44 protein-coding genes and 1 pseudogene (1 of these 45 only partly in view) are annotated in these 44,180 nt (G+C 57.6%); 23 read left to right on the top strand and 22 right to left on the bottom strand.

Going from position 1 to position 44,180, the window contains the following annotated elements; genetic code table 11:
- Window positions 1-104: 104 nt before the first annotated feature.
- From ABFT80_RS08175 to ABFT80_RS08165, 3 genes are all read right to left on the bottom strand, one after another.
- The gene (locus tag ABFT80_RS08175) at window positions 105-767 is read right to left on the bottom strand and encodes a hypothetical protein (protein ID WP_347971376.1); all 663 of its coding nucleotides are present in this window, start codon (window positions 765-767) and stop codon (window positions 105-107) included.
- A gap of 49 nt (window positions 768-816) precedes the next feature.
- Entirely contained in the window at window positions 817-2,307 is a 1,491-nt protein-coding gene (locus ABFT80_RS08170) for a VPA1262 family N-terminal domain-containing protein (protein ID WP_347971375.1), read from the bottom strand.
- Between the two features lie 415 nt (window positions 2,308-2,722).
- On the bottom strand, window positions 2,723-4,261 hold the full coding sequence (locus ABFT80_RS08165) for a hypothetical protein (RefSeq protein WP_347971374.1): 1,539 nt from the start codon (window positions 4,259-4,261) through the stop codon (window positions 2,723-2,725).
- Between the two features lie 669 nt (window positions 4,262-4,930).
- Between ABFT80_RS08165 and ABFT80_RS08160 the strand changes: the two genes are divergently transcribed.
- Window positions 4,931-5,668 (top strand): hypothetical protein, encoded by a 738-nt coding sequence (locus ABFT80_RS08160; RefSeq protein ID WP_347971373.1) that lies wholly within the window; start codon window positions 4,931-4,933, stop codon window positions 5,666-5,668.
- 332 nt (window positions 5,669-6,000) lie between these two features.
- Here ABFT80_RS08160 and ABFT80_RS08155 read toward each other — a convergent pair whose 3' ends face one another.
- Both ABFT80_RS08155 and ABFT80_RS08150 read right to left on the bottom strand, forming a co-directional pair.
- Window positions 6,001-6,660 (bottom strand): hypothetical protein, encoded by a 660-nt coding sequence (locus tag ABFT80_RS08155; protein WP_347971372.1) that lies wholly within the window; start codon window positions 6,658-6,660, stop codon window positions 6,001-6,003.
- A gap of 64 nt (window positions 6,661-6,724) precedes the next feature.
- Window positions 6,725-6,988 carry a hypothetical protein gene (locus ABFT80_RS08150; protein ID WP_347971371.1) on the bottom strand — a complete coding sequence of 88 codons (264 nt, stop codon included), beginning with the start codon at window positions 6,986-6,988 and terminating at the stop codon, window positions 6,725-6,727.
- Between the two features lie 139 nt (window positions 6,989-7,127).
- Between ABFT80_RS08150 and ABFT80_RS08145 the strand changes: the two genes are divergently transcribed.
- Window positions 7,128-7,601 (top strand): GNAT family N-acetyltransferase, encoded by a 474-nt coding sequence (locus ABFT80_RS08145; RefSeq protein WP_347971370.1) that lies wholly within the window; start codon window positions 7,128-7,130, stop codon window positions 7,599-7,601.
- A gap of 669 nt (window positions 7,602-8,270) precedes the next feature.
- Window positions 8,271-8,702, top strand: a complete 432-nt coding sequence (locus ABFT80_RS08140) for a hypothetical protein (RefSeq protein ID WP_347971369.1) — start codon at window positions 8,271-8,273, stop codon at window positions 8,700-8,702.
- A 63-nt stretch (window positions 8,703-8,765) separates the two neighbouring features.
- Here the strand turns inward: ABFT80_RS08140 and ABFT80_RS08135 are convergent, their stop codons facing one another.
- The 4 genes from ABFT80_RS08135 to ABFT80_RS08120 form a co-directional block, all read right to left on the bottom strand.
- Window positions 8,766-9,065 carry a hypothetical protein gene (locus tag ABFT80_RS08135; RefSeq protein WP_347971368.1) on the bottom strand — a complete coding sequence of 100 codons (300 nt, stop codon included), beginning with the start codon at window positions 9,063-9,065 and terminating at the stop codon, window positions 8,766-8,768.
- An 89-nt stretch (window positions 9,066-9,154) separates the two neighbouring features.
- On the bottom strand, window positions 9,155-9,997 hold the full coding sequence (locus ABFT80_RS08130) for a glycosyltransferase family 2 protein (RefSeq protein ID WP_347971367.1): 843 nt from the start codon (window positions 9,995-9,997) through the stop codon (window positions 9,155-9,157).
- A gap of 211 nt (window positions 9,998-10,208) precedes the next feature.
- On the bottom strand, window positions 10,209-10,595 hold the full coding sequence (locus tag ABFT80_RS08125) for an RDD family protein (RefSeq protein WP_347971366.1): 387 nt from the start codon (window positions 10,593-10,595) through the stop codon (window positions 10,209-10,211).
- A gap of 115 nt (window positions 10,596-10,710) precedes the next feature.
- Window positions 10,711-11,067, bottom strand: coding sequence for a putative signal transducing protein (locus tag ABFT80_RS08120; protein ID WP_347971365.1), 357 nt, complete (start codon window positions 11,065-11,067; stop codon window positions 10,711-10,713).
- A gap of 264 nt (window positions 11,068-11,331) precedes the next feature.
- Between ABFT80_RS08120 and ABFT80_RS08115 the strand changes: the two genes are divergently transcribed.
- Window positions 11,332-11,598, top strand: coding sequence for a hypothetical protein (locus ABFT80_RS08115; protein WP_347971364.1), 267 nt, complete (start codon window positions 11,332-11,334; stop codon window positions 11,596-11,598).
- Here the strand turns inward: ABFT80_RS08115 and ABFT80_RS08110 are convergent, their stop codons facing one another.
- Window positions 11,599-12,777 carry a cystathionine beta-lyase gene (locus ABFT80_RS08110; protein ID WP_347971363.1) on the bottom strand — a complete coding sequence of 393 codons (1,179 nt, stop codon included), beginning with the start codon at window positions 12,775-12,777 and terminating at the stop codon, window positions 11,599-11,601.
- Between the two features lie 349 nt (window positions 12,778-13,126).
- Here ABFT80_RS08110 and ABFT80_RS08105 point away from each other — a divergent pair, with 349 nt between their 5' ends.
- From ABFT80_RS08105 to ABFT80_RS08085, 5 genes are all read left to right on the top strand, one after another.
- Complete coding sequence (locus tag ABFT80_RS08105) at window positions 13,127-14,155, top strand: amino acid ABC transporter substrate-binding protein (RefSeq protein WP_347971399.1); 1,029 nt, start codon at window positions 13,127-13,129, stop codon at window positions 14,153-14,155.
- A gap of 65 nt (window positions 14,156-14,220) precedes the next feature.
- Entirely contained in the window at window positions 14,221-15,411 is a 1,191-nt protein-coding gene (locus tag ABFT80_RS08100) for an amino acid ABC transporter permease (protein ID WP_347971362.1), read from the top strand.
- Between the two features lie 4 nt (window positions 15,412-15,415).
- Window positions 15,416-16,573: an amino acid ABC transporter permease gene (locus ABFT80_RS08095; RefSeq protein ID WP_347971361.1), complete on the top strand. Its 1,158-nt coding sequence runs from the start codon at window positions 15,416-15,418 to the stop codon at window positions 16,571-16,573.
- A gap of 117 nt (window positions 16,574-16,690) precedes the next feature.
- Window positions 16,691-17,494, top strand: a complete 804-nt coding sequence (locus ABFT80_RS08090) for an amino acid ABC transporter ATP-binding protein (RefSeq protein WP_347971360.1) — start codon at window positions 16,691-16,693, stop codon at window positions 17,492-17,494.
- 126 nt (window positions 17,495-17,620) lie between these two features.
- Window positions 17,621-18,307: a TIGR02117 family protein gene (locus ABFT80_RS08085; RefSeq protein WP_347971359.1), complete on the top strand. Its 687-nt coding sequence runs from the start codon at window positions 17,621-17,623 to the stop codon at window positions 18,305-18,307.
- Here the strand turns inward: ABFT80_RS08085 and ABFT80_RS08080 are convergent.
- Both ABFT80_RS08080 and ABFT80_RS08075 read right to left on the bottom strand, forming a co-directional pair.
- Entirely contained in the window at window positions 18,289-19,488 is a 1,200-nt protein-coding gene (locus tag ABFT80_RS08080; protein WP_347971358.1) for an FAD-dependent monooxygenase, read from the bottom strand. The two genes, ABFT80_RS08085 and ABFT80_RS08080, sit on opposite strands and share 19 nt — an antisense overlap.
- Window positions 19,489-19,501: 13 nt before the next feature.
- Window positions 19,502-19,747 (bottom strand): zinc-finger domain-containing protein, encoded by a 246-nt coding sequence (locus tag ABFT80_RS08075; RefSeq protein WP_347971357.1) that lies wholly within the window; start codon window positions 19,745-19,747, stop codon window positions 19,502-19,504.
- Window positions 19,748-19,967: 220 nt separating this feature from the next.
- On the opposite strand from ABFT80_RS08075, the gene ABFT80_RS08070 reads away from it, so the two are divergent.
- From ABFT80_RS08070 to ABFT80_RS08055, 4 genes and pseudogenes are all read left to right on the top strand, one after another.
- Window positions 19,968-22,172, top strand: coding sequence for an RNA degradosome polyphosphate kinase (locus tag ABFT80_RS08070; RefSeq protein WP_347971356.1), 2,205 nt, complete (start codon window positions 19,968-19,970; stop codon window positions 22,170-22,172).
- Complete coding sequence (ppx, locus tag ABFT80_RS08065; RefSeq protein WP_347971355.1) at window positions 22,172-23,686, top strand: exopolyphosphatase; 1,515 nt, start codon at window positions 22,172-22,174, stop codon at window positions 23,684-23,686. Before ABFT80_RS08070 ends, ppx begins: the two co-directional genes overlap by 1 nt.
- A 73-nt stretch (window positions 23,687-23,759) precedes the next feature.
- Window positions 23,760-24,392, top strand: a complete 633-nt coding sequence (locus tag ABFT80_RS08060; RefSeq protein ID WP_347971354.1) for a LysE family translocator — start codon at window positions 23,760-23,762, stop codon at window positions 24,390-24,392.
- Window positions 24,393-24,400: 8 nt separating this feature from the next.
- Window positions 24,401-25,129: pseudogene (locus tag ABFT80_RS08055) on the top strand (class I SAM-dependent methyltransferase).
- Window positions 25,130-25,432: 303 nt separating this feature from the next.
- Here the strand turns inward: ABFT80_RS08055 and ABFT80_RS08050 are convergent.
- Window positions 25,433-25,831 (bottom strand): RidA family protein, encoded by a 399-nt coding sequence (locus ABFT80_RS08050; RefSeq protein ID WP_347971353.1) that lies wholly within the window; start codon window positions 25,829-25,831, stop codon window positions 25,433-25,435.
- 158 nt (window positions 25,832-25,989) lie between these two features.
- Here ABFT80_RS08050 and ABFT80_RS08045 point away from each other — a divergent pair, with 158 nt between their 5' ends.
- Window positions 25,990-26,583, top strand: a complete 594-nt coding sequence (locus tag ABFT80_RS08045) for a TetR/AcrR family transcriptional regulator (protein ID WP_347971352.1) — start codon at window positions 25,990-25,992, stop codon at window positions 26,581-26,583.
- 89 nt (window positions 26,584-26,672) lie between these two features.
- On the opposite strand, the gene ABFT80_RS08040 is transcribed toward ABFT80_RS08045, so the two are convergent.
- The 3 genes from ABFT80_RS08040 to ABFT80_RS08030 form a co-directional block, all read right to left on the bottom strand.
- The gene (locus ABFT80_RS08040) at window positions 26,673-27,092 is read right to left on the bottom strand and encodes a DoxX family protein (protein ID WP_347971351.1); all 420 of its coding nucleotides are present in this window, start codon (window positions 27,090-27,092) and stop codon (window positions 26,673-26,675) included.
- Between the two features lie 103 nt (window positions 27,093-27,195).
- Window positions 27,196-28,593, bottom strand: coding sequence for a class II fumarate hydratase (gene fumC, locus ABFT80_RS08035; RefSeq protein WP_347971350.1), 1,398 nt, complete (start codon window positions 28,591-28,593; stop codon window positions 27,196-27,198).
- Between the two features lie 96 nt (window positions 28,594-28,689).
- Window positions 28,690-29,403 carry an NIPSNAP family protein gene (locus ABFT80_RS08030; RefSeq protein WP_455189902.1) on the bottom strand — a complete coding sequence of 238 codons (714 nt, stop codon included), beginning with the start codon at window positions 29,401-29,403 and terminating at the stop codon, window positions 28,690-28,692.
- Window positions 29,404-29,513: 110 nt separating this feature from the next.
- On the opposite strand from ABFT80_RS08030, the gene ABFT80_RS08025 reads away from it, so the two are divergent.
- A complete protein-coding gene (locus ABFT80_RS08025) occupies window positions 29,514-30,161 on the top strand; it encodes a TetR/AcrR family transcriptional regulator (RefSeq protein WP_347971348.1) in 648 nt (215 codons plus the stop codon).
- A 131-nt stretch (window positions 30,162-30,292) separates the two neighbouring features.
- Here ABFT80_RS08025 and ABFT80_RS08020 read toward each other — a convergent pair whose 3' ends face one another.
- Window positions 30,293-30,466, bottom strand: coding sequence for a CsbD family protein (locus ABFT80_RS08020; RefSeq protein ID WP_347971347.1), 174 nt, complete (start codon window positions 30,464-30,466; stop codon window positions 30,293-30,295).
- 79 nt (window positions 30,467-30,545) lie between these two features.
- Window positions 30,546-31,178: a LysE family translocator gene (locus ABFT80_RS08015; RefSeq protein ID WP_347971346.1), complete on the bottom strand. Its 633-nt coding sequence runs from the start codon at window positions 31,176-31,178 to the stop codon at window positions 30,546-30,548.
- 125 nt (window positions 31,179-31,303) lie between these two features.
- On the opposite strand from ABFT80_RS08015, the gene ABFT80_RS08010 reads away from it, so the two are divergent.
- Window positions 31,304-31,672, top strand: coding sequence for a VOC family protein (locus tag ABFT80_RS08010; RefSeq protein ID WP_347971345.1), 369 nt, complete (start codon window positions 31,304-31,306; stop codon window positions 31,670-31,672).
- A 205-nt stretch (window positions 31,673-31,877) separates the two neighbouring features.
- On the opposite strand, the gene groL is transcribed toward ABFT80_RS08010, so the two are convergent.
- Window positions 31,878-33,527, bottom strand: a complete 1,650-nt coding sequence (gene groL, locus ABFT80_RS08005) for a chaperonin GroEL (protein ID WP_347971344.1) — start codon at window positions 33,525-33,527, stop codon at window positions 31,878-31,880.
- A 57-nt stretch (window positions 33,528-33,584) separates the two neighbouring features.
- Window positions 33,585-33,881: a co-chaperone GroES gene (groES, locus tag ABFT80_RS08000; protein ID WP_347971343.1), complete on the bottom strand. Its 297-nt coding sequence runs from the start codon at window positions 33,879-33,881 to the stop codon at window positions 33,585-33,587.
- A 358-nt stretch (window positions 33,882-34,239) separates the two neighbouring features.
- On the opposite strand from groES, the gene ABFT80_RS07995 reads away from it, so the two are divergent.
- The 3 genes from ABFT80_RS07995 to ABFT80_RS07985 all read left to right on the top strand — a co-directional run bounded on the left by ABFT80_RS07995 (window position 34,240) and on the right by ABFT80_RS07985 (window position 37,561).
- Complete coding sequence (locus ABFT80_RS07995) at window positions 34,240-34,722, top strand: MarR family winged helix-turn-helix transcriptional regulator (RefSeq protein WP_347971342.1); 483 nt, start codon at window positions 34,240-34,242, stop codon at window positions 34,720-34,722.
- The gene (locus ABFT80_RS07990) at window positions 34,719-35,885 is read left to right on the top strand and encodes an HlyD family secretion protein (RefSeq protein WP_347971341.1); all 1,167 of its coding nucleotides are present in this window, start codon (window positions 34,719-34,721) and stop codon (window positions 35,883-35,885) included. The genes ABFT80_RS07995 and ABFT80_RS07990 overlap by 4 nt, the downstream gene beginning before the upstream one ends.
- Before the next feature lie 140 nt (window positions 35,886-36,025).
- Window positions 36,026-37,561, top strand: coding sequence for a DHA2 family efflux MFS transporter permease subunit (locus ABFT80_RS07985; protein ID WP_347971340.1), 1,536 nt, complete (start codon window positions 36,026-36,028; stop codon window positions 37,559-37,561).
- 17 nt (window positions 37,562-37,578) lie between these two features.
- Here the strand turns inward: ABFT80_RS07985 and ABFT80_RS07980 are convergent, their stop codons facing one another.
- Window positions 37,579-39,468, bottom strand: coding sequence for a TadE/TadG family type IV pilus assembly protein (locus tag ABFT80_RS07980; protein WP_347971339.1), 1,890 nt, complete (start codon window positions 39,466-39,468; stop codon window positions 37,579-37,581).
- Between the two features lie 207 nt (window positions 39,469-39,675).
- Here ABFT80_RS07980 and ABFT80_RS07975 point away from each other — a divergent pair, with 207 nt between their 5' ends.
- The gene (locus tag ABFT80_RS07975) at window positions 39,676-40,536 is read left to right on the top strand and encodes a TIGR01459 family HAD-type hydrolase (RefSeq protein ID WP_347971338.1); all 861 of its coding nucleotides are present in this window, start codon (window positions 39,676-39,678) and stop codon (window positions 40,534-40,536) included.
- Between the two features lie 10 nt (window positions 40,537-40,546).
- Window positions 40,547-41,527: a bifunctional riboflavin kinase/FAD synthetase gene (locus ABFT80_RS07970; RefSeq protein ID WP_347971337.1), complete on the top strand. Its 981-nt coding sequence runs from the start codon at window positions 40,547-40,549 to the stop codon at window positions 41,525-41,527.
- On the opposite strand, the gene ABFT80_RS07965 is transcribed toward ABFT80_RS07970, so the two are convergent.
- Window positions 41,524-42,087 (bottom strand): HdeD family acid-resistance protein, encoded by a 564-nt coding sequence (locus tag ABFT80_RS07965; RefSeq protein WP_455189901.1) that lies wholly within the window; start codon window positions 42,085-42,087, stop codon window positions 41,524-41,526. The two genes, ABFT80_RS07970 and ABFT80_RS07965, sit on opposite strands and share 4 nt — an antisense overlap.
- A 231-nt stretch (window positions 42,088-42,318) precedes the next feature.
- Between ABFT80_RS07965 and ABFT80_RS07960 the strand changes: the two genes are divergently transcribed.
- Both ABFT80_RS07960 and ileS read left to right on the top strand, forming a co-directional pair.
- A complete protein-coding gene (locus tag ABFT80_RS07960) occupies window positions 42,319-43,128 on the top strand; it encodes a MipA/OmpV family protein (protein ID WP_347971335.1) in 810 nt (269 codons plus the stop codon).
- 235 nt (window positions 43,129-43,363) lie between these two features.
- Window positions 43,364-44,180, top strand: the start of a protein-coding gene (ileS, locus tag ABFT80_RS07955) for an isoleucine--tRNA ligase (RefSeq protein WP_347971334.1). Its footprint extends 2,255 nt past the window's final position; the window shows 817 of its 3,072 coding nt (coding positions 1-817); its start codon is at window positions 43,364-43,366; its stop codon lies off the right edge, out of view.

The raw sequence follows: 44,180 nt of genomic DNA, 5'->3' as shown, positions 1-44,180 counted from the left end.
TACCTATCACCCGCACTTGGCCTACCCTCTGCAACCCCGGCCAGCGCCGGGCAGGCCAAGCGCTGATCGTCTACAGGGGGTGAATATTGGACGCCGATATGGGGTCAGAATTCCGCGCCGGTTGACACCACCCCGAAGCCGACGAAGAGCGGCACACCACTTTTGAATGCCTGCTTAGCTGTCTTTTCGTTCCAGTAGCAGGCCTCCCCCACGGCGGAGATAGTTGCAGTTAGAAGACCGCGTTTGTCCGCTTCGCTTACAAACCATCGTAACCGTGCCGGATCGTTGCGAAGTAGCACACGCACGATAAGACGCAGTCCATAGCCGAAGACTGAGCTGAGTGGCTCTGGATGCCGCATCCATCGATCTGCGAAGGTGATCTGCTTCCAATCCATGATTGAAAGCTCATCCTTCTCGTAGAGAGTTGACGACGATGATCGCGGTACAATTTTCTTCGGCCTGACGACATCGAGCGCTTGCCGGAGGAAACGCAGTCGGGTCGTTTCCGGATAAGAGCGCCGAAACAGCCGACCCAAGATGCTCTCGATCTCATCTTCATCCGCATGGCTAAGCGCAATCATCTCGCCGATACCGATTAGAACAGCGCCACACTTCGGCAATTTGCCCGAACGCACACGATGCCTGACAAGGCGCTTCAGAAGCGAGCCATCGCACTTCCAGAGACCTCCGGCTCCGCTTTTTCGCAGCAGTCCTGTGACATAAGCTCGCTGTAGAAGGTTGGCGTCTCCCTCGCCCTCGCGCCCCATCAGCCAAGCGGCGGCTCCGAGCACACCAGGCGCCAGCTTTGGGTCGGCTCTATCGTCCGTCATTGGGGGACCATTGGAAAGTCGTCGTAAGATGGGTTGAGCCGGAAATGTCCCGCCCATAGGTAAGCCCATCGATGTAAAGCGCTGCGTCGCGCGCCGCAGCTCCTTCCAGCCTCGACATGCAGAACGGCCATTTGCCCGCCATACGGTTCAAGCTGTTGGAAAGTAGATAGACCTCACGTTCGCCCTCGTGAGGCGTGAGCAGAAGATAGCGGTCATGGAATGCCTGTCGCGGTCCATCGACAAGGTTGAGGACCGTTAGCCGACGGGCGGCATTGGGGATGCCGTCGCTTCGAAGGTCACGCAGCACCGTTTGCAGTTCATTGAGCAGGTCCGGATTTGGTTCGTTTGTTTCTGGGTCAGATGTGAGCAGACTTGTGACGACGGTCAGATCGATGTCCAGGCTCTCGAGCCGTAAAATGACCCGCTTCAGCGTATCGATCCCGAAGTAAGGATCGACGATCGTGCCGGCGCTAACGCGCGCGCCATCCAGCAAACTGTTGAAGTGAGCGATGACGCCGACTTCCTCTGCGATGCCTCGTTGAAACCAGCGGTCGCTGCCTGATGGGGGCACCAGCCGATGCGTAAGCGCCCGCATGGTGGTTCGGTGGATCTCGAAGGCCGTATCGTTTTCCGCGCCGATGATCGATCGGCTCGTGGATCGAGTCCGAACTTTCGATGCGCGGTCATGCAGTTTCGATCCACGTCCCTGCGTCGAGCGAGCCAATGGGTCGTTGATAGCGAGCGTTGGTCCCATCGCAGACATGTTGAGACCGATACGGAGAAGAAGCGAATGCTCATCGAACTGGACCAGCATGCCTGACGGATCAAAGACAGATATCTTGTAATGATCGAACGGGACCGCCGTCACTGTCGCCGACACCGCAGGCCGTAAGGCAATCAACTTGGAGAAAACCAGCTCCGCTCCGAGTTCCAGTTCGACATGGACCGAGCAGCCTTCTGCTATTGCGCCATCAGCAGAAAGACTGAATTCCTCCGGGTAGGATAAATCTTTGGTCGAATCGTTCCGTTCGACGCTAAACTCGACCCGCGGATTGTCATCATTGGTGTCTGATACGTCATAAAGATCAAAAGCGCCGAGACGATCGGAAGTTCGGCGGAAATCGACGCCAATTGCATCCTTCAGGAAATCTAAAACCTGATGCCATCCATGGTCTGAAAGCTTGGCCTGCTCTGCGCCAACATAGGTTTCCATTGGACGGGCGCGGCGTCCGAATCCGTCAACAAGTCTGTGACGGGAACCGCTCAACGCGATGTTCGTGCCGCTCTGCTGGGAAAGGTCTAAAATCGATTGGGTACGAACTTTATCTGCAAACAATTTGGCTTCCTGATCGTCGAGGAGCGCCTGTATTATTTCGATTTCGGTCCCGTCGAAGTTTGCAGTTTTACGCTTCTCATTTTCAGGAATATTTGTTTCGGGCTCGGCGCTGTGAACGAGACACCCGTAGAGAAGCTTCATCTCTTTGCTGAACGCCACCCAAAGCCAATGGCGCCTTCGAGTTTTTGTCATTTTACACCTACGGCAACCTCTAACCTATAGACGTAGGTGTCGTACCATATCCACTGTCTTTTAACATGAAACGGTGGCTAGCACACTCGAGGCGGTGGATGTCAGCTTTTGGGACAGCTCGATCTGGGCAGTAAGTACTGAAACGGGTTGGAACCCGAAGGGCAGCTTTCCGACGACCATTGCCTGGAAGCTGACAGGCCCCTTTCGGCCCCAAAGGCGTCGGCAGGCAATTATTTCCCAAGCTGTAAACACGGCTTCAAGCCAACGTCCGCACCGGGGTGGGAGAACGAACCCGCTTGCGCGGGCGCGATGGGAGCGAGGTTTTGCTCAATGCCGATGCGATAGTCGTTCATGAGTTGGACCCTTACGGCCAGATGGCTTGGGCAATCGCTGCCGATTTTGCATTATACTTCATGAAGTGCTTCCGGAACGCGTTGATTAGGCCGTTATCCTTCGTCCCCTTGCAAATTGTCAGAACCTCCGGTCCGAGACGCCACCCAATGGTGTAGCGCGTCGGCTTGATCGATGCCTTGGCCTTTTCAAGGAACTGAATCGACTCCTCGGTCAGGGGCGCGGTCGTCCAGAATTCAAAGTGAACCGGTAGGTTTTTCCAGTCGTCATGCTCCCTCGCGGATTTGAAGAAAATCGGCACGTTGTGCTGCAGCCATTTCTCGACTTCGTCATGCGGCGTTTCGCCGTACGGGGAGTGGCCCTTGCACTCGATGAAGGTCAGCGACAGGTTATCGCGCACGGCAATCACGTCTGCCTCGGCTTCTTTGGCGTCCTGCTTAAATATCCGGTTCATGCGCACCTGATGCGCTCCGCCTTTGCGGAAGATGTCTGCGGCCAGGTATTCGAACAGGGTGCCTCTGAGCTGGTTGGCGGCGCCCTCGATCTTGCCGAACTTGCTGAACAGCTCATCGAACGCCGTCGGGTCAATCGTCGAGAGCGCGGCCGCTTTCGTCAGGACAGTTGAAAGCTGCTTCAAACCGGCCGCGATTTCCTCGCCGAAGAGATTGGCGGGTGTTGCCGGCACGATGCCGTTTTCTTTGAGCAGCTTGAAAGCTTCGCTGCTATAGCCTCCGGTCACAAATATCTGCAGGCACGGTCCGATATTGCGAAGTCCTCGCAAGGTCTTGCACTTTGTGACGAACGGCCGAACGCCCTCGACTGTGGCATATTCCCCCAAATGCACGTCGCACACGACGAACCCTGGCTTGTCCTTGCCCTCCTTGCCGGACTTCACCATCGGGCCGAGATAGGACGGCGCGGTTAAGTCCCACGCGAACGTGCCCACGCGAGGCAGAGCGTCTCCGTCGCGGGTCGCCACCTTTCCGTAGCTCACTATCCCGAGCTTCTTCAGCCAATCGCTTACAGCCGTGAGCAGGAAACCTTCGGTGATGAGACGGGTGCGAACCATTTCGGCGAGGCCGTTGTAGTAGCCCTCCGCCTGCACGATCACGATGCAGTCTCCGAGTCCTGGCAGTGCGACACGCTGCAATAGGCCAGCCTCAATGAGGTGCTTCAACACGCTCTCGGCGGACAGATGTTTGAGCTGCTTCACCGGCGAGCCGCACACGATCGGAAACAGCCGCTCGGGCACCGTGCCGCCGCGCTGCCTCAAAGCCGCAATGGCATGGCCATAGGCGGACTTGGTCAGCATGAGAGCTTCGACCAGGTTCTCCCAATACTGGGGCGAGCCGAACTGCTGTTCGAGATACATGTACCGGGCTTTGCGGGGAAAGGTGATGTAGCCGAGGCGCCGCACATTGCCAGCGAGCCTTGACACCCGTTTTCGCGCCGCTACCGGTGAAATCCCGAGTGTGACAACCAAATACTCCGCGACCTCGCTCGATAGGCGAGGGCCGTGCGTTTCTAGGAAGCGTTCAACCAGGTCGCTCATGATATTTCGCCCATGTCACACAGCGCTATTAATATTATAAATACATCGTCGGGTCTCCGGTTTTGCGTTGTCCACCTTATGCTTTGAATTCGTTCGATAATTTCGCCTCCAAAGAGCGGAGAAAAATCAACGATGTCACAGTGGCCATGTCCGATAGGCCCGCATCGCTCAAAACTGTGCCAATTTGTGCGTCTCGTGTGGGCGCCAACGGCACGGTCTGGTTGACAGCAGGCATCACGCTTCCACTAACCCAGGCGCAGGACCAACACCACCCGACGCGGTTGTACGCTTGGTGATCTGATAGTGTCCGCTTTTCGAACAGCGCCAAGCCTAGTCGAACGACCGGAATGGGGGTGCGAGGCTGATGTCCGGGGTTCAGGTCAGAACGGCTGCTTTTGGGCTCTCCAAAAATAACTCCCACTGGCTGCAATGGAGTTGGTAGCGGCGATGCGGCGCTGGAGCTGCAATTTCGAATGGGTTGCGCGGCGAATTCTTCGGCTTCTCATCTGGACCTATGCTCACAGTGTAGCCATCACCTTTGGACCGAGCCGCCTTCAATGTGGTAGAAGTCCGATACCGACAAAGTGGTTCGTTCCTCCATCTCCAGCGTGAGAGAACTGGGAGAGGTCCCTTGAGGTAGGCGGACCAGTTCGCACATGGGAAGGTGGGATGAGTTTTTTCTACAAGAGTTTGATCAGACGCTGCTTTGTCATTATTGCTGCCCTTGCATGCCACGGTTCAGTGGGCTTTGCTCAGATATCAGATCAAGACCTGCAGGCAGGGTGCGTGCAACAGGTCCCCGCCTATGTCGAGAACATGTGCGCGAGACGTAGCGTTTCGGCGGACAAGTGGGCACTTGCGCTGCCTGAACGCTGTCTGTCACTTGGTCTCGGTGAAGGTGTGGCGCAGAAGCTTCGGCAGTGTGAAGCGGGCAATGTCTATTCAGATGTATGGAAGTTTCGATACGCCCTTGGCGAAGACATCCGGCAATCCTTCGTCGAATATGTCGATGCAGCGCGTTCTGTATGGGATGCCGGGCTGGAGGATGCGCCCATACCCTCCATCAACGTCTTCGAGATCTACAATATCACCTTTCTTGCCTGTGGCGACGACGCGAAATGTCATGCCGAATTTTTCAATCTGATCCCGAAGGACGTTCGGGACTATATGGTGCTAACGCCTCTTTATTGCGATTATGGTGATGCAGGGAACTTCGCGTTCGACGCCATGTTTACCGACTACCTGATCGACGAGACATCCACCTCCGGCTTCAGGCATCCAGTGTGTCAGGCGTTTTACTGCACCGTCAACGGTTGCGGCGTGGAGGAAAAGACCGCGCCTGCCGGACATCCCTTCATTCTGGATGAGATGTGGCGTGACTATTACGCGCGCACATATGGAGGGTGACTGGCATCAACATCTTGCAAACCATCAAGACAGCGGCCCTACTTCAGCAGTCTTGTAGCCACTAACGGAACGATGCAGAATGACCGCTTTCGGTGCGGCCGAGTTCTGCGGCGAGCGACTGAGTTGAGGTCGGCTACTGCCATTCGCCGATCGTAGCGTACGCAGGACCCGGATCGGCTCGATCGGAGTGGAAAGGAGCCAGTCATCTTATAACCGCTATGGCGCGAAAGTGCCTCACCATTTAAACCAACGGCCAACCTGTCCTCGCAAATTTCCGCGTCGTGGCGTGAACAACGAATTTCAAAGACCACGCAAGTGTGACGCAGCATTCCCTACGTCGCTGATTCTCCGTCCCGTGCATTCTGATATTTCCGTACCCAGAGCCAAAAAGCATCGTCGGAGGTATCCGCCATCGCGTCGGGTATCTTGCCCAAGACCTGCGAGGCGGTTTTTGGGATGTCGGCGTCAAATTGATCGGTCAGCCAAGCTCGGTAGGACTGGTTTAAGCCAACTTTGCGCGGCGGTGCGTCTGGACCGTATAGACCGTCGCCGCTGATTTCCTCGTATCCGATGGCGAGAAGGCGCAGGAAATCAAGCGGCGTCTCACCAAGAAGGCACACGAGTCCTTCCGAGCCCTGATGCACGATCCGCTGGCAGCCCGCGTCATCGAGCCAGAAGGCTGCGTAGGAACCGTCGCCTCCGGTGCGTGCGAAAGGAACAAGCGTGTTTTGGATATCCGGAACAGTTTCCCCAAACCACGCCTCGCCGTGTTCTTTCGCCTGTTCGCTCGTCGCGACCCGGAAGAGGATCGACGTAAGGCGCTCATTCTCAAGGTCGTCTCGCGGTCCCAGCAGACCCAACCTGTCACCGGGATAGGCGTTGCTCGGCATCAGAAAGTTGTTAGCCTCCATCCATTCGAACAGTGCATGAAACTCCTGCGGCAGCGCCATGGTTGGCGGCATACGATCCGCCATCTCCTGCGCATATCCCATGCGATCTCCTTCCCGAGCGATATCCAATTTTAGGTTGCTGCGAGCGGAGAGCGCAGCAACACCATCAGATTAAATCATCGGCGAAGTACGTCTCCAACGCCAGATAGGAACAATTCAATTTCAATGCGTGGTGAGGATTGGCTCGGACAAGCATCCAGGCTCCTTCGAAACAGAGCAACCATTCCCCTGCATCGAAGAAGCGTTGCATTTGGGTAGTCGTCATTCCCAGTTCTTGCATGCGTTGCATGACTGCCTGAAGCTCCGCAATCACTTGGCGGTCGGTTCGGATCATGGCTGTACCCCAACGGCTGATTTCGATCGCAGACATTCTACGCAACCGCCCGCTTTTGAATGCCGCCTTTTTTAGAAACCGACGTCGTTAGCAGCGTCGGTTCCGGAATGACCGGCACGGTGTAGGAAATCTTAACTGTGGCCTTTGAACAGCCTTCTCGGATATCAATTTTCCAATGCAAAAGATCAAACTAAGACCTGCTACGTCCAACGATATAGGCGCGCTGACAACAATTTTCTTGCGGTTTCGGCAAGTGGCAATGCCTTATCTGCCATCGCTCTATCAGGAATCGGAGATGTCGTACTGGCTGGAAAACATCGTGCTCCCACGTAGCCGACTGATCGTTGCTCTCACAGCGCAAGCTGGTCCAGTGGCATTTTCTGCTGTCCGATGTGGCCAACTCGAACACCTCTACGTCGCGCCCGGTTCACAGGGCTACGGGGTAGGCTCACTTCTGCTTACGAACGCGATAGAGAGCAATCCGGTAGGATTGCGGTTGTATGTGTTCCAGCGAAACATCAAAGCGCGGAGATTTTATGAGCGGTACGGCTTTCGTCTGGTGGAGCTTCGCAATGGCTCGCAGAACGAGGAGAATGAGCCCGATGCTGTCTACGAATGGCGTCCAGATCATCACGTCGAACTCAAATGATGACCGGTTTCAGATAGGAGTCTCACATTTATGGACGTCAGCAATGGGGTCGTTAGCCGAACGTCGGCTTCTTGGTTTCCCGACCAGAACCGGACAGTCAGCAGACGGCCCCAATCCTGCTGCCGCTCGCACACAGAGGCAGCGGCGTGCCTGCGCCCGCCGCTTCTTCCGCTAGGGATCAGGGTTCAGATGGCTCGCGGCGTCCGCCAATTTATCGTAGAACCACGTGGTTCATTGCCGCAATCGATCAGCCCGTTCCCGCTCCCGAAAACGAGTGTGTGCCAATTCTGGAGCCGGGCGCTTACCTTGGCGGCACGAGTCCTGATCGCTGGGTGGGACAGGAATGCAGCGCGCAAGAACTCCAGGTGGGACAAACGCGAAATCTACGGATTTGATTTCATTGAGGAATCTCGGTGCCCCACTTTATCTTAACTATCTGATTTTCTTGATATATAGTCGTCCTGTCGGGATCGCCAAGTTTCCAAAACTGCTCGAATTTGCGTATGCCCGCTTCACCGATGACGTGAAACGGGCGTTTTTGTTTGCCCGTACTGCCTAAATCCATCAAATTGTACTCTGCTACTCCATTCGCGCAAAAGACGAATGAGGAAGAGTGATGAACCAGATGGCAGGTCTGATGTTTGCGGCACCGGAAACATTGAATAGCCCATGACCGACGCATTGCAGATGCAGGCAGACATTGCGCGCGCGGTCGCGCAATGTGTCTCGAACGTCAATGACGGTGAATGGGGCGACCGCGAGTGGCTGCGCCTCGTCGTCAATTTCGAAGGCCTATGGTCTTCGAAAGAGCCCGTGACCAGCAGTATTTCGTTCGCGATTGCTCGAAATACAGACGGTTCGTTGGAAAAAGTGTCGTTCCGCTTGTCGCCGGACACAAAAGCGAAATTTGCCAGCCTTGCCGAAACGATGAAAGGGACGGGCGGGTCGGCCTGGACCGTTAGCGATCTGGTGATCGAAAACGACGGTCGCTACAATTTTCAGTTTTCCTACGATCCGCCCTACCGCCTGGGCGGCAATCTCCATGACAAACGCTTTCTCGATTATCTGGATCGCCACCGCGCTGAGTTCGTGCCGGATTAGCCGAACGTGCCCGAAACGCGCGGCCGCATGCTTTGGGAAGATATTAGGCGAGCGGGATGCAGATCACCGCCCCAGTCTTTCGCGAGCTTCTGGTATGGTCTCCCCGAAGAATTCAAGCATCAATAACTCGTCCGAGAGTTCGGCGTGGACAGCACAATCGATGAACTCGTCGCGCTTTAGGCGCCTGGAAATAGCCGATACCAAATCGGGAGGTGCATTTGCTGCCGTGAGCTCCGACGGGTCTATCTCATGGCCCAGATCAAGAAGCCTTGCGGCGAGGGCGTTGCAGGCGGGCAATTCCTCCTCGGCATTCGTCGGGGCGACAAACAGTATTAGGGCGAACGCGATCGACAGGCGGGTCATCGCTCCGTTGTCCCACGTAGGGTAAACGACTTCAAGATTGCGTCACGTATTGCCGCCAAGCGTGCGTCAGATAACGGCGGCAACGTTTCTCATGAAGACACAACCTCGGCGGCCTGTTGTCTCCAGACTCCCAAATTGTCTTGCATGTATTGGACGCATCGTGTGTTCGCTTCGCTCCGGCCAGCGCCGTCGATCGTCGCGTCGAGCAGGGCGTCCAATTCGTTCGCGTCGGTCCAGCCTGGCCTTTCCAGGCCAGCCGGTAGCCAGATGCCGATGCCTTTGGCTGCCAGAAGGCCGGATAGCCAGTAATCGTCTACGGTCCAGAGAATATCGGGAATGTTGAAGGCCGAATCGTCGAAGAAGTGCGGCCGAACCACAGCACCGCCAAAACCCATCAGCACGTCCGCATATCCCGCACTGGAGACAACGATACGTCCGGGGGCCGGGATTGCCTTGGTCGTCAGAATCGACGCCAGGCCATGTTTGAAGCGCTTCAGCCGGTAGTCAAGTTTGCTCTTGTCCCTGATCGCCCTTGGCTGGCGAGGACGTTCAAAATCCACGCGTAAATCCTTGCCGAAAAGCGCCACGCATTCATTTGGCCGCTCACTTTGAGCGTCAAAGAGTGTTGCGGCCCAATCATGACGGTAGAGGCGGTCATCGTCGCAGAAGAGTATCTGCGCATCGCGGCCGCGCAGGGAGCGTGCCGCAAAGAGAACTTTGGAAGCGGGGCCGAGATCGTCTTCGGGCCTTACGATGGTCACACCAGCCGGAACACTAGGCAGTTCGCCTCCATAGTCAGGGAAACGACGGTAACGTTTCGGCACATAAAGATGGATCTCGTCAATCTGTCCGACTTGATCGACCAGACTTTTCAGGGTCGATCCGACCGCTTCGAAACGTGGCGGGATTGTCGTAAGCGAAATGACACGCACTGCTTGCACAGACTTTGATTGATTAAGGGAAGCCGGATTAAGGAGGGAGGCAGACAGAATTCAAGTGCTGACGCTTATCTTGTTATCTGTGTACTGAAAAGTGATTGCCACAAGGAATTTCTCACGCAACGCGTCAATGCGATTTTGTTGCAGCTTTTTAAACGAGGCTTATGCGGAAGCGCACGAAGCGGCGTGAGGCAAGCGTTTCGCTTTAGTCGCCCCGTTCGATCACCTTGGCCCCACCGGAGAACTGGCTGCGTAGGGCTGGCAGCATGAACACAAAGAGCGGTCCGAACAGCGCGCGATATATCGCTTGCATGCGTGTCAGGCGCTGACCGTTCGCCTGTACGACTTTAAGCGACATGATCAGTTTTCCAGGAGTGGCCTGCAATGAGCTGCTCTCGAAGATCGGGAAATAGAACAATAGAACCGCAGCCGCCCAAATGAAGGTGATCAGCATCAATAGCGACGGCGGCTCACCTACGGGCGATGCCATCAAATCACGTAAATTGACGAGAGAGTACCAAATGGGCGCAATGGCTATTGCAACGAGCAGGACGATATCGATCATCCCAGCGAAGAACCGTCTGATCCTCATAGTGTCTCGTCCCATTTCTGCTTCTAACCATTGACGGAAGTAACCACGCTGCCGATAAACCCGGCGAATAGGAATGTCATGATTGTAAGCACGGACATTTCTCCTGTCGCGGCGATCAAGTCTCCTTGCGTGAAACTGCAGGTGCGCTGACGGCGAAATAACCGGATGGCGGCGGCGGGACGCCGAAAAACAGGTAGATGATGACGGCCAAAAGCAAGCGCCAGACACCAGGGCGCGGGCGCATTGGCTTGAAATCGGAAAGAAGCGCCAGCGCAGCCTCGCTGTCGGATCTGGGCACGAGAATCGCGATGCCGCCCAGCCCGAACATGTAGTTCCAAGCCACCGATGCAGTCTGCCGCGTCTGCGCTACAACGGGAATGGCGGCGGAATCCAGAAGCGAGAAGGCTAGACCGGCTTCCATTTGGCCATAAGCGCGGCCAACTGTAACGAGGTCGGATCGATCGGGAGCCATGTGCCTCCTGCATCAGAAATGAGACGAAGCAAAACGACATCTCTCGTTGAAACAATTAAGGCTACTCAATCCTGGCGGGTGGTGGCAAGCCAAAAGCCCTTAACGCATTCCGGGTCGTCAGCTTGCCGAGGTCGCGCTGGCCCAATCGAACGAAGCCCGAAGCGCATGATTTCAAGTCGAGACGCTTTGAAAATATGCCATTATTACTCCAGATTCGAAGCTCAGTCTGCGCGTGATTGCGCGCGGCATTCGAGGAGGCATGATATGAGAGCTGTTTCTTTGACGATTCTGGGCCTGGCGTTGGCCATTACTGCCTGCACCACGATGACGCCGGAAGAACGCCGCGCCGCCGACGAAGCGGAATGCCGATCCTACGGCTTCAACAAGCGCAACGATGCCTTCGCCGAATGCCTGCAGCGGCTCGATCTGGACCGCCGCGCAGCGCGGCGCGACCAGCGCGCATCCTTCGACACATGGAACCGGCCCTTGGTCGTCTATCAGCCGGTCCCCGTTCGCGTCAGGGCGAAGTAATCAGCCGTCCACCTTGCGTGCCGCATCGAGCGCGGTGGAGATGTCGGCCTTGAGGTCTGCGACGTCTTCAAGTCCGATCTGAAGACGTACAAGCGGGCCTTCATAGGATTTTCCGGTAATTTCACGGTCGCCGAGAAACACAGGAACGGCAAGGCTTTCATAGCCGCCCCAGGAATATCCCAGGCCGAAGATCGACAGCGCATCCAGAAACGCATGCGCCTTTTTCGTGCCGCCGCCTTCGAGCACGATGGAGAATATGCCGCTCGAACCTGAGAAGTCGCGCTTCCAGATTGCGTGGCCCGGATGGCTTTCAAGCGCAGGGTGCAGAACGCGCGCAACGCCGGGCTGGCCTTCCAGCCAGCGCGCGATTTCAAGCGTGCTGCGCTGGTGGTGGTCGAGCCGGACACCCATCGTGCGCAATCCGCGCAGAACCTGATAGACGTCATCGGGACCCGCACAGCAGCCCAGCGCGTCAAACCCTTCCAGAAGCTTTGGCCAGGTTTGCGCATTTGCCGACACCGTGCCCAAAAGCACGTCGGAATGGCCCGCCGGATATTTTGTCGAAGCGTGTATGGAAATATCGACGCCGTGGTCGAGCGGCCGGAAAAAGAGCGGCGTCGCCCATGTATTGTCCATCATGACGACTGCGCCGCCGGCGCGTGCCACTTTCGCTATCGCCGGAATGTCCTGCATTTCGAATGTATTCGAGCCCGGCGATTCGGTGAAGACGACCTTCGTGTTGGGACGCATGAGCGATGCGATCTCCGCGCCGATGGTCGGATCGTAATATTCGACCTTGACGCCCAGCCGCTTCAGCATCGTGTTGGCGAAGCGGCGGGTCGGCCCATAAACGGAATCGACGATCAGCGCATGGTCGCCGGATGACAGGAAGGCGAGAAGCGGCACGGTGACTGCGGCGAGGCCGGATGGAACGGCGATCGTCCCGGCCGAGCCTTCCAGCTCGTCGACAGCACTCGTCAAAGCATCGGTGGTAGGCGTCCCGTGTGTTCCGTAAGTGTATTTCTGATTGCGATTGGCCATCGTCGCGGCATCGGGAAACAGCACCGTGGAGGCGTGTACGACAGGCGGATTGACGAAGCCAAAATAGTCTTGCGGGTCGTTGCCCGAATGCGCGAGCCTCGTATTGACGCCCATTTTGCTGAAGTCGCGTTTCGCCATGTCGTTTTTCCTGTTTGGTCCGAGCCCGACCGAAAGGCATAAAGCGGCGATCTCCGCTTGCCAACCGGCGAAGCGCAGGGACGTTCATCCAGCATGGTCAGTTTTGCATGCCAGCCTCATCCGAAAGCCGTATCGGAGCTGACGCTGCGGCACTGCTACGATGGTCTGAAACAGGTGTTCTTTGGATCATTAGACTTGACCTCACTGGAATAATCGCCTTCGATGCATTTCGTGAAGAGAGCCGCGCGTCCCTTACCCGGATGCCCTGTTTTGGAAGTGGGCCGAAACGGAATGCCTCTCGCACGAAAAAAACAGGATTCGTCCTGAACAACAGAAAAGGTCAATGGGTATGAAAAATTCAGTAAAAGTGCTTTTGGGGGCTGCCGTGATGGGCTTCACGGCATCCGCTGCGTCGGCTGCTACGCTCGACGATGTGAAAGCCAAGGGCTTCGTTCAATGCGGCGTCAACACCGGTCTGGCCGGCTTTTCCGCGCCTGACGACAAGGGTGAGTGGACCGGTCTGGACGTCGATCTTTGCCGCGCCGTCGCTTCGGCGATCTTCGGCGATGCAACCAAGGTGAAGTACACGCCGACCAACGCCAAGGAGCGCTTTACGGCCCTGCAGTCCGGTGAAATCGACCTTCTGTCGCGCAACACCACCTGGACGCTCAGCCGCGATACGTCGCTCGGCTTCAATTTTGCCGGCGTCAACTACTATGACGGCCAGGGCTTCATGATCAACGCGAAGAAGCTGCCGGGCGTGAACTCCGCACTTCAGCTTTCGGGCGCTTCGGTCTGCGTGCAGGCAGGCACCACCACCGAGCTCAACCTTGCCGATTACTTCAAAGGCAACAACCTCGAATACAATCCGGTCGTTTTCGAAAAGCTCGAAGAGGTCAACGCGGCTTATGACGCAGGCCGTTGCGATGCCTACACGACCGATCAGTCCGGCCTGTATTCGATTCGCCTGACGCTCGCGGCGCCGGACGATCATATCGTTCTGCCGGAAATCATTTCCAAGGAACCGCTCGGACCTGCCGTTCGTCAGGGTGACGACCAGTGGCTCGACGTCGTGAAATGGTCTTTCTACGCGATGGTTCTGGCCGAAGAACTCGGCATCACGCAGGCCAATGTCGAGGAAATGAAGAACTCGACCAATCCGGACATCAAGCGCGTTCTGGGAACGGAAGCTGATTCCAAGCTCGGTGCCGATCTCGGCCTCGACAATGATTGGGTCGTCAATATCGTCAAGAATGTCGGCAATTACGGCGAGAGCTTCGAGCGCAATGTCGGCGCTGGCAGCCCGCTGAAAATCGCTCGCGGCCTGAATGCCCTCTGGACCAAGGGTGGTCTCCAGTACGCCATGCCGATCCGCTGATCTGATCTGACAGCGCCGGTCCGGGAGGCGTCCGCGCCTCCCGGTCTCCGTCAACAGGAGATTTCATGGCTTCGCAAGAAATTGCTCCTCGTACCGATAGCCCGCGCGCGTCGTTTATGAACGACCCCAAAATTCGCGGCCTCGTCTATCAGGTTCTACTTTTCGCCGTCATTATTGGTTGTGTGTACTGGATCGTCGGCAACACCGTCGAAAATCTCAGACGCGCCAATATTTCATCCGGCTTCGGCTTTCTCAACGGTCGCAGCGGCTTCGATATCAGCCAGAGCATGGTCGATTATACGTCGGATGCGCGCTATTCGCGTGCGCTGCTCGTCGGATTGCTCAACACGCTTCTGGTTGCCGCCGTCGGCATCGTGACTGCATCGATCATCGGCTTTCTGGTCGGTATCGGACGGCTTGCCAAAAATTGGCTCATCCGCAAAATCTGCATGGTCTATGTGGAGGTTTTCCGGAACATCCCGCCGCTGCTCGTCATCTTTTTCTGGTATTTCGGCGTCATCTCGGTTCTGCCGATACCGCGTGAAAGCTACGAACTGCCCTTCAATGCCTATCTGAACAATCGCGGCTTCTTCTTCCCCAAAGCTATCTGGGGTGAGGGGGCGTGGCTGATCGGCGCGGCATTGGTGCTGGCCATCGCACTGGTATGGTTCGTCATTCGCCGGGCGCGCAAGCGCCAGCAGGCGACGGGTGAGCAGTTCCCGGTTCTGTGGACGTCGCTGGGGCTTATCGTCGGCCTGCCTTTGCTGGCCTATGCGTTGGCGGGCTTCCCACTAACCTTCGATTTGCCGAAACAGTCCACCTTCAATCTGACCGGCGGCTTTCAGGTAAAACCGGAGTTTCTGGCTCTTTATCTGGCGCTTTCGTTCTACACGGCGGCATTTATCGCCGAGATCGTGCGTGCGGGCATTCTGGGCGTCAGCAAGGGCCAATCCGAAGCGTCGTTCGCGCTTGGGCTTCGTCCGGGGCAGGTGCTGCGTCTGGTGGTCATTCCCCAGGCGATGCGCATCGTCATTCCACCGCTGACCAGCCAGTATCTGAACCTGACCAAGAACTCGTCTCTGGCAATCGCCATCGGCTATCCTGATCTGGTGGCTGTCGGCGGGACGATCCTGAACCAGACCGGGCAGGCGGTCGAAGTCGTCGCCATCTGGATGGTCGTCTATCTCGGCATCAGCTTGCTGACGTCTCTCTTCATGAACTGGTTCAATTCCAGAATGGCTTTGGTGGAGAGGTAGGATCATGCAGGAACACGACCTCTCTTACGTACGCGCCGAAATGGTCAACGCTCAGACCGCACCTGCGGGCGAGCGCGGCTTCATCAAATGGGCGCGCACCAATCTTCTGGCAACGCCAGCAGACATCGTCATGACGATTGCCGGTCTGGCAATCGTGATCTTTACGATTCCGCCGCTCCTCAACTGGCTCTTCATCAATGCCCAGTGGACCGGAACGGACCGCACATTCTGCGCAACCGTTGCGCAGGGCGGAAACCAACCGGATGGCTGGACCGGTGCGTGCTGGGCGTTCGTCGGCGCGAAATACGAGCAGTTCCTGTTCGGCCGCTATTACGTCTCGGAGCGCTGGCGGGTCATTCTCGTCGGTGTCATGTGCTTTGCTCTGCTCATCCCGCTCATGATCCCCAGGGCACCGTTCAAGGTGGCGAACGCGATCCTGCTGTTCCTCGTCCTGCCAATCGTCTCGTTCTTCCTGCTTTACGGCGGGTATTTCGGGCTGGCTCGTGTCGAGACGCAGCTCTGGGGCGGGCTGATGGTTACGCTCATCCTGTCCTTTGTGGGCATTGCCGTGTCGCTGCCTCTGGGCATCGTCCTGGCACTCGGACGGCGTTCCAACCTGCCGATCGTCAAGATGGTTTGCGTCATCTTCATCGAAACCGTTCGTGGCGTTCCGCTGGTTACAGTCCTGTTCATGGCAAGCGTCATGTTCCCGCTGTTCCTGCCGGCCGGCATGACCTTCGACAAGTTCCTTCGCGCGCTCGTCGGCGTGTCGCTCTTTGCTTCGGCCTATATGGCTGAAGTTGTCCGCGGCGGCCTGCAGGCGATCCCGAAGGGGCAATATGAAGGTGCGGATTCGCTGGGGCTGAGCTACTGGCAAAAGACAGGGCTGATCGTTCTGCCGCAGGCGTTGAAGCTGGTCATTCCCGGCATCGTCAACACCTTCATCGGCCTCTTCAAGGATACCAGCCTCGTCTACATCATCGGCATGTTCGACCTGCTCGGCATCATCCGCCAGAATTTTGCGGATGCAAACTGGGCAACAGCACAGACCCCGATGACCGGGCTTGTCTTCGCAGGCTTCATCTTCTGGATCTTCTGCTTCGGCATGTCCCGCTATTCGATCTATATGGAACGAAGGCTGGACACCGGGCACAAGCGTTAAAGGCGTTGCCGGGAGCGTAGGGGCGCTCCCGGAAAAAGACGTGAAATCAAGTAATTGGAGCCGGTTCTCGATTCAGTGCAATCAGACCGGCACCAGGTCACGAAAGGGAACCGGGCCATGGCTATAGAAAATGCAGTCAGCGCGGAAGAAATCGATGTAGATCGCGCCAAGATGCAGATTTCCGATACGGATGTCGCCATCGAAATCATCGGCATGCACAAATGGTATGGTGATTTCCATGTGCTGCGCGACATCAATCTGAAGGTCATGCGCGGCGAGCGCATCGTCGTCTGCGGGCCTTCGGGCTCCGGCAAATCGACGGCGATCCGCTGCATCAACCGTCTGGAAGAACACCAGAAGGGCCAGATCATAGTGGATGGCAAGGAACTCACCAACGATCTGAAAAAGATCGACGAGGTCCGCCGCGAAGTCGGCATGGTGTTCCAGCACTTCAATCTGTTTCCGCATCTGACGATTCTGGAAAACTGCACGCTGGCACCCATCTGGGTGCGCAAGACGCCGAAGAAGCAGGCCGAGGAAATGGCCATGCACTTCCTTGAGCGCGTCAAAATTCCTGAGCAGGCCAACAAATATCCAGGCCAGCTTTCGGGCGGTCAGCAGCAGCGCGTGGCGATTGCCCGCTCGCTCTGCATGAACCCGCGCATCATGCTGTTCGACGAGCCGACCTCTGCACTCGATCCCGAAATGATCAAGGAAGTGCTGGAAACGATGGTCGGCCTTGCCGAAGAAGGCATGACGATGATCTGTGTGACCCACGAAATGGGCTTCGCCCGCAAGGTTGCCAACCGCGTGATCTTCATGGATCAGGGCCAGATCGTCGAGCAGAACACGCCAGCCGAGTTCTTCGACAACCCGCAACACGAACGTACCAAGCTGTTCCTCAGCCAGATCCTGCATTGATCATGGATGCCGGAAGATGTCCGGCGCGAGTTACGAGAAGCCCGGTCAGTTTCTGGCCGGGTTTTTTGTTGTTTGATGGCTGGATATGGTGAGCCTCGAAGGACGCACCTGATCGGAACGGCTTGAATGAAACGTTTCCTCCGCCTCATAGGCGCACTCTTTCTGGCGATAATCCTCGCCATCACCCTCGGAACATTCCTCCCACGCCCATTTTTCGAAGCCGAAAAAAGCGTCACCTCCCGTCGCATCCTAATCCTAACCAACCCGATCCACACCGACATCGCCATCCCCATCGACACCGAACTGCTGACCCGCTTCGACTTTCTGCACAAAGCCGGAATGCCCGTCGATCTCCCGCAGGCGCGCTATCTGATTTTTGGGTGGGGAAGCCGCGCGTTTTACATCGGCACGCCGACATGGTCCGATCTCACCGCTGCAAACGCCTTCAAGGCGCTGACCGTCGACAGTTCGGCCATGCATGTCGAACTCGCGGGCGACATTCCCGAACCGAACCCCGTCGTCTCCGGCTACGATCTCGATGAAGCTGGCTATCAGCGACTTCTCGCCTTCATCGAGCAAACTTTTCAGCAGGGAGCCGACGGGCCTGAACTGATCGAAGGTGCCGCCTATGGCGAATACGATGCGTTTTTCGAGGCCAAGGGCTATTTCAACGCGATCGTCGGGTGCAACACGTGGACTGCAGGAGCATTGCGTGCGGCTGGCTTGCAAACCGGCTGGTGGAACCCGCTGCCGATCACGCTCAATTACTCGCTAAGCCTGCACAATTTTGCGGTTCAGTCGCCCCGGCCATAAAGCCAGTCCATATCGGCAGCGAGTTTTTCAGGCGAGCGCGTCTTCAAGACGAGATTACGGGCCATCGCAATCGGCCCTTTTGCCTGCCATGCGAAATGGTTGAAAGCACCCCGCCGCGCAACGCGCTCTATGCGTGGCCTTCGCGATGCCTCCCAACCGGCAAGGGCCGTGGGCAGATCGCCCGTCAAACCAGCAACCGCATCCGCCAGCGTCTCCGCGTCTTCGATTGCCATCGCAGCACCCTGCGCCGCAAAAGGCGTCATCGCGTGCGCCGCATCGCCGATCAGCGCCAGTCCCGGCACGGTCCAGTGCGTTTTCGGATCGACCGTATGGATCGGCCATGCAACCCAAGGCCCGGCGTTTTCCGCCAGACGGGAAAGGGCCGGTGCGGTGTTGCGCATTGCCTGTTTCAGGACAGAAACATCGGCTGCACCCGACCAGTCTTCTGCAATGCGCTGACCGGGGGTGAAGGCAACGAGGTTGAACGCAGCACCGCCGCGCACCGGATAGGCGATCAGGTGGAAGCCTGAATGCAGGAATGCGGTCACAGAATCAGCCGCCCCCATATCCCGCAGCGCTTGCGCCTCGGCACTTTTACCGTCCAGAACGGTGCGCCACGCAAGCTCGCCGGAAAACCGGCTCTTTTCATAAGGCCCGGTCAGGCCACGCAGCCGCGACCACACTCCATCGGCGGCAATGAGCAACTGCCCATTTTCCCGCTCGCTTTCTCCAGCGCGAAGCACATCAACACTTACACCATCCAAAAGGCGCATGCCGGTGATAGTTGCATCTGTAACTATCTCGATCGAGGCCTGGCGCGATGCAACTTCAAGCAAAGCCGCCTGCAAATCCGCACGGTGGGCGACGATGTAGGGAGCACCCCAGCGCTTTTCCTGCGCAGGGCCAAGCGCCACCCGCGCCAGTTCTTTAAGCGTTTTCGCGTCGCGCAAAATGATTGAATGCGGCTTTACCGCCTTGGGCAGCAGCCCATCGAGAACGCCGAGCTTTCTCAGGATTCGTGTCGCATTGGGTGAGATTTGAATGCCCGCGCCGACCTCTTCAAAGCGCGCGGACCGCTCGAACACCCGAACGTGAAAGCCGCGCATCGCAAAGGCGAGCGCGGCGGTCAAGCCGGCAATTCCGGCGCCTGCTATGAGGATTGGTTTGGCGGAAACGCCCATTAGGTCCGGTGGCTTACGCCGCGCGAACCACGTAGAGGCAATCTTCCGGGCGCGTTTCGCTGGCTTTCAGCGCGCCGTTGAAACGATAGAGCGTCGAGCAATAGGGGCAGACTTTTTCGCTGTCGCCGCCCATGTCGAGAAACACATGCGGATGATCGAAGGGCGGATTTGCGCCCACGCACATGAATTCCTTCACGCCGATTTCGATGAGGCTGTGGCCTGCATCATTCTGGAAATGGGGAATGGAACCGCCAGCCATCCTGTTCTCCTTCGACTGTTGAAGCGGCCTAAGCCGCCTGTAAGATGCGTTTGGATCATAAAAGTCTTCTTTGCAAGCCATGTGAAATGAAACTGTCGCAAAAGCCTGTCACCAGATAAATTGAGCCGGGTAATCGGCGCGAAGCTTAATGCTGAAAAGCCGCAGGCTTTTTGGGCTATGTTCATGCGATAAAGCAAAGAAGAATGAGAGGCGAAGCGAGATGACGGAACTGAAGCCGGTGCAAACGGAGTTCGTGGCGGCAGGCGTGGCTGAGGGAGACGCGCTCGGCAACCCCGATCGTTTCGTCAATCGCGAGTTTTCGTGGCTCCAGTTCAACCGAAGAGTGCTGGAACAGGCGCTGAACGAAAAGCATCCGCTTCTGGAGCGGGTGCGTTTCCTTTCGATCTCGGCGGGCAATCTCGATGAGTTCTTCATGGTCCGCGTCGCCGGTCTTGCCGGTCAGGTCCGCGAGGGTATTTCGATCAAGAGCCCGGATGGCCGCACGCCCGAACAGCAGCTCGACCAGTTGCTTCTGGAAGTCGAGCGCCTGCAGGAAGACCAGCAGAAATGCTTTTCAGACCTCGTCGCGCTCATGAAAAAAGAGCGTATCGAAAGCATCACCGCAGATGCGCTGACCAAGGAGGAGCGCGCCTGGCTGGAAGAGCATTTTCTGGAGCAGGTTTTTCCGGTGCTGACGCCGCTTTCCATCGATCCGGCGCATCCGTTTCCGTTCATCCCCAATCTCGGCTTTTCCATTGCTCTGCAGCTTGGCCATCGCCGCACCGGCGAGCAGATGACAGCGCTGCTGCGCCTGCCTGTTGCGCTGCGCCGCTACATTCGCCTGCCCGACCGCAAGACCTGCGTTCGCTTCATTCCCATCGAGGAAACGGTGAACCTCTTCATCGGCAAATTGTTTCCCGGCTATGAGGTGAAGGGTTCCGGCACCTTCCGCATCATTCGAGACAGCGATATCGAGGTCGAGGAAGAATCCGAAGATCTCGTCCAACTGTTCGAAACCGCACTGAAACGCCGCCGTCGCGGCTCGGTCATCCGCATCGAGTTCGACGGCCAGATACCGGAAAATCTGAGGGATTTTGTCGCCAGCGAGCTCGGCGTTCAGTCGAACCGTGTCAGCGTGTTGAGCGGCCCTCTGGCGCTAAACCAGATTTCGGAAATCGTCGCCGTCGCGCGCGACGATTTGAAATTCGAGCCCTACAACCCGCGCTTTCCAGAGCGCATCCGCGATCATCGCGGCGATTGTTTTGCGGCGATCCGCGAGAAGGACATCGTCGTCCACCATCCTTACGAATCCTTCGACGTCGTGGTCCAGTTCCTGCGCCAGGCAGCGGCAGACCCGGAAGTGGTGGCGATCAAGCAGACGCTTTACCGCACATCGAATGACAGCCCCATCGTGCGCGCGCTGGTCGATGCGGCGGAGGCTGGAAAGTCAGTCACCGCACTCGTCGAGCTGAAGGCGCGCTTCGATGAAGAAGCAAACATCCGTTGGTCGCGCGATCTGGAGCGCGCCGGCGTTCAAGTCGTCTTCGGCTTCCTCGAATTGAAGACCCACGCGAAAATGTCGCTCGTGGTGCGCCGGGAAGAGGGGCGTCTGCGCAATTACGTCCACCTCGGCACCGGCAATTACCACCCGATCACGGCGCGCATCTACACCGATCTGTCCTTCTTTACGACCGATCCGAAGGTCGCGCGCGACGTCGCTCAAATCTTCAATTTCATCACCGGCTATGCCGAACCAGCCGAGCAGATGAGCGTAGCACTTTCGCCCTACACGCTGCGCAGCCGAATTCTGACGCATATCGAGGAAGAAATCGCCCATGCCCGCGAAGGGCACCCGGCGCGCATCTGGATGAAGATGAATTCGCTGGTCGATCCCACCATCATCGATGCGCTTTACGATGCCAGTCGCGCCGGTGTGGAAATCGATCTCGTCGTGCGCGGCATTTGCTGCCTCAGGCCGCAGGTGCCGGGTCTTTCGGAAAACATCCGCGTGAAATCTATCGTCGGGCGCTTCCTTGAACACAGCCGGATTTACTGCTTCGGCAATGGCCACGGCCTGCCTTCAGACGAGGCGATCATCTATATAAGTTCGGCGGATTTGATGCCGCGAAACCTTGATCGGCGCGTCGAATGCATGGTCCCGATCACCAATCCGACTGTGCATGAACAGATTTTGGGGCAGATCATGCTCGGAAACATCATGGACAACCAGCAAAGTTTCGAAGTATTGCCAGACGGTACGTCCAGATGGATAACTTTGGACGAGGGCGAAGAACCGTTCAACGCGCAGGAATATTTCATGACAAATCCAAGCTTGTCGGGACGCGGTGATGCATTGAAATCGCACGCACCCAAGCGGATTGCGCAATTCAAACGTCGCAAGAAATCCGGGCCAACGCCTAGCTGATGATTGGGATGTCTCAGGGCCGGTTACAGGACCGGCAGCCGATTTCGATTATCGACATCGGATCAAACTCTATTCGCCTTGTCGTCTATGAGGGGATCGCGCGATCCCCGACGGTGCTTTTCAACGAAAAGATGCTGGCTGGTCTGGGGCGTGGAATCGTCTCAACCGGCAAGCTCGACCCGGAAGCGGTAACGCGGGCGGTGGAAGAGTTCCGCCGCTTTCGCGCGTTGTCCGATCAAGCTGGCTCGGAAGTGCTGCACGTCATCGCGACCGCTGCTGCCCGCGAGGCCGAAAACGGGCCGGACTTCATCAAGCGCGCGCAGGATATTCTCAAAACCCCGATCCGGGTTCTGAGCGGGCGCGAGGAAGCCTATTACTCCGCACTCGGCGTTATTTCGGCGTTCCATTCGGCGGATGGCATCGCGGGCGATCTCGGTGGCGGCAGCCTGGAACTTGTCGATGTTCGCGGCGAGGTCATTGGCGAGGGCATCACGCTGCCGCTCGGCGGGCTGCGCCTGCAGGATATGTCGAAGAACTCGCCGGTAAATGCAGCCAAGATCGCCAAGACCGAGTTGTCGCGCGCCAAGCTTCTTGAGGCAGGCGAGGGCAGGCCGTTCTATGCGGTCGGTGGCACATGGCGAAATCTGGCGCGGCTTCACATGAACGCTGTCGGCTATCCGCTCAGCGTCATGCACCATTATGAAATGGACATCGAGAAATCCGCCGATTTTCTAAAACAGGTCGCCGCGGGCAATATCGACAAGATGAAGGGCATAGACGGGGTTTCCAAGAACCGCCGCTCGCTTCTGCCCTATGGCGCGGCTGTGCTGTTGCAGATCATCGCCTCGATGAAGCCGTCGAAAATCGTCGTTTCGGCGCTCGGTGTGCGCGAAGGTTTCCTTTATTCGCTGCTTTCGCAGGAAGAACGCCGCATCGACCCGTTGATTTCGGCCTCGGAAGAACTCGCCCGGCTTCGTGCGCGCTCATACACCCACGCGCGCGAATTGGTCGAATGGACCCGAAATTCCTTCGAGGCGTTCGGGGTGGACGAAACCGAGGACGAGGCGCGCTATCGTCATTCGGCCTGCCTTCTGGCCGACATTGGCTGGCGCGCGCATCCCGAATATCGCGGCATGCAATCGCTCAACATCATCGCGCATGCGTCTTTCATCGGTGTGGATCATCCCGGCCGCGTCTATCTGGCACTCGCCAATCTCTATCGTCATGAAGGCATCTTCAACGATGATGCGGCAAAGGAACTTCGGAGCCTTGCGCCGCAACGCTATCTGGAGCGCGCACGCCTGCTCGGCGGCCTGATGCGCGTCGTCTATCTGCTCTCGGCTTCCATGCCGGGCGTCATCCCGCTTCTGAAATGGGAGCAGCGCGGCGACAAGCTGGCCTTGGTCATCCCCGCCTCGCATGCCGGGCTTTACGGCGAACGGCCCGCCGCGCGCATGACGCAACTGGCCAAGATGACCGACAGGAAGCTGGAACTCGTCGTCGACAAGTTCTGATTTCGGCCGGTGCGCTTTAATCCGGTCGTGAACCGCTTTAGGATCGGTGCCTGAATTGGCAATGGAGACTGCAATGCCGAGTGTGGAATTGCTGATAGCGTTCGTCGTCACGACATCGATTTTTGCCTTTATCCCCGGACCTTCCATGCTTTATGCGGCGGCGCAGACGATGGCGGGCGGACGGCGATCCGGCTTTATGGCAACGCTTGGTATTCATGTCGGCTGCTATGTGCATGTGATCGCGGCTGCTGCCGGGCTTTCGATCCTTTTCCACGCGGTTCCGACACTTTATCTTGCCGTGAAGCTGGCGGGTGCGGCCTATTTGATCTGGCTGGGCATTGCGTTGTTGAGAACCAGGGTCACAGGCGAAACGGGCATTCCCGTCATCAAGCCGAAATCGGCGCGCAGGGCTTTTGCCGAAAGCATGACAGTCGAAGTTCTGAACCCGAAAACGGCCATCTTCTTTCTGGCGTTCCTGCCGCAATTCATCGACGCGACGGCTTCGTTTCCCGTCTGGGTTCAGTTCCTGATTTTGGGAACGATCGTCAACATAATGTTTTCTTTCGCGGATGTGGTCTGCGTGATGCTCGCAGGCGCGGTGATCGAAAAATTGCGCCATTCAAGCCGGGTCCAGAACATGATGCAGCGCGCGGGCGGAGCCATACTTGTCGGGCTCGGCGTCCACGTGGCGCTCCAGAGAAGCTGACCGGATCCATGGCACAGAACATTTACGATCAGCCCGATTTCTATGAGGGATACGGCCAGTTGCCGCGCTCCCTCTATGGGCTGGACGGTGCCGCCGAATGGGCGTCGATCCGCGCGCTTCTTCCCGATCTCAAGGGCAAGAAGATCATCGATCTCGGCTGCGGTTTCGGTTGGTTCTGCCGCTAGGCAGCAGAGCATGGCGCCGGGAGCGTCAAAGGGCTGGACCTGTCGGAAAACATGCTTGCAAGGGCGCGGCGCGACACGACAAGCCCGACTGTCTCTTACGAAATCGCCGATCTGGACACGCTCGAACTGCCAAGCAGCAGCTTCGATTTCGCCTATAGCTCCCTTACGTTTCATTATGTCGAGGATTTCGCCCGCCTCATGCGGGTCGTTTATGATGCGCTTGTCCCCAATGGTCGTTTCGTCTTCACTGTCGAGCATCCGATCTACATGGCTCCATCGCATCCCGGATGGGTTGTCGATGAGCACGGCAACAGGATCTGGCCGGTCGATAACTATTCCGTCGAGGGCGAACGCCGCACCGACTGGCTGGCCAAGGGCGTCATCAAACACCACCGCACGATCGGCACAACACTGAATACGCTGATCGACACCGGTTTTCAGATTGACCGCGTCGTGGAGTGGCGCCCGACCGAAGAGCAAATCCGCCAGCAGCCGGAACTGGACATCGAAAAGGATCGCCCGATGATCCTCATCGTTTCGGTTCACAGGTGAGTAAATGCGGACGCGTTGACTAAGCGGTTCCTGTTTGATGGCATCACGAGGCGCCCCCCTCTGTCCTGCCGGACATCTCCCCCACGGGTGGGGAGATTGACTGACACAACTCTCCGCTTTCATTCTGCAACGACTGCAATTGGTGCCGCGCTTTGATGATGGGGCAATCTCCCCACCTGTGGGGGAGATGCCCGGCAGGGCAGAGGGGGGTGCCTCGCGATTCCATCAAAACATGAATCGCCCTAAACAAAGCCCGTATTACTCTCTGGCCTTGACTGAAATTGGGAGTTTCACGACGGGGAATTACACATCCGTCGGAATGCGGGCGATGACTTTGATCTCGAAGTCGAAGCCGGCAAGCCAGTTCACGCCGATTGCGGTCCAGTTCGGGTAGGGCTTCTCGCTGAACATCTGTTGTTTGACATTCATGACCGCTCCGAACTGCTTTTCCGGGTCCGTATGGAAGGTGGTCACATCCACGATGTCGTCCAATGTGCAACCCGCCGCGGCCAGCGTGGCTTTCAGGTTCTGGAAGGCCAGTTGAACCTGACGTTCAAAATCAGGCTCTGGCGTTCCATCGGAACGGCTTCCAACCTGCCCGGAAACGAACAGAAGGTCGCCGGATCGAATGGCTGCTGAATAACCATGCTCTTCGTAAAGGGCATGTCTGTCGGCTGGAAAAATAGCTTCACGCTTGGTCATTTTCGATCTCGCTTTATCGTGGTTGCCGCATCCGATGAGGGAGCGTGTGCTTCACATGCTGCCGCATTTCATATACGTTGCGTATATGAATGAAATATCGGGTATGCGAAGCGGATGTCAAGTTCGTATACGCTGCGTATGTGAAATTTGGGGATGAAATGGCAAAGCGACGGATCGAAATGATGGAGGAAAACCGCGCCAAGCTGATCGCGGCTGCGCGGAAAGCCTTTGCCGAAAAGGGATATTCCAGCGCTTCCATGGATGATCTGACCGCCGAAGCCGGTCTCACGCGCGGCGCGCTTTATCATAATTTCGGAGATAAACGCGGGCTTCTGGCCGCCGTTGTAGAGCAGATCGATTCTGAAATGGCATCACGCGCTCAGGAGATCGGAGCGCGGGCGGGCGATGATTGGCAAGGCTTGCTGGCTGAGGGTGCGGCCTATATCGAAATGGCGCTCGATCCGGAAGTGCAACGCATCGTCCTGCTCGACGGACCGGCGGTTCTGGGCGATCCATCCAAATGGCCCAGCCAGAGCGCTTGTCTGCAAGTGACAAAGGAAGCGCTGGAGCGGCTTATCTCGGATGGGATTCTCAAGCCGGTCGACGCGGACGCTGCGTCCCGGCTTTTATGCGGTGCCGCACTCAACGCAGCACTTTGGGTCGCCGCCAGTGACAATCCGCAGGAAGTATTGCCGAACGCCGTCGAGGTCTTTCAATCGCTGGCGACCGGTCTTCTCATAAATCGCGCGTGAACTCTCTACGACAAAACAAAAAAGGCATTCTGCGCTGGCTTTGCGCAGAATGCCTTCTCAATATACCGTCCGCGTTATAGAGCGCGGTATCAGCCGCGGCGTCCGTCGATCGAAAGCGCGCCTGCGCCCACTGCGGCAAGAACCAGAAAGCCGCCTGCGATAGCAAAGTTTTTCTGCAGCATCAGGGCATTGCCGGCCTGCGAGAAGTCGAGATGCGCGACTACGGTTGCACCCACCGTGAAGAGGGCGAGCACGATGGCCGCGATACGGGTCTTGAAGCCGACCAGGACGGCGAGGCCGCCGAGGAGTTCGACAAGGCCGACGACGACGGCGGTGACAGTCGGTACCGGCAGGCCGAGGCTTTCGAAGAAGCCGGCAGTGCCTGCAATTGCCGTCAGCTTCGAGAAGCCTGCGAGAATGAACAGGATGGACAGCAGTACGCGTCCGACAAGGATAAATGCGGACGCGTTCGAGGCCAGGCCCGAGTTGGTCGCTGTTGCGGTGGTCATTGGAATATCTCTCCGAGGATTAAACTCCCGCAGAATATACCAAATCCCAATCGTTCACCAAAGATGGTGAAATGACGACAGATTGTTCACTATTCCCGCGCGATCAGCCCGGGCGTGTCATGTCTTCCGGGCGCACCAGCCGGTCATAATCGGCTTCCGTCACAAGGCCGGTCGCAAGCGCTTCTTCGCGCAGCGTCGAGCCGTTCTTATGGGCGGTCTTGGCGATTTTCGCGGCATTGTCGTAGCCGATGGTCGGCGCGAGTGCCGTCACCAGCATCAGCGAGCGTTCGAGGGCTGCCTTGATATTGTCCTCGCGCGCCTCGATACCGACCACGCAATTGTCGGTAAACGAGATCGCGGCATCCGCCAGAAGCTGCACGGATTGCAGGAAATTATAGGCCATCAGCGGGTTGTAGACGTTGAGCTCGAAATGGCCCTGGCTGCCTGCGAAGGTGATCGCAGCATTGTTGCCGAATACCTGCACGCAAACCTGCGTCAGCGCTTCGCACTGGGTCGGGTTGACCTTGCCGGGCATGATCGACGAGCCGGGCTCGTTTTCGGGCAGGGAGAGTTCGCCGAGGCCGGAGCGCGGGCCGGAACCGAGGAAGCGGATGTCGTTGGCGATCTTGAAAAGTGCCGCCGCTGCCGCATTGATCGCGCCATGGCTGAACACCATCGCATCATGGGCCGCCAGCGCTTCGAACTTGTTCGGCGCGGTGATGAAGGGCAGCTTGGTGATCTTGGCGATGCGCTTTGCGACTTTTTCGTCAAAGCCGATCGGTGCGTTAAGGCCGGTGCCGACGGCGGTGCCGCCCTGCGCAAGCTCGTAAAGGCCCGAAAGCGTCAGTTCGATGCGCTTGATCGATGAGGCAACCTGCGCGGCATAGCCGGAGAATTCCTGACCGAGCGTCAGCGGAGTTGCATCCTGCGTATGGGTGCGGCCGATCTTGACGATCTTGGCGAATTTCTTGGTCTTCTTTTCCAGCGCCTTATGCAGATGCTTGAGGGCGGGCAGCAGATCGCGCACGATCCGTTCCGCGCAGGCGATGTGCATCGCTGTCGGGTAGGTGTCGTTCGACGACTGGCTCATATTGACGTGGTCGTTCGGGTGCACGGGCTTCTTCGAACCCATCTCGCCGCCCAGCATTTCGATGGCGCGGTTCGAAATCACCTCATTCGCATTCATGTTCGACTGCGTGCCGGAGCCGGTCTGCCAGACGACCAGCGGGAAATGTTCGTCCAACTTGCCGTCGATCACTTCCTGCGCGGCTTCGACGATGGCATCGCCAACCTTCCTGTCGAGACGCTTCAATTCCATATTGGCTTCGGCCGCAGCGCGCTTGACGATACCCAGCGCACGAACGACCGAAAGCGGCTGCTTTTCCCAGCCGATCTTGAAATTGCCGAGCGATCGTTGCGCCTGCGCACCCCAGTAGCGATCCGTCGCCACTTCGATGGGGCCGAACGTATCGGTTTCGGTTCTGGTCTTGGAAGCGCTCACGGCGATTTCTCCGGATTATTCAAGGTTGGCAACGGCCTACCGCGTTGCACAACCAGCTTCAAGTGGAGAATGGCGCGATGGACAACCCTAATCGGTTCAAAGAAGCGAACGGGTGGTTGGAGAAAGGACCAGTCGTTCCGAAGGCTTGGAAAAATGCGTCTTCAGAGACGGAAATTCATCGAGCGCCTGCATGTAATCGGAGACAGACTGCTGATCGTTGAAGCGGGAGAAAGCGACAAAGACGTTTTCATTTGCACGCACGGGAAGGCGCGGGAATGTGTTTTCGGAATGCTCGCTCACGAACGCGCCGATGAGCTTCGCGCCATGCTTACCGTAAAGGGGAAGGACGGTTTGCTTCCATAAATCTGCAAAAACGCCTTCCTGTTCTTGAGATAAATGGAAGATTTCAGCGAGAAAAATCGCGTTTTCGGCCTCTCCGCGTTGCGCATTCTCAAGATCGAAGCCCGCATCTTTCCAGGCGGGTCGCAGCAGAAGCACATCGTCGGAATCGATCATCGTCGCATTGGCCGCATGTTTGTGTGCCGCCCAGACAGACCCGCCATAGAAGGCGGCAAGCGCTTCGCGCCGATGCTCCATGGTCTCGAAACCGCGGAGCCATACGAAATGGTCCGGCCGGTTCAAGTCGCGAAACTGGCCGATGATTTTCATGCCGGTTTCTTCCTGCGACTCGACAAAGTTCATGTCGAAAAGGTCGATCAGCTCATCGCGCCTGCCGGGATGCAGCGTGTATTGCCGCAGTTCCACGATCGGCGAAAATCGCACAGTCTCGGATTTCAAATTAAAACTCATGCTCTTGCTTTCTAAAAAACAAACCGGTTGACCTGTTTTATATAAACAAACCGGTTGCCCGGTTTTGTCAATCTGGTATTTTCTGAAAATCGCTTTTGTTGAGACGAATAATGACAAAACAGCCTGTCGAACGAACCCGCACAAATGACCCGGATGGCACGCGCCGAAGGGTGCTCGAATTTGCCGAAAAGGCATTTCAGGAGAGGGGATACAACGCGACCAGCCTCGGCGATCTCATGAAAGCGGCAGGCGTATCGGGCGGCGCGCTGCATTATCATTTCAGGAATAAGAAGGCGATCGGCCTCGCCGTCATCAACGAGCGTGTCGCGGCCGCTGTCGATGAAACATGGATCGTGCCGGTTTCCGAGGCGTCTTCGGCAAGGGATGGGGTTCGGTCGGTTTTTGAAGCCGTGGCTGCCGAACTCGATGCGCAGGGCTTCGTTCGCGGCTGCCCGCTCAACAATCTCTCACATGAATTGTCGCTTGCCGATCCTGATTTTCGCTCTGCCTTGGCTGAAGTTTTCGCGAAATGGCGCGGAGCCATCACCGAAAAAGTGAAAAACGATCAGAAAAACGGGCTGGAAAGCCGGGAAACCGATGCGGAACGCTTCGCTATCCGCACCATCGCGACCTATTCGGGAGCAATGTCTATGGCGAAAGTTGAGCAAAATTCCGATGCGCTGAGACAATGCTTGGCTGGAATGGCTCACCGCGAGGACACGGATCAAGTTTCCGTTGCGCGCATCAGGCAACTTTAGAGCGGTCCCTGTTTTGAGGGGGGCGCTGTCCCGCCGGCGTTTCTATCTAAAATTGAACCGCTCCAACGAAAAAGCCCCTCGCAACATCGACTGCAAGAGGCTTTTGTAGAACTGGTTAGATGGGCGTAAAATCAGCGCTTTACTTTTTCCTTGGCGTCGCCAAAGCCCTTCTGGACCTTGCCTGCAACCTTTTCGACCTTGCCTTTGGCTTCGGTTTTCTTCGAGCCGGTAAGCTTGCCCGCTGCTTCCTTCACCGCGCCGCTTGCCTGTTTTGCAGCACCCTTGACCTGATCTTTGTTCACCATCACGCTTTTCCTTTGTGAGCCGCCGTCAGTTCGGCACTCGATAACGGTGGTGCAGGCGATTTGGTTGCAAAAGGGATGCCTAGCTGGCGCGGCGGTAGAATGCGAGCGAACCGGCCAGCATCAGCAACATGCTGCCGCATATGCGGTCCAGCCACAGCGCACCGGATTTCTTCAGCACCCGCACCGCCTGCGAACCGAGCAGGGCATAACCGAACATAACGATGAAATCCGTCGATGCGAAGACCACGGCCAGGATGGCGTATTGCGGCACTTGCGGCGATGATGGTGTGATGAACTGCGGCAGGAAGGCGGAAACGAAAAGATAGCCCTTCGGATTGGTCACGGCGACGAGAAAGCTTTTCAGAAAGATGGAGCGGGCCGAGCCGGACCCATTATAGGCGGTGCCGTGCAGCGTCTCGTCCAGCGAGCCTTTCGAGCGCAAAAGCATGATGCCGAGGAAAGTCAGGTAGCCGACGCCGATCCATTTCACCACCGAGAACCAGAATTCCGACGCCGCGAGCAGTGCGCCAAGCCCGAGCGCCGCGGCGCCCACCAGAATGAAATCCGAAGTCACAGCACCCGCCATGCCCGCCAGGGCGCGACGAATGCCGAAGCGCGAGCCATTTGTGAGCGCCAAAAGCACGGTCGGGCCGGGCGTTGCGATGGCTACGAATGAAACGAATGCGAAAGCCAGAATTGTAAGTCCGGACATGTTCCCCACCGAAATGATTGTCACGCCGCATAGGCGGAAAGCCGATGATAGCAGGGACTTAAAGCGTCTGCGATGGAATTGATGCGCCGGATGTCTTATGGGCGGGTTCACGCCAAGGATCAGATATGAGTAACGAAAACCCGATCTCCGCCGTGCTCGTGCATGTAAGCGACGTGCCTGAAGCGATCCGATGGTATCGGCGCGCATTTCCTCATGCGGTGCTGGAGCGGTTGGATGCTTTCGATTTCGAATTTCTGCGGCTCGGCTCCGTCTGCCTCGAAATCGTAAATGCGGACGAAAAAGTCGGGGCAGGGCCGAATGGCTCGGTGGTTTACTGGCAGGTCGATGATTTCGATAAGGCGCTGGAGCATTTTTTGAGCGTCGGCGCTATGCTTTATCGCGGCCCGCTGGAAATCCAGAACGGCCTCAATATGTGCCAGGTCCGCGATCCCTGGGGAAACTGCATCGGCCTGCGCGGTCTGCGTATAGCTTAAAAACAAAAACGCTTCCCGCATCGCAAAAAGAGATGGGGAAGCGTTTTTTGTCTTCCGCTTTTCCTTTGGATTTCTCCTTTGGAATTGCATGGACGTATATGAAATGCGCGACCGGTAAATCGGTTCCAACTTTTTTTGATTTTTTTCAAAAAAAGAAAAAGGGCGCCGTGAGGCGCCCTTTTCCGTATTTCCGGTAGTGGACTGATTAGAAGTCCATGCCACCCATGCCGCCCATGCCGCCGGGCATTCCGCCTGGCATGCCGCCGCCCGAATCCTTCTTCGGAGCTTCAGCGATCATGGCTTCGGTGGTTACGAGCAGGCCGGCAACCGATGCAGCATCCTGCAGCGCGGTGCGAACGACCTTGACCGGATCGACGATGCCGAGAGCGATCAGATCGCCATACTCGTCGGTCGCGGCGTTGTAACCGAAGGTAGCACCCTTGTTTTCAAGGATCTTGCCGACAACGATCGAAGCTTCTGCACCGGCGTTGGTTGCGATCTGGCGGGCCGGAGCCTGCAGAGCGCGACGAACGATGTTGATGCCAGCAGCCTGATCCTGGTTGATGCCGGTTGCCTTGATCGCCTGCGTTGCGCGCAGGAGAGCAGTGCCGCCGCCAGGAACGATGCCTTCTTCAACAGCCGCGCGGGTTGCGTTGAGGGCGTCGTCGACGCGGTCCTTCTTTTCCTTGACTTCGACTTCGGTCGCACCGCCAACGCGGATCACGGCAACACCGCCGGCGAGCTTCGCCAGACGTTCCTGCAGCTTTTCCTTGTCGTAATCGGAGGTGGTTTCCTCGATCTGCTGCTTGATCTGGGTAACGCGACCCTGGATCTCGGCCTTCTTGCCGGCGCCGTCGACGATGATCGTGTTCTCCTTGGAGATCGTCACCTTCTTCGCGCGGCCGAGCATGTTGAGACCAACATTCTCGAGCTTGATGCCGAGGTCTTCGGAGATGACCTGACCGCCGGTCAGGATCGCGATGTCCTCGAGCATTGCCTTGCGGCGATCACCGAAGCCCGGAGCCTTGACGGCAGCGATTTTCAGGCCGCCACGCAGCTTGTTGACGACGAGCGTAGCAAGAGCTTCGCCTTCGACGTCTTCCGAGATGATGACGAGCGGCTTCGAGGTCTGAACGACAGCTTCGAGAACCGGAAGGAGTGCCTGCAGGTTGGAGAGCTTCTTCTCGTGGAGAAGGATGTAAGCGTCTTCCAGTTCTGCAACCATCTTGTCTGGGTTGGTTACGAAGTAAGGCGACAGGTAGCCGCGGTCGAACTGCATGCCTTCGACGACTTCGAGTTCGGTCTCGGCGGTCTTGGCTTCTTCAACCGTGATGACGCCTTCATTGCCGACCTTCTGCATGGCCTTGGCGATCATCTCGCCGATTTCCTTCTCGCCATTGGCAGAGATGGTGCCGACCTGCGCGACTTCTTCCGAAGTCTTGATCTTCTTGGCCTTCTTGACGAGTTCCGCGACAACTTCTGCAACGGCGAGATCGATGCCGCGCTTCAGGTCCATCGGGTTCATGCCGGCAGCGACGGCCTTGTGGCCTTCCTGAACGATTGCCTGGGCCAGAACGGTCGCGGTGGTCGTGCCGTCGCCGGCCTTGTCGTTGGTCTTCGAAGCAACTTCGCGGACCATCTGCGCGCCCATGTTTTCGAACTTGTCTTCAAGTTCGATTTCCTTGGCGACGGTGACGCCGTCCTTGGTGATGCGCGGTGCGCCGAACGACTTGTCGATGACGACGTTACGGCCTTTCGGGCCGAGCGTTACCTTGACAGCGTCTGCGAGGATGTTGACGCCGCGGAGCATACGCTCGCGGGCATCACGGGAAAATTTTACTTCTTTAGCAGCCATTTTTAAGCTCCTGGGCTATCGGCCCGTAATTCTGTTGATGGTGCGATTGGCTTGGGTTCAGCCGATTACGCCCATGATGTCGGATTCCTTCATGATCAGAAGGTCTTCGCCATTGAGCTTGACTTCGGTGCCCGACCACTTGCCGAACAGCACGCGGTCGCCAGCCTTGACGTCCAGCGGAACCAGCTTGCCAGCTTCGTCACGCGCGCCGGAGCCGACAGCGACGATTTCGCCTTCCTGCGGCTTTTCCTTAGCGGAATCGGGGATGATGATGCCACCAGCGGTCTTCGATTCGGATTCGACCCGGCGTACGACCACGCGGTCATGAAGCGGGCGGAACTTCGACTTTGCCATTTGTTATTTCCTCGGTGCGAATGGTGAGAAAGGAATTCCTCCGTCCGGCGGACCGGACAACATTAGCACTCGACCTTTATGAGTGCTAACGCGCCATTCAGTTAGGCGCTCGTCTCTGCCGAGTCAAGGAGCCGTCATTATGGCGGCGGGCGATTTAGAGCGAATTTCTTTGGCCCGAACCGGGCAGGGTAAACATTTCGCTTCGTCCCTGCATTCAGGGCGCATCGGTCCAATCTCGCGCTTCTTCATGACAGACGTTTGAACACCTGTCCGATTTTATTGTGCACTGCATCACAAAAGCGCGATGGATGGTGAATCTCCTCTTGAATAGTAAGCATGCTTATAATAGATGCTGCTCATGGTTTCAAACGGCATAGATAGATTGGGCTTTCTCATCCACGACGCGGCGCGCCTTATGCGCAAGCGCTTCGAGGTGAAGGGCAGCGAATTCGGGCTTTCCTCCGCGCAATGGCGGCTGCTTGTAAGGCTCGTGAAGGAAACGAGTGCGACGCAGGCACGGCTTGCCGAACTTCTCGAAATCGAGCCGATCAGCGTTTCGCGTCTGCTCGACCGGATGGAAGAGGGCGGATGGGTTGAGCGCAAGCTGCACGCGACGGATCGTCGTGTGCGCATGGTGTTTCCGACCGAAAAGGGCAGGGACGCCTTTCTTGCCGTGAAAAGTGTTGCTGGCGAAGTGTTCGATGAGGCGCTTGCCGGGCTTTCGACCGAAGACCGCCGCGCCCTGATTTTCGGGCTCGATACGGTCGTGAACAACCTTTCGGATGGGGACAGCGTCCTTTCCGAGCAGAAAAAGAAAATTGCAGAAGGGGCATCAGCATGAACGCTGTGTCGAAAATAAAGAAGGATTCAGAAGTCGAGCTGGAGGCAACTCCGGCAGCGCCTGAAGTTACGAAACCCGCTGACACCGTTTTGCAGGCAGCACCCGCGCCGAAGCGTAAGCGCAAGGGCCTTCGCTTCGCGCTTATGGTCGCGCTGCCGCTCGCGCTCGTCGTTGGCGGCGGGTACATCTGGATCACCGGCGGTCGCTATCAGGAGACCGAGAACGCAAATCTGCGGCAGGCGCGCGTTTCGATCGCGGCCGACGCTGCGGGTCGTATCGTTGCGGTCAATGTGGCGGACAACCAGTTGGTGAAGGCGGGCGACGTTCTTTTCGAAGTCGATCCCGCACCTTATCGCATCGCGCTTTCGCAGGCCGATGCAGCCCTTGCCGGCGCACGCCTGAATGTCGAACAGCTTCGCGCCGCCTACGGGCAGGCCGTCGCCCAGGAGCGCGTGGCGGAAGGCGATGTCGGTTATCTGCAGTCGCAGTTCGACCGCAACAGCGATCTGGCATCCAAGGGCATCAGCACGAAATCCTCGCTGGACGAAGCGCGCCGCGATCTCGCCAAGGCGAAAGAGCAGCAATTGGTGGCGCAGCAGGGCATCGTCAGCGCACAGGCCGCGCTCGGCGGAAACCCTGATATTGCGACCGATCAGCATCCGTCCGTTCTGTCGGCGCTCGCCGCCCGTGACAAGGCTGCCTACGATCTGGCGCAGACGGAAGTTCGCGCGCCCGCCGATGGCGTCGTTTCGCAGGCATCCTCGTTCAAGATCGGCCAGTTCGTCGGTGCGGGTACGGCTGTGTTCAGCCTGGTCGAGACCAATGACACATGGGTCGAGGCGAATTTCAAGGAAACGCAGCTTACCCATATGCAGCCGGGCCAGGTGGCTGAAGTGACGCTCGACACCTATCCCGACCGCACCTTCCACGCGACGGTGCAGGCCATCGGTGCGGGAACGGGCGCTGAATTCTCGCTGCTGCCTGCGCAGAACGCGACGGGCAACTGGGTGAAGGTCACGCAGCGCATTCCCGTTCGGCTGAAGATCGACGACAGCGAATACAAAATGGCGCTGAGGACCGGCATGAGCGCTTCCGTATCGGTGGATACGGGCAACAGCCGGGGCTTCGCGGGATTGTTCGGAACTGCGCACGCCGCGCAGTAACGGGCATCTCGCCTGAAGCAATTCCAGGAAAAGTGTGAAGCGGTTTTCCGTACGGAATTGCGTAAAAACAAATAGTTGGAGCGATTCAACGATTCAGTAGCTGAAGCGCTTCAACTCGAAAGCAACCGAAGTTTAAGATCATGAGCAACGCAGCGTCTTCCCACGCCGATGTGCCGCATCGCGGGCTGATCACGGTATCGATCATGCTTGCGACGATCATGCAGGTGCTCGACACCACCATCGCGAATGTCGCATTGCCGACGATGACGGGCGATCTCGGCGCATCCGCCGATACGATCAACTGGGTGCTGACATCCTATATCGTGGCCGCCGCCATCATGACGCCCGTCACTGGCTGGCTGTCGGACCGCTTCGGCCGCAAGGAACTGTTCCTCACCTCCATTGTCGGCTTCGTCATCACCTCCATGGCCTGCGGTATGGCCTGGAGCCTGGAGAGCATGGTTGCCTTCCGCGTGCTTCAGGGCGTTTTCGGCGCGGCCATCGTGCCGCTGTCGCAGACCTTCCTGCTCGACATCAACCCGAAGGAAAACCACGGCTCTGCCATGGCGATCTGGGGTGCAGGCATCATGGTCGGCCCGATCATCGGCCCGACGCTCGGCGGCTGGCTGACGGAAAGCTTCAACTGGCGCTGGGTGTTCTTCATCAATCTGCCGGTCGGCATTTTCGCCTTCCTCGGCTGCGCGGCCTATCTGCCCGCAGTGGCAAAACGCCTGCGCGGCTTCGATTTCTTCGGCTTTGCCATGCTTTCGCTGGGCGTCGGCGCGTTGCAGCTCATGCTCGATCGCGGCGGCGAGGTGGATTGGTTCTCGGCAGTCGAAATCTGGATCGAGCTTGGCCTTGCCCTGACCGGCTTCTGGATCTTCGCCATTCACACGCTGACGGCCGAAAACTCCTTCATCGATCCGAAGATCTTTGCCGACCGCAACTTCGTGACCGGTCTGGTCTTCATCTTCGTCGTCGGCATCATCCTTCTGGCAAGCCTTGCGCTCCTGCCGCCCATGCTGTCGCGCATCTTCGGCTATCCGACGATCACGACCGGTCTGGTCATGGCACCGCGCGGCGTCGGCACGATGATCTCGATGCTCATCGTCGGACGGCTGGTGCGCATCGTCGATTCCCGCATTCTGGTGGTGGCCGGACTGTCGCTGACGGCACTGTCGCTCTATTACATGACCGACTTCACGCCGCAGATGGACAGTTACCTGATCGTCTCCACCGGCGTTATTCAGGGGCTGGGCCTCGGACTGGTCTTCGTGCCGCTGTCGACCGTTGCCTTCGCCACGCTTGATGCAAAGTTCCGCACGGATGCGGCGAGCCTGTTCAGCCTCGTGCGTAACCTCGGATCGTCGATCGGCATTTCGGTCGTCACTGTCATGCTGACGCGCAACGTGCAGATCAATCACGCCGAGCTTTCGCAAAGCATCAACCCGTTCAACCCGAATCTGTGGTCGGCTTCACCGCTGGCCGCGGGCGGCGACGTGACGGCTCTCTCGCAGATGGACAATCTCGTGAACCAGCAGGCGCTGATGATTTCCTATATCGACGACTTCAAGCTGATGATGATCGTCACCCTCTGCGCCATCCCGCTCGTGTTTCTTCTAAGGAAGCCGAAAGCGGCTGCGTTGGCAGGGGCACCTGCCGCGCATATGGATTGACGTTGGTGGTGCGTCCTTCACCCCACGATGCGCAGATTGGATAGCTCGTCGGATATCGACTTGAACGTATCGCCGAGATCGCTGCCGGTCGTGTTCCAGAACAGTTTTTTCGGCTTGCCGTTTGCATCTCGTGAGAAGCGCGAGAATGAAGAGCACTCGGTCAGCGCTTCGATCTGCGCGTTTTCCACCGGTTTTGACTTATTCAAATCCAGTGCGACCGTCATGATGATGATCTTGGCTTCCTTGGCGTTGGCGCAAAGCCCGGAATAGATATCCGAACCATCGGCATTCTTGCCGCCTGTCTTGCGGGCGAAATGCTCGTTAAGCGCCCTGGTATAGTTGGAGCCGTTGTAGCCCGTTTTACTGACGGCGCTGCTTGTATTCATGAACAGCCGCGTCGTGTTGGTATCGCTGTAGTTGACCCCTGTGTAGCCATAGGACGAGTAGGTGGATTTGTTGCCAGGATAATCATAGCCGCCCGGCGTATAGTAAGTGTTTTCGCCGTCCGTCAGAACGATGATGATCTTGTCGTTGCCTTTTTCGGTTTCGGGCCTTCCGCCGGTAAACGGTTCCTGGCTCGACAAAACACGCCAACCCCAGGCAAGACCTTCCGGAACATTGGTTGCGCCAAGGGGCGCCATGCTGTCGATTGCTAACTTGATCGAGTTGACACCGTCAGGCGTGGAAACATCTGTCAGAGGTGTTATCGGCTTGGTCGTGCAGCTATAGTTAGGGCCGTCACCTACGCTGAAATTTTCCGGTGCAGTAAAAAAGTACTTTGCGAGGCTCGCCTGTCTCAATCGATGCGAGGCTTCGCTTGTGGTGTTGTCGTCCCACCAACTGTTTGGCGAACTATAGGTGAATACCACGTCCCTGCCGCGGCTATCTTTCTGAGTGGTCCATCTGTTTCCCGTCTCATCCGGCGCGAACATAGGCACGACAAGAGATGCCGGATCGCTTGTTGACGGCAAAGTGTCCTGAATGTTGTGCGGATAGGGTCGCGCTTCAACACAGCCGTCCCAGCTTACGAAGGCTTTGGGTACACACACCCTGTTGTTGCCAGATCCTGTACATGTCGTCCGCTTCATCTCATCAAACAGGGTAAAGCGCGTGACTATCTGGCCGTTTTCGGCACCCCAACCCGTGCCGTTTTTATAAACGACACCATTCGTCTTCCTGAAACCCTTGTTGGTAGCAACGGTAATCGTGTGGTCGAAGTTTTCATAATGGATGGGCGAAAGACCGCCTGTGTCCATCCATGATGCCGTAGCGTTGGTGGGGCCGACATTAACGGATGCGGCGAACGGCACGAGTGCGAACTGCACCGGCTTTTCTATCTGTTTCAACTGCGCGGCTTGCGCAGCAATCGTATCGACTAGCTGTTTGGATGCCGCCTTGAGCAGATCCATGCGCTTCTTTCCGCCGCTGCTGTAAAAATCCATCGAGCCGGAATTATCGAGAACGAGCGCGACCTCGATCGTGTTCTTCAGGCGGATTTCGCTGGATGCGGAAAAGCCGAGTTCCGGCGTGTCCTTTCCGATGAGCGTCGTGAATGCCGGAAGAAAATAGGGATCGTATTCGAGATCGGCCGTCAGCTTCAGCGTGCTGCCGCCGCTTTCGTCAGGCAGGATAACATTGAGTGTCGTCTTGGCGGGGTCGATATGGTTGAGGTTCGCCTCGAAGAAATCCTTGGCGTAGCGCTTGGCATCCGCATCGGCTGCGCCGGACTGGATATGGCGCGCGGTGGCGAGGCCTGCTGCATCGAGCGCGTTCAGCGTCGCCTGCCTTTGCCTGGTCAATTCGCCATAATCGATCGCCAGCGCAATCGCGCCGATGATCGGTACGGTCGCGATGACCGTCATGATCGCAAAATTACCTTTGGTATCCCTGAGAAAACGACGAAACATTCAGAATTGCCCCCGCAAATTCACCCCGACAGGTGCTTTCGCAGAAATTCATGAATTTACGGTTCTTCAAATCATTCAAAAATCGCCTCCGCATTTGCCAATGCTTAACCATGCTGTTCGGGAGCCTTCGTTGAAAGGCCGTGACACGATGGCGGGCTTCGGTTAATTGCAGGCCGCCTGCATGATTGAAATTGACGAGGATTTTCGATGGTCCAACTGCCCCAGACAATCGCGTCGCTTGATGAAGTGACCGATCGCTACTCGACAATCCTTTGCGACGTGTGGGGCGTCGTCCACAATGGCGTGTCGTCGTTCCCAAGCGCAACCGCTGCCTTGATGCGCGCGCGCCAGCGCGGGCTGGCGGTTATCCTGATTACAAACGCACCGCGCCCCAATGACGATGTCGAGCGTCAGCTCGGCACGCTCAGTGTGCCGCGCGAAAGCTGGGACCGGATGGTCACCTCTGGCGATGTGACCCGCGACCTTATCCGCAACGGGCCGCGCCGTGTCTTCCACCTCGGTACGGATCGCGAAATGTCGATCTATGACGGGATCGACGTGGAGCTTAGCGAGGAAAACGAGGCTCAGGTGATCGTCTGCACCGGCCTGTTCGATGACGAGACGGAAACGCCCGAAGATTATGCGGAGATGCTGCGCCGGTTTCGCTCGCGCGACCTGCCGCTGATCTGCGCCAACCCCGACATCATGGTCGAGCGCGGCGAAAAGCTCGCCTGGTGTGCTGGCGCGCTGGCGCGGGATTATGGCCAGCTTGGCGGGCGCACGCTCGTATCGGGCAAGCCGCATCGCCCGATCTATGAAGCAGCCCTCGAAGCCGCAAGCGAAGTGCTGGGCAAACCGGTTTCGGCAGAAGATGCACTTGCCATAGGCGATGGCATTTTGACCGATGTGAAGGGCGCCGACAATAATGGCATCGACGTGCTCTATGTTTCGGGCGGCGTTCATGCCCGCGACTATGGCGACCCGGAAAATCCCGACGCCGCATTGCTTTCCGAATTTCTCGAAAAGCACGGCCATCAGCCAGTAGCGATCATCCCGAAACTTCGATAGACGCTTTTCAATGCCAAGCTTTCTCCGCATTTCCGGCTCGAACAATCTGCCTTCATCGCTGCGCGGCAGCGTGGTCGCCATCGGCAATTTCGATGGCGTGCATCGCGGGCATCAGGCCGTGCTGGAGCGGGCTCTGGAGGAGGCACGGCAGCGCGGCGTTCCGGCATTCGTGCTGACATTCGATCCGCATCCGCGAACAGTTTTCCGTCCCGAAATCCCTCTTTTCGTTCTGACGCCGCCTGAAATGAAGGCGAGGCTGATCGAAGAGCTGGGCTTTGCGGCAATCGTCGAGCACCCGTTCACACGCGAATTCGCCGCTCTTACGGCGGAAGAATTCGTCATGCAGGTCCTGCAATCCGACATGGGCATCTGCCATGTCGTGACGGGCTTCGATTTCCATTTCGGCAAGAACCGGCAGGGCGGCCCCGCCTTCCTTATGGAAGCAGGCGAAAGACACGGCTTCGGCGTGACCTTGGTCGATGCGTTCCGCGACGAGGGCGCCGAGATCGTATCTTCCAGCCGCATAAGATCGCTTCTGTCGGAAGGGCAGGTGGCCGAATGCGCCGGGCTTCTGGGCTATCGCTTCACCGTCGAGGCCGAAATCATCGGCGGCCAGAAGCTTGGCCGCACGCTCGGCTACCCGACGGCCAATATGTCTTTGCCCGATACGATGGCGCTGAAAGAGGGCATCTATGCAGTTCGCTTCCGCGATGGCGCTGGCGTTTCGCGCAGCGGCGTTGCGAGCTTCGGCCGGCGTCCCACGGTCAACAGCAATGGCCAGCCGCTGCTCGAGACATTCGTGTTCGATTTTTCGGGCGATCTCTATGGCCAGAATTGTCAGGTTTCGTTTTTCACCTATCTGCGCGGCGAGGTGAAATTCGACGGGCTCGATCCGCTCATCGTCCAGATGAAGCGCGACGAGGAAGAAGCGCGCGCCCTGCTTTCCGGCATCGCGCCTCTTTCGCCTCTGGATAGCGCTATTACTTTCTAGCCTTTGGCTTTCAAAGCCAGGCCGAAAGCGATGAACGCCCAGCCCTGAAAGATCAGGTCGATCGCCAGGAACAGGCCGAGTATCCATAGACTGTTGACCGGCCAGCCCATTGCGATGACCAGACCGGCAAGCGCGGTGATCACGCCCGCCGCCACCAGCCAGCCCCAGCCGCTGGAAGGCTTGACCTTCAACCCAGTCCAGACACGCAGAATGCCGTTTGCGATAAGGCTGACGGCAAGCAGGAATGTCAGGACCGCGGAAGCCAGAAGCGGGTTGGAGAAGGCAAGAACGCCTGCGACCGCATAAAGAATGCCGCCGAGGAACCACCAGAAGAAGCTACTCCAGCTTTTGACGCCGAAGGCATGGAAGATTTGCAAGACGCCGCCGATCAGCATCAGCGAACCGACGAAATAGACCGAGGCGACGGTGGCCACGATCAGATTGGCGAAGGCGACGCCGCCGAATATCAGCAGCAGAACGCCAAGTGCTATGAACCAGCCCCATTTCGAGCGCGCATCGTCTATTGCATTGTTCAGGGCTTCGGGAAGTTCGGAAGGCATCGTCATTGCAACCATCTCCGATAAAGGCAAACGCCTTCAAGCGCTTGCGCCATGTGACGGTGCCGAGATTACGCCTCGCGGTTGCAATCGTCCAGTGAGGGCAATTTTTCGGCAGGGAACCGAATTGCAACAGTGCCTTCGAATTAAATCAAAGTTTACACGAAGAGGGCATGAATTGGCTGGCAACGCCCAGTTGCATGAAGTACCGACCTGTATCCACGGAGTATGATGATGTCTCGCAATCGTGTGTTGGCGGCCCTTTCGGGCGCTTTGTTGCTCGGCTCGGCTGGTGTTGCGAACGCGCAGAGCGGTTCTGCCTGGTACTCCGGCGACTGGTCGCTGACGATAGGGGCGGCGGGTTCCGTATCTCCCGAATATGAGGGTGCGAAGGATTATCTTTTTCGGGCGACGCCGATGATCTCGTTTGGCCGAACCGGAACGATCACGCGCTTCTCCTCGCGTAACGACAACATTTCATTCGCCGTGTATGACAATGAGACAGTTCGCGTCGGCGTCGCGGGCAAGTTCATTTTCCGCCGCGACGATGGTGACTCGGACGATCTGAGAGGCCTCGATCCAGTTCGCTTCGGTGGAGAACTGGGTGGCTTTGTGGAAGTCTATGCGACCGACTGGCTGCGCATTCGCGGTGAAGTGCGGCATGGCATCCGCTCGCACAAGGGCGTGGTTGCCGATGTCTCGGCAGACGCCTTCCAGGACGTTACGCCGACGATCCGCATTTCCGGCGGCCCGCGGATTTCCTTCGCATCGGCAGACTATTTCGATGCCTATTACGGCGTAAATTCCGCTGAATCGGCGGCTTCCGGCCTTGGACAATATTCGCCGGGCGGCGGTGTGCGATCTGCCGGTGTGGGCGGCGCGGTCACATGGAAGACCACGGACAAGGTGACGACCAGCCTGTTCGGCGAATATTCGCGCCTGATGGGCCCGGCGAAGGATTCGACGCTGGTGCGCGAGCGCGGCTCGCCTGACCAGTTCACGGTCGGCGTTTCGGCGACATATCGCTTCGATTTCCGCCTGTAAGCGATTCAAATTACCCGCTTTATTCCTTGGCGCGCTTCCGCTAAAAGGCGCGTCATGACTGTGCGCGCGCTCTTTTTCGCCATCGCGATACGAATTACGAGCCCGGTCTTCCGGGCGGCCTGAGGGCTGCCCCGAGGCCCGGGATGCTTTTGCGCGGTTTTTGCCGCGTTTCTTCCACAGACCGACATTTTGAACGCACGCGCCCGCCCGCCGGGCCAGCAATATGGCTAGATTGATGACCGACACGTCCGAAAAGATCGACTATTCCAAGACGCTTTACCTGCCGCAGACCGACTTCCCGATGCGCGCCGGCCTGCCTGAAAAGGAGCCGCTCGCGGTAAAACGCTGGCAGGAAATGAACCTCTACAAGAAGCTGCGCCAGAGCGCGGCTGGCCGCGAAAAATACGTTCTGCACGATGGCCCGCCCTATGCGAATGGCAACATCCACATCGGCCACGCGCTGAACAAGATCCTCAAGGACGTCATCACGCGCTCTTTCCAGATGCGCGGCTATGACAGCAATTACGTGCCGGGCTGGGATTGCCACGGCCTGCCGATCGAATGGAAGATCGAGGAAAAATACCGCGCCAAGGGCAAGAACAAGGACGAGGTTCCGGTCAACGAATTCCGTCAGGAATGCCGCGAATTCGCTGCCGAATGGATCAAGGTTCAGGGCGAGGAATTCCAGCGCCTTGGCGTGATCGGCGATTTCGAAAACCCGTACACGACAATGGCCTTCCATGCGGAGGCGCGCATCGCTGGCGAGCTCCTGAAATTCGCAGAAAGCGGCCAGCTTTATCGCGGCTCCAAGCCGGTTATGTGGAGCGTGGTCGAGCGTACTGCGCTGGCCGAGGCTGAAGTCGAGTATCAGGATTACGAGAGCGACACGATCTGGGTGAAGTTTCCGGTTTCTGATCTGGCATTGCATGCTGTCAATCTCAAAACAGGTGAATTGGAAAGACTTGGGCCAAACGCCACAAAGAAGTCTGACGACCTGCGTGATGCTCATGTTGTGATCTGGACGACCACGCCTTGGACGATCCCTGGCAACC

Source organism: Foliimonas ilicis (assembly GCF_039939195.1).
GTDB classification, from domain to species: Bacteria; Pseudomonadota; Alphaproteobacteria; order Rhizobiales; family Rhizobiaceae; genus Foliimonas; species Foliimonas ilicis.
This window is presented reverse-complemented; position numbering and strand designations above follow the sequence as displayed.

What these genes read in the sequence shown, in the direction of transcription:
- ABFT80_RS08125 (WP_347971366.1), bottom strand. Translation starts at nt 10,595, where the DNA reads ATGAGGATCAGACGGTTCTTCGCTGGGATGATCGATATCGTCCTGCTC.
- ABFT80_RS08145 (WP_347971370.1), top strand. Translation starts at nt 7,128, where the DNA reads ATGCAAAAGATCAAACTAAGACCTGCTACGTCCAACGATATAGGCGCG.
- ABFT80_RS08080 (WP_347971358.1), bottom strand. Translation starts at nt 19,488, where the DNA reads ATGGGCGTTTCCGCCAAACCAATCCTCATAGCAGGCGCCGGAATTGCC.
- ABFT80_RS08090 (WP_347971360.1), top strand. Translation starts at nt 16,691, where the DNA reads ATGGCTATAGAAAATGCAGTCAGCGCGGAAGAAATCGATGTAGATCGC.
- ABFT80_RS08060 (WP_347971354.1), top strand. Translation starts at nt 23,760, where the DNA reads ATGCCGAGTGTGGAATTGCTGATAGCGTTCGTCGTCACGACATCGATT.
- groL (WP_347971344.1), bottom strand. Translation starts at nt 33,527, where the DNA reads ATGGCTGCTAAAGAAGTAAAATTTTCCCGTGATGCCCGCGAGCGTATG.
- ABFT80_RS08030 (WP_455189902.1), bottom strand. Translation starts at nt 29,403, where the DNA reads ATGAGTTTTAATTTGAAATCCGAGACTGTGCGATTTTCGCCGATCGTG.
- ABFT80_RS08155 (WP_347971372.1), bottom strand. Translation starts at nt 6,660, where the DNA reads ATGGGATATGCGCAGGAGATGGCGGATCGTATGCCGCCAACCATGGCG.
- ABFT80_RS08095 (WP_347971361.1), top strand. Translation starts at nt 15,416, where the DNA reads ATGCAGGAACACGACCTCTCTTACGTACGCGCCGAAATGGTCAACGCT.
- ABFT80_RS07990 (WP_347971341.1), top strand. Translation starts at nt 34,719, where the DNA reads ATGAACGCTGTGTCGAAAATAAAGAAGGATTCAGAAGTCGAGCTGGAG.
- ABFT80_RS08165 (WP_347971374.1), bottom strand. Translation starts at nt 4,261, where the DNA reads ATGAGCGACCTGGTTGAACGCTTCCTAGAAACGCACGGCCCTCGCCTA.
- ABFT80_RS08070 (WP_347971356.1), top strand. Translation starts at nt 19,968, where the DNA reads ATGACGGAACTGAAGCCGGTGCAAACGGAGTTCGTGGCGGCAGGCGTG.
- ABFT80_RS08045 (WP_347971352.1), top strand. Translation starts at nt 25,990, where the DNA reads ATGGCAAAGCGACGGATCGAAATGATGGAGGAAAACCGCGCCAAGCTG.
- ABFT80_RS08025 (WP_347971348.1), top strand. Translation starts at nt 29,514, where the DNA reads ATGACAAAACAGCCTGTCGAACGAACCCGCACAAATGACCCGGATGGC.
- ABFT80_RS08020 (WP_347971347.1), bottom strand. Translation starts at nt 30,466, where the DNA reads ATGGTGAACAAAGATCAGGTCAAGGGTGCTGCAAAACAGGCAAGCGGC.
- ABFT80_RS08115 (WP_347971364.1), top strand. Translation starts at nt 11,332, where the DNA reads ATGAGAGCTGTTTCTTTGACGATTCTGGGCCTGGCGTTGGCCATTACT.
- ABFT80_RS07980 (WP_347971339.1), bottom strand. Translation starts at nt 39,468, where the DNA reads ATGTTTCGTCGTTTTCTCAGGGATACCAAAGGTAATTTTGCGATCATG.
- groES (WP_347971343.1), bottom strand. Translation starts at nt 33,881, where the DNA reads ATGGCAAAGTCGAAGTTCCGCCCGCTTCATGACCGCGTGGTCGTACGC.
- ABFT80_RS08135 (WP_347971368.1), bottom strand. Translation starts at nt 9,065, where the DNA reads ATGACCCGCCTGTCGATCGCGTTCGCCCTAATACTGTTTGTCGCCCCG.
- ABFT80_RS08170 (WP_347971375.1), bottom strand. Translation starts at nt 2,307, where the DNA reads ATGAAGCTTCTCTACGGGTGTCTCGTTCACAGCGCCGAGCCCGAAACA.
- ABFT80_RS08110 (WP_347971363.1), bottom strand. Translation starts at nt 12,777, where the DNA reads ATGGCGAAACGCGACTTCAGCAAAATGGGCGTCAATACGAGGCTCGCG.
- ABFT80_RS07985 (WP_347971340.1), top strand. Translation starts at nt 36,026, where the DNA reads ATGAGCAACGCAGCGTCTTCCCACGCCGATGTGCCGCATCGCGGGCTG.
- ABFT80_RS08050 (WP_347971353.1), bottom strand. Translation starts at nt 25,831, where the DNA reads ATGACCAAGCGTGAAGCTATTTTTCCAGCCGACAGACATGCCCTTTAC.
- ABFT80_RS08120 (WP_347971365.1), bottom strand. Translation starts at nt 11,067, where the DNA reads ATGGCTCCCGATCGATCCGACCTCGTTACAGTTGGCCGCGCTTATGGC.
- ppx (WP_347971355.1), top strand. Translation starts at nt 22,172, where the DNA reads ATGATTGGGATGTCTCAGGGCCGGTTACAGGACCGGCAGCCGATTTCG.
- ABFT80_RS08140 (WP_347971369.1), top strand. Translation starts at nt 8,271, where the DNA reads ATGACCGACGCATTGCAGATGCAGGCAGACATTGCGCGCGCGGTCGCG.
- ABFT80_RS08085 (WP_347971359.1), top strand. Translation starts at nt 17,621, where the DNA reads ATGAAACGTTTCCTCCGCCTCATAGGCGCACTCTTTCTGGCGATAATC.
- ABFT80_RS07975 (WP_347971338.1), top strand. Translation starts at nt 39,676, where the DNA reads ATGGTCCAACTGCCCCAGACAATCGCGTCGCTTGATGAAGTGACCGAT.
- ABFT80_RS07970 (WP_347971337.1), top strand. Translation starts at nt 40,547, where the DNA reads ATGCCAAGCTTTCTCCGCATTTCCGGCTCGAACAATCTGCCTTCATCG.
- ABFT80_RS08150 (WP_347971371.1), bottom strand. Translation starts at nt 6,988, where the DNA reads ATGTCTGCGATCGAAATCAGCCGTTGGGGTACAGCCATGATCCGAACC.
- ABFT80_RS08105 (WP_347971399.1), top strand. Translation starts at nt 13,127, where the DNA reads ATGAAAAATTCAGTAAAAGTGCTTTTGGGGGCTGCCGTGATGGGCTTC.
- ABFT80_RS07960 (WP_347971335.1), top strand. Translation starts at nt 42,319, where the DNA reads ATGTCTCGCAATCGTGTGTTGGCGGCCCTTTCGGGCGCTTTGTTGCTC.
- ABFT80_RS08040 (WP_347971351.1), bottom strand. Translation starts at nt 27,092, where the DNA reads ATGACCACCGCAACAGCGACCAACTCGGGCCTGGCCTCGAACGCGTCC.
- ABFT80_RS08075 (WP_347971357.1), bottom strand. Translation starts at nt 19,747, where the DNA reads ATGGCTGGCGGTTCCATTCCCCATTTCCAGAATGATGCAGGCCACAGC.
- ABFT80_RS08015 (WP_347971346.1), bottom strand. Translation starts at nt 31,178, where the DNA reads ATGTCCGGACTTACAATTCTGGCTTTCGCATTCGTTTCATTCGTAGCC.
- ABFT80_RS08160 (WP_347971373.1), top strand. Translation starts at nt 4,931, where the DNA reads ATGAGTTTTTTCTACAAGAGTTTGATCAGACGCTGCTTTGTCATTATT.
- ABFT80_RS07995 (WP_347971342.1), top strand. Translation starts at nt 34,240, where the DNA reads ATGGTTTCAAACGGCATAGATAGATTGGGCTTTCTCATCCACGACGCG.
- ABFT80_RS08175 (WP_347971376.1), bottom strand. Translation starts at nt 767, where the DNA reads ATGGGGCGCGAGGGCGAGGGAGACGCCAACCTTCTACAGCGAGCTTAT.
- ABFT80_RS07965 (WP_455189901.1), bottom strand. Translation starts at nt 42,087, where the DNA reads ATGCCTTCCGAACTTCCCGAAGCCCTGAACAATGCAATAGACGATGCG.
- ABFT80_RS08010 (WP_347971345.1), top strand. Translation starts at nt 31,304, where the DNA reads ATGAGTAACGAAAACCCGATCTCCGCCGTGCTCGTGCATGTAAGCGAC.
- ABFT80_RS08100 (WP_347971362.1), top strand. Translation starts at nt 14,221, where the DNA reads ATGGCTTCGCAAGAAATTGCTCCTCGTACCGATAGCCCGCGCGCGTCG.